61 protein-coding genes and 1 other annotated feature (1 of these 62 running past the window's edge) are annotated in these 57,671 nt (G+C 37.9%); of the genes, 50 read left to right on the top strand and 11 right to left on the bottom strand.

Going from position 1 to position 57,671, the window contains the following annotated elements:
* The 17 genes from FXW34_RS02490 to FXW34_RS02410 all read left to right on the top strand — a co-directional run.
* Positions 1–10 carry the 3' portion of a PhoH family protein gene (locus FXW34_RS02490; protein ID WP_147532400.1) on the top strand. It extends 962 nt beyond the left edge of the window, so only the last 10 of its 972 coding nucleotides appear in the window; the start codon falls outside the window, past its left edge; it ends in the stop codon at positions 8–10.
* 132 nt (positions 11–142) lie between these two features.
* On the top strand, positions 143–2,299 hold the full coding sequence (locus FXW34_RS02485) for an HD family phosphohydrolase (RefSeq protein ID WP_147532399.1): 2,157 nt from the start codon (positions 143–145) through the stop codon (positions 2,297–2,299).
* Entirely contained in the window at positions 2,296–2,766 is a 471-nt protein-coding gene (gene ybeY / locus FXW34_RS02480) for an rRNA maturation RNase YbeY (RefSeq protein ID WP_147532398.1), read from the top strand. Before FXW34_RS02485 ends, ybeY begins: the two co-directional genes overlap by 4 nt.
* Positions 2,744–3,127, top strand: coding sequence for a diacylglycerol kinase family protein (locus FXW34_RS02475; protein WP_147532397.1), 384 nt, complete (start codon positions 2,744–2,746; stop codon positions 3,125–3,127). Before ybeY ends, FXW34_RS02475 begins: the two co-directional genes overlap by 23 nt.
* Positions 3,128–3,354: 227 nt before the next feature.
* Positions 3,355–3,759 carry a cytidine deaminase gene (gene cdd / locus FXW34_RS02470; protein WP_342780669.1) on the top strand — a complete coding sequence of 135 codons (405 nt, stop codon included), beginning with the start codon at positions 3,355–3,357 and terminating at the stop codon, positions 3,757–3,759.
* Complete coding sequence (gene era, locus FXW34_RS02465; protein WP_147532395.1) at positions 3,752–4,672, top strand: GTPase Era; 921 nt, start codon at positions 3,752–3,754, stop codon at positions 4,670–4,672. Before cdd ends, era begins: the two co-directional genes overlap by 8 nt.
* Positions 4,673–4,867: 195 nt before the next feature.
* Entirely contained in the window at positions 4,868–5,011 is a 144-nt protein-coding gene (locus tag FXW34_RS02460) for a YqzL family protein (protein WP_147532394.1), read from the top strand.
* A gap of 32 nt (positions 5,012–5,043) precedes the next feature.
* The gene (gene recO, locus FXW34_RS02455) at positions 5,044–5,802 is read left to right on the top strand and encodes a DNA repair protein RecO (protein WP_147532393.1); all 759 of its coding nucleotides are present in this window, start codon (positions 5,044–5,046) and stop codon (positions 5,800–5,802) included.
* A gap of 39 nt (positions 5,803–5,841) precedes the next feature.
* Positions 5,842–6,013: a binding site (T-box leader), on the top strand.
* A 248-nt stretch (positions 6,014–6,261) separates the two neighbouring features.
* The gene (locus FXW34_RS02450) at positions 6,262–7,644 is read left to right on the top strand and encodes a glycine--tRNA ligase (RefSeq protein WP_147532392.1); all 1,383 of its coding nucleotides are present in this window, start codon (positions 6,262–6,264) and stop codon (positions 7,642–7,644) included.
* A 192-nt stretch (positions 7,645–7,836) separates the two neighbouring features.
* Complete coding sequence (ccpN, locus tag FXW34_RS02445; RefSeq protein ID WP_187118809.1) at positions 7,837–8,472, top strand: transcriptional regulator CcpN; 636 nt, start codon at positions 7,837–7,839, stop codon at positions 8,470–8,472.
* 29 nt (positions 8,473–8,501) lie between these two features.
* Positions 8,502–9,320 carry a pyruvate, water dikinase regulatory protein gene (locus tag FXW34_RS02440; protein WP_147532390.1) on the top strand — a complete coding sequence of 273 codons (819 nt, stop codon included), beginning with the start codon at positions 8,502–8,504 and terminating at the stop codon, positions 9,318–9,320.
* A 335-nt stretch (positions 9,321–9,655) separates the two neighbouring features.
* Positions 9,656–10,102, top strand: coding sequence for a YaiI/YqxD family protein (locus tag FXW34_RS02435; RefSeq protein WP_147532389.1), 447 nt, complete (start codon positions 9,656–9,658; stop codon positions 10,100–10,102).
* A 39-nt stretch (positions 10,103–10,141) separates the two neighbouring features.
* Entirely contained in the window at positions 10,142–11,947 is a 1,806-nt protein-coding gene (gene dnaG, locus FXW34_RS02430; protein ID WP_147532388.1) for a DNA primase, read from the top strand.
* Between the two features lie 38 nt (positions 11,948–11,985).
* On the top strand, positions 11,986–13,113 hold the full coding sequence (gene rpoD / locus FXW34_RS02425) for an RNA polymerase sigma factor RpoD (RefSeq protein WP_147532387.1): 1,128 nt from the start codon (positions 11,986–11,988) through the stop codon (positions 13,111–13,113).
* A 366-nt stretch (positions 13,114–13,479) separates the two neighbouring features.
* The gene (cccA, locus tag FXW34_RS02420) at positions 13,480–13,842 is read left to right on the top strand and encodes a cytochrome c550 (protein ID WP_147532386.1); all 363 of its coding nucleotides are present in this window, start codon (positions 13,480–13,482) and stop codon (positions 13,840–13,842) included.
* Between the two features lie 103 nt (positions 13,843–13,945).
* Positions 13,946–14,668, top strand: a complete 723-nt coding sequence (locus tag FXW34_RS02415) for a tRNA (adenine(22)-N(1))-methyltransferase (RefSeq protein ID WP_147532385.1) — start codon at positions 13,946–13,948, stop codon at positions 14,666–14,668.
* The gene (locus FXW34_RS02410; protein WP_147532384.1) at positions 14,655–15,770 is read left to right on the top strand and encodes a Nif3-like dinuclear metal center hexameric protein; all 1,116 of its coding nucleotides are present in this window, start codon (positions 14,655–14,657) and stop codon (positions 15,768–15,770) included. The genes FXW34_RS02415 and FXW34_RS02410 overlap by 14 nt, the downstream gene beginning before the upstream one ends.
* A gap of 735 nt (positions 15,771–16,505) precedes the next feature.
* Here the strand turns inward: FXW34_RS02410 and FXW34_RS02405 are convergent.
* A complete protein-coding gene (locus FXW34_RS02405; protein WP_147532383.1) occupies positions 16,506–17,444 on the bottom strand; it encodes a 4-hydroxy-3-methylbut-2-enyl diphosphate reductase in 939 nt (312 codons plus the stop codon).
* Positions 17,445–17,640: 196 nt separating this feature from the next.
* Positions 17,641–18,444, bottom strand: coding sequence for a VrrA/YqfQ family protein (vrrA, locus tag FXW34_RS02400; protein ID WP_147532382.1), 804 nt, complete (start codon positions 18,442–18,444; stop codon positions 17,641–17,643).
* Positions 18,445–18,640: 196 nt separating this feature from the next.
* Here vrrA and FXW34_RS02395 point away from each other — a divergent pair, with 196 nt between their 5' ends.
* Both FXW34_RS02395 and FXW34_RS02390 read left to right on the top strand, forming a co-directional pair.
* Complete coding sequence (locus FXW34_RS02395) at positions 18,641–19,957, top strand: DEAD/DEAH box helicase (RefSeq protein ID WP_147532381.1); 1,317 nt, start codon at positions 18,641–18,643, stop codon at positions 19,955–19,957.
* 29 nt (positions 19,958–19,986) lie between these two features.
* The gene (locus FXW34_RS02390) at positions 19,987–20,880 is read left to right on the top strand and encodes a deoxyribonuclease IV (protein ID WP_147532380.1); all 894 of its coding nucleotides are present in this window, start codon (positions 19,987–19,989) and stop codon (positions 20,878–20,880) included.
* Positions 20,881–20,927: 47 nt separating this feature from the next.
* On the opposite strand, the gene FXW34_RS02385 is transcribed toward FXW34_RS02390, so the two are convergent.
* Positions 20,928–21,188 carry a DUF2624 domain-containing protein gene (locus FXW34_RS02385; RefSeq protein ID WP_147532379.1) on the bottom strand — a complete coding sequence of 87 codons (261 nt, stop codon included), beginning with the start codon at positions 21,186–21,188 and terminating at the stop codon, positions 20,928–20,930.
* Positions 21,189–21,356: 168 nt separating this feature from the next.
* On the opposite strand from FXW34_RS02385, the gene FXW34_RS02380 reads away from it, so the two are divergent.
* Genes FXW34_RS02380 through FXW34_RS02370 form a run of 3 tightly spaced genes read left to right on the top strand, consistent with a single transcriptional unit; the run spans position 21,357 to position 23,408 of the window.
* Positions 21,357–22,142 carry a metal ABC transporter ATP-binding protein gene (locus FXW34_RS02380; RefSeq protein WP_147532378.1) on the top strand — a complete coding sequence of 262 codons (786 nt, stop codon included), beginning with the start codon at positions 21,357–21,359 and terminating at the stop codon, positions 22,140–22,142.
* Positions 22,139–22,981: a metal ABC transporter permease gene (locus FXW34_RS02375; protein ID WP_147532377.1), complete on the top strand. Its 843-nt coding sequence runs from the start codon at positions 22,139–22,141 to the stop codon at positions 22,979–22,981. The genes FXW34_RS02380 and FXW34_RS02375 overlap by 4 nt, the downstream gene beginning before the upstream one ends.
* A gap of 16 nt (positions 22,982–22,997) precedes the next feature.
* Positions 22,998–23,408 carry a Fur family transcriptional regulator gene (locus tag FXW34_RS02370; protein WP_147532376.1) on the top strand — a complete coding sequence of 137 codons (411 nt, stop codon included), beginning with the start codon at positions 22,998–23,000 and terminating at the stop codon, positions 23,406–23,408.
* A 483-nt stretch (positions 23,409–23,891) separates the two neighbouring features.
* Here the strand turns inward: FXW34_RS02370 and FXW34_RS02365 are convergent, their stop codons facing one another.
* Positions 23,892–24,464: a hypothetical protein gene (locus tag FXW34_RS02365; RefSeq protein ID WP_147532722.1), complete on the bottom strand. Its 573-nt coding sequence runs from the start codon at positions 24,462–24,464 to the stop codon at positions 23,892–23,894.
* Between the two features lie 176 nt (positions 24,465–24,640).
* Between FXW34_RS02365 and FXW34_RS02360 the strand changes: the two genes are divergently transcribed.
* Positions 24,641–25,024 carry a hypothetical protein gene (locus tag FXW34_RS02360; RefSeq protein WP_246140829.1) on the top strand — a complete coding sequence of 128 codons (384 nt, stop codon included), beginning with the start codon at positions 24,641–24,643 and terminating at the stop codon, positions 25,022–25,024.
* Between the two features lie 61 nt (positions 25,025–25,085).
* Here the strand turns inward: FXW34_RS02360 and ispG are convergent, their stop codons facing one another.
* The 3 genes from ispG to FXW34_RS02345 form a co-directional block, all read right to left on the bottom strand.
* Complete coding sequence (ispG, locus tag FXW34_RS02355; RefSeq protein WP_187118808.1) at positions 25,086–26,249, bottom strand: flavodoxin-dependent (E)-4-hydroxy-3-methylbut-2-enyl-diphosphate synthase; 1,164 nt, start codon at positions 26,247–26,249, stop codon at positions 25,086–25,088.
* Between the two features lie 69 nt (positions 26,250–26,318).
* Complete coding sequence (locus tag FXW34_RS02350; RefSeq protein WP_147532374.1) at positions 26,319–26,654, bottom strand: LysM peptidoglycan-binding domain-containing protein; 336 nt, start codon at positions 26,652–26,654, stop codon at positions 26,319–26,321.
* An 88-nt stretch (positions 26,655–26,742) separates the two neighbouring features.
* Positions 26,743–27,516 (bottom strand): DUF1189 domain-containing protein, encoded by a 774-nt coding sequence (locus FXW34_RS02345; RefSeq protein WP_147532373.1) that lies wholly within the window; start codon positions 27,514–27,516, stop codon positions 26,743–26,745.
* A gap of 174 nt (positions 27,517–27,690) precedes the next feature.
* On the opposite strand from FXW34_RS02345, the gene FXW34_RS02340 reads away from it, so the two are divergent.
* Positions 27,691–28,173: a DUF456 domain-containing protein gene (locus FXW34_RS02340; protein ID WP_147532372.1), complete on the top strand. Its 483-nt coding sequence runs from the start codon at positions 27,691–27,693 to the stop codon at positions 28,171–28,173.
* A 51-nt stretch (positions 28,174–28,224) separates the two neighbouring features.
* On the opposite strand, the gene FXW34_RS02335 is transcribed toward FXW34_RS02340, so the two are convergent.
* A complete protein-coding gene (locus FXW34_RS02335; RefSeq protein WP_147532371.1) occupies positions 28,225–28,920 on the bottom strand; it encodes a Crp/Fnr family transcriptional regulator in 696 nt (231 codons plus the stop codon).
* Between the two features lie 345 nt (positions 28,921–29,265).
* Between FXW34_RS02335 and FXW34_RS02330 the strand changes: the two genes are divergently transcribed.
* From FXW34_RS02330 to FXW34_RS02220, 23 genes are all read left to right on the top strand, one after another.
* The gene (locus FXW34_RS02330; protein ID WP_147532370.1) at positions 29,266–29,874 is read left to right on the top strand and encodes a superoxide dismutase; all 609 of its coding nucleotides are present in this window, start codon (positions 29,266–29,268) and stop codon (positions 29,872–29,874) included.
* 114 nt (positions 29,875–29,988) lie between these two features.
* The gene (locus FXW34_RS02325; protein WP_147532369.1) at positions 29,989–31,215 is read left to right on the top strand and encodes an MFS transporter; all 1,227 of its coding nucleotides are present in this window, start codon (positions 29,989–29,991) and stop codon (positions 31,213–31,215) included.
* Positions 31,216–31,382: 167 nt separating this feature from the next.
* Entirely contained in the window at positions 31,383–33,533 is a 2,151-nt protein-coding gene (locus tag FXW34_RS02320; protein WP_147532368.1) for a peptidoglycan D,D-transpeptidase FtsI family protein, read from the top strand.
* Positions 33,534–33,728: 195 nt separating this feature from the next.
* Positions 33,729–34,676 carry a PstS family phosphate ABC transporter substrate-binding protein gene (locus FXW34_RS02315; protein WP_147532367.1) on the top strand — a complete coding sequence of 316 codons (948 nt, stop codon included), beginning with the start codon at positions 33,729–33,731 and terminating at the stop codon, positions 34,674–34,676.
* Positions 34,677–34,715: 39 nt separating this feature from the next.
* Positions 34,716–35,672, top strand: coding sequence for a phosphate ABC transporter permease subunit PstC (pstC, locus tag FXW34_RS02310; protein WP_147532366.1), 957 nt, complete (start codon positions 34,716–34,718; stop codon positions 35,670–35,672).
* 2 nt (positions 35,673–35,674) lie between these two features.
* Positions 35,675–36,559, top strand: a complete 885-nt coding sequence (gene pstA / locus FXW34_RS02305) for a phosphate ABC transporter permease PstA (RefSeq protein ID WP_147532365.1) — start codon at positions 35,675–35,677, stop codon at positions 36,557–36,559.
* 28 nt (positions 36,560–36,587) lie between these two features.
* On the top strand, positions 36,588–37,394 hold the full coding sequence (pstB, locus tag FXW34_RS02300) for a phosphate ABC transporter ATP-binding protein PstB (RefSeq protein ID WP_246140845.1): 807 nt from the start codon (positions 36,588–36,590) through the stop codon (positions 37,392–37,394).
* 45 nt (positions 37,395–37,439) lie between these two features.
* The gene (gene phoU / locus FXW34_RS02295) at positions 37,440–38,099 is read left to right on the top strand and encodes a phosphate signaling complex protein PhoU (protein ID WP_147532363.1); all 660 of its coding nucleotides are present in this window, start codon (positions 37,440–37,442) and stop codon (positions 38,097–38,099) included.
* A 486-nt stretch (positions 38,100–38,585) separates the two neighbouring features.
* Positions 38,586–39,062: a DUF4912 domain-containing protein gene (locus tag FXW34_RS02290; protein WP_147532362.1), complete on the top strand. Its 477-nt coding sequence runs from the start codon at positions 38,586–38,588 to the stop codon at positions 39,060–39,062.
* A complete protein-coding gene (locus tag FXW34_RS02285) occupies positions 39,059–40,330 on the top strand; it encodes a glycosyltransferase family 4 protein (RefSeq protein WP_147532361.1) in 1,272 nt (423 codons plus the stop codon). The genes FXW34_RS02290 and FXW34_RS02285 overlap by 4 nt, the downstream gene beginning before the upstream one ends.
* A gap of 27 nt (positions 40,331–40,357) precedes the next feature.
* A complete protein-coding gene (locus FXW34_RS02280; protein WP_147532360.1) occupies positions 40,358–40,999 on the top strand; it encodes a hypothetical protein in 642 nt (213 codons plus the stop codon).
* A 61-nt stretch (positions 41,000–41,060) separates the two neighbouring features.
* Positions 41,061–41,210, top strand: coding sequence for a 50S ribosomal protein L33 (rpmG, locus tag FXW34_RS02275; RefSeq protein WP_015594975.1), 150 nt, complete (start codon positions 41,061–41,063; stop codon positions 41,208–41,210).
* Positions 41,211–41,316: 106 nt separating this feature from the next.
* Entirely contained in the window at positions 41,317–41,883 is a 567-nt protein-coding gene (locus tag FXW34_RS02270; RefSeq protein WP_147532359.1) for a 5-formyltetrahydrofolate cyclo-ligase, read from the top strand.
* The gene (locus tag FXW34_RS02265; protein WP_147532358.1) at positions 41,876–42,661 is read left to right on the top strand and encodes a DUF92 domain-containing protein; all 786 of its coding nucleotides are present in this window, start codon (positions 41,876–41,878) and stop codon (positions 42,659–42,661) included. Before FXW34_RS02270 ends, FXW34_RS02265 begins: the two co-directional genes overlap by 8 nt.
* Before the next feature lie 70 nt (positions 42,662–42,731).
* On the top strand, positions 42,732–43,688 hold the full coding sequence (locus FXW34_RS02260) for an L-lactate dehydrogenase (protein WP_147532357.1): 957 nt from the start codon (positions 42,732–42,734) through the stop codon (positions 43,686–43,688).
* Positions 43,689–43,786: 98 nt separating this feature from the next.
* Entirely contained in the window at positions 43,787–43,978 is a 192-nt protein-coding gene (locus FXW34_RS02255) for a hypothetical protein (RefSeq protein WP_147532356.1), read from the top strand.
* Between the two features lie 155 nt (positions 43,979–44,133).
* Complete coding sequence (locus tag FXW34_RS02250; protein ID WP_147532355.1) at positions 44,134–45,678, top strand: rhomboid family protein; 1,545 nt, start codon at positions 44,134–44,136, stop codon at positions 45,676–45,678.
* A 186-nt stretch (positions 45,679–45,864) separates the two neighbouring features.
* Positions 45,865–47,328, top strand: a complete 1,464-nt coding sequence (locus FXW34_RS02245; RefSeq protein ID WP_147532354.1) for a spore germination protein — start codon at positions 45,865–45,867, stop codon at positions 47,326–47,328.
* Positions 47,329–47,453: 125 nt separating this feature from the next.
* Complete coding sequence (locus tag FXW34_RS02240) at positions 47,454–47,666, top strand: YqgQ family protein (RefSeq protein WP_147532353.1); 213 nt, start codon at positions 47,454–47,456, stop codon at positions 47,664–47,666.
* Positions 47,667–47,673: 7 nt separating this feature from the next.
* Positions 47,674–48,654, top strand: a complete 981-nt coding sequence (locus FXW34_RS02235) for an ROK family glucokinase (RefSeq protein ID WP_147532352.1) — start codon at positions 47,674–47,676, stop codon at positions 48,652–48,654.
* A gap of 158 nt (positions 48,655–48,812) precedes the next feature.
* Positions 48,813–50,666 (top strand): LTA synthase family protein, encoded by a 1,854-nt coding sequence (locus tag FXW34_RS02230; RefSeq protein ID WP_246140827.1) that lies wholly within the window; start codon positions 48,813–48,815, stop codon positions 50,664–50,666.
* A gap of 66 nt (positions 50,667–50,732) precedes the next feature.
* The gene (locus FXW34_RS02225) at positions 50,733–51,797 is read left to right on the top strand and encodes a M14 family metallopeptidase (RefSeq protein ID WP_147532351.1); all 1,065 of its coding nucleotides are present in this window, start codon (positions 50,733–50,735) and stop codon (positions 51,795–51,797) included.
* A 185-nt stretch (positions 51,798–51,982) separates the two neighbouring features.
* Positions 51,983–53,122, top strand: a complete 1,140-nt coding sequence (locus FXW34_RS02220) for a YqgU-like beta propeller domain-containing protein (RefSeq protein ID WP_147532350.1) — start codon at positions 51,983–51,985, stop codon at positions 53,120–53,122.
* Between the two features lie 86 nt (positions 53,123–53,208).
* Here the strand turns inward: FXW34_RS02220 and FXW34_RS02215 are convergent, their stop codons facing one another.
* Positions 53,209–53,382: a DUF2759 domain-containing protein gene (locus tag FXW34_RS02215; protein ID WP_147532349.1), complete on the bottom strand. Its 174-nt coding sequence runs from the start codon at positions 53,380–53,382 to the stop codon at positions 53,209–53,211.
* A gap of 256 nt (positions 53,383–53,638) precedes the next feature.
* Here FXW34_RS02215 and FXW34_RS02210 point away from each other — a divergent pair, with 256 nt between their 5' ends.
* Together FXW34_RS02210 and FXW34_RS02205 are read left to right on the top strand one after the other, a co-directional pair.
* Positions 53,639–54,271, top strand: a complete 633-nt coding sequence (locus FXW34_RS02210; RefSeq protein ID WP_147532348.1) for an MBL fold metallo-hydrolase — start codon at positions 53,639–53,641, stop codon at positions 54,269–54,271.
* A 153-nt stretch (positions 54,272–54,424) separates the two neighbouring features.
* On the top strand, positions 54,425–55,519 hold the full coding sequence (locus FXW34_RS02205; protein ID WP_187118807.1) for a class I SAM-dependent methyltransferase: 1,095 nt from the start codon (positions 54,425–54,427) through the stop codon (positions 55,517–55,519).
* A 43-nt stretch (positions 55,520–55,562) separates the two neighbouring features.
* On the opposite strand, the gene FXW34_RS02200 is transcribed toward FXW34_RS02205, so the two are convergent.
* On the bottom strand, positions 55,563–55,805 hold the full coding sequence (locus tag FXW34_RS02200) for a DUF2626 domain-containing protein (protein WP_147532347.1): 243 nt from the start codon (positions 55,803–55,805) through the stop codon (positions 55,563–55,565).
* A gap of 154 nt (positions 55,806–55,959) precedes the next feature.
* Positions 55,960–56,661, bottom strand: a complete 702-nt coding sequence (locus tag FXW34_RS02195; RefSeq protein WP_147532346.1) for a helix-turn-helix transcriptional regulator — start codon at positions 56,659–56,661, stop codon at positions 55,960–55,962.
* A 448-nt stretch (positions 56,662–57,109) separates the two neighbouring features.
* On the opposite strand from FXW34_RS02195, the gene FXW34_RS02190 reads away from it, so the two are divergent.
* Positions 57,110–57,562, top strand: a complete 453-nt coding sequence (locus tag FXW34_RS02190; RefSeq protein WP_147532345.1) for an ATPase, T2SS/T4P/T4SS family — start codon at positions 57,110–57,112, stop codon at positions 57,560–57,562.
* Positions 57,563–57,671: the final 109 nt, after the last annotated feature.

Genomic DNA, 57,671 nt, shown 5'->3' with positions numbered 1-57,671 from the left:
AGAAAGCTGACCCATAAGGCGTCGGCTTTTTGCGTACATCCGCAAGATTCCTAAATAAGGATGAAACTTTCTTTGAAAACTGATATTATTTTACATAACAAAAGTTTGGGTCTGGCATAGCCATAATTAAGAGGTGTTAACATTGGGAAAAATCCAGCTTCAAATTGCTAAAATTAAAAATTTTCTCGGTGAAACCTTATTTCGAATTTTATTATTTTTGATTTTAGGTTTAATTCTCTTTGTTGCAATGTACAGTAATGTCAAACCAGAAAAGCTTGACCTTACGTTATTTTCTGTCGCTGATCAAACGATTCGATCTCCGATAACAGTAGAGGACAAAGAGAGTACCGAGCGTAAGCGCAAGGATGCACTAAACAATGTTCAGGATGTGTATACTCTCAAAAAAGAGTACACTCAAAATCGCGTCGATTTAATTACTTCCATTTTTGATTCTGTATTGGAAGTAAAAGAAGAAATCGCCGAAGAAATGGCCAAGGAAGAGAATAGTGATAAGGCTGAACCATCTATCTCAGAGCAATTAGCAAGGTTAAAGCAAAAATTAACAGAAAACGAAACGAAGGAGTTATCCGACTCTGTTTTTATTGCGCTTTTACAGGCGTCAAAAGATGAGCTTTCTATTGCTAGAGATTTAACGGTTACAGCAATTAATTATGTCATGAGTTCCCGCATTCCGCAGGATGATGTTGAAAATGCAAAAAAACGACTGGAAGAAGAGTTAAAATATACAAGTTTAAATAATAATTTAAAAAATGCTGCGATTGAATTAGGTCGATATGCGGTCATTCAAAACGAATTTTATGACCCGAATGCCACTGAGGAAATGCGACAACAGGCGAGGGAAAGTGTCGAGCCGGTTCTGATACTTGAAGGGCAAATTCTTGTTGAAGAGGGTCAGCTTATTAGCCGAGACATTTATCGTCAGTTAAAATTAGTGGGAGTGCTAGATAATGAGAACTCCTTAAAGCCCTTTATTGGACTTTCATCCCTTATTTTAATATTGCTTGGTGGATTGTATTTCTATTTTCATTATTTAGGTGTATCACAGGAAATGAAGCATAAATTCGTTTTGATTTTTTCTATCATTCTTGTTATGTCGATAGCAATCATGAAGACCTTGAGCTTGTTTCTTCAATTAAATTACTCGGAAATTGCCTATATTTTTCCAGCGGCCATGGGGGCAATGTTGATTAAACTATTGACTCACGAACGATTGGCAGTGGCATTTACATTAATTTTAGCAATAAGTGGTGGAATCATTTTTAATGAAGGAGTAACAGCAACTGTTCAAGTTACTGTTGTCATTTATATTTTGATTAGCGGAATAGCTAGTATATTATTTTTAAGTAATCATAGTAACCGTTCGAAAATTCTTCAAGCAGGGCTTTTGGTTGCTGCTGTTAATATGGTGGTCATTTTTTCGCTATTGTTTTTACGAAACGGGCAATTTACAGGCATGGAATATGGGTTTTATTTTATCGGGGCATTGTTGTCGGGGATTAGCTCGGCTGTTTTGACAATAGGCTTGATGCCGTATTTTGAGGCAGGTTTTGGGATGCTTTCGACGTTAAAATTAATCGAATTATCGAATCCTAATCATCCGTTACTGAAGAAAATCTTAACTGAAGCACCAGGAACGTATCATCATAGTGTTATGGTTGCTAATTTAGCTGAAACAGCTTGTGAGGCAATTGGTGCGAATGGTTTATTAGCAAGGGTCGGCTGCTATTACCATGATATCGGCAAAACGAAACGGCCACAATTTTTTATCGAAAATCAAATGAATATCCCAAATCCTCATGACCGCATTCCGCCACAAACGAGCAAAAACATCATTATTGCACATGCGATTGATGGCGCTGAATTGTTAAGAAAACATAAGATGCCAAAGGAAATTATTGATATTGCTGAGCAACACCACGGAACAACTTTACTGCAATATTTTTACCATAAGGCTAAAAAAGATGGAGCTGAGGTTAAGGAGGTTGATTATCGTTATCCGGGACCTAAAGCTCAAACGAAAGAGGCAGCCATTGTTGGGATTGCCGATAGCGTGGAAGCAGCAGTACGTTCGATGGGACATCCTACTCATGAGCAAATTGAACAGGTTGTTCGAAAAATTATTGCGGACCGTATGAACGACAATCAATTTAACGATTGTGATTTAACGTTGAAGGAGCTTGAAACAGTTTCAATAACGTTACTTGAAACTTTAAAAGGAATTTTTCATTCACGGATTGAATATCCAGAAACCATTAAGCAGAAGGTGAGCCAAGTATGAGTTTACTAATCGATTATATCGATGAGACCGAAAAATTAAGCGAACAAGATATTACGACAGTAATGGAATTATTAAATTTAGCAGCAAAGCACGAAGAAGTGGAAGACGATAGTGAGGTGTCCGTCACCTTTGTGACGAATGAAAAAATTCAAGAAATCAATCGGGAATATCGCGAAAAGGATCAACCAACAGATGTGATTTCATTTGCAATGGAGGAACTTGGTGAAGGTGAAATCGAGCTTTCAGGACTTGATATGCCTAGAGTATTGGGGGATATCATCATATCTGTACAGCGGGCGGAGGAACAGGCAAGCGAATACGGCCATTCCTTTCACCGCGAGCTTGGATTTTTAGCTGTACACGGCTTTTTACATTTGTTGGGCTATGATCATATGACTGAAGCGGACGAAAAAATCATGTTCACCAAACAAAAGGACATTCTAGATGAATACGGATTGGAGCGTTGAAATCCAAAAGGTGTTTAAATCATTTTCATATGCGATTACTGGCCTAGCTCATGCAACGAAAAGAGAGCGGAACCTTCGCATTCATTTAACGATTACTGTGTTGGTGTGCATACTTGGGTTTTATTTTTCCATTTCCGTTACAAAATGGTTAATCATCCTGTTGGCGATTGGCGGAGTGATTTCACTTGAGTTAGTCAACACCGCGCTTGAACGGGTTGTAGATTTGGTGACATCGGACTACCAGCCGCTAGCAAAGCAAGCCAAGGATGTTGCAGCAGGAGCTGTTCTTGTATACGCGATTATTGCCGTAATCATCGGCATTTTGATTTTTCTACCTGAAATTATCCAAAGACTTACCTAAAAGGGACTAAAGGATTTAGTCTCTTTTTAGTTTTAGGAGAGATTTAGTGTGGATTTGAAAACCTAGTTGAAGTTAGATAAAATAACAGAACAAAGCAATACAAAAAGTAGTACAAATAAATTGTTAGAAAATTCAAAATTTTTTAAGGTTTATTTTGCAACAAACGATGAAAAGATTTATAAAATACGCTAAAATAAAAAGACAGCATTCCTCTTTACGAAAGGAAAATGGTTGTGAATCAAAAACAAATAATTGAAGAAGCAAAAGTAGCAAGAGAGAAAGCGTATGTTCCATACTCTAAATTTAAAGTGGGTGCAGCACTTGTCACAGCTGATGGTAAAATTTATCACGGCTGTAATATTGAAAACGCTGCCTACAGTGTCACAATATGCGCTGAGCGTACTGCGTTGTTTAAGGCACTCTCAGAAGGTGATAACAAGTTTGAAAAACTCGTTGTTATTGCTGATACTGAGAGACCTGTATCTCCATGTGGAGCTTGCCGACAAGTTATTTCGGAGCTATGTCCAAAGGACATGACCGTCGTATTGACCAATTTAAAGGGAGACGTCCAAGAAATAACTGTAGAAGACTTGCTACCGGGAGCTTTTTCGTCGGAGGATTTAAATGATTAATGAAGGTAAAAGTAATAAGTTCAAATCTGGCTTTGTTTCCATCATTGGCAGGCCAAATGTAGGTAAATCAACCTTTTTAAACCGAGTAATTGGGCAAAAAATTGCTATCATGAGCGATAAACCGCAAACGACCAGGAATAAGGTTCAAGGTGTTTTGACAACCGATGATGCACAGTTGATTTTTATTGATACGCCTGGTATTCATAAGCCTAAGCACAAGCTTGGTGATTTTATGATGAAGGTGGCCATCAATACTTTAAGAGAAGTCGATTTAGTACTATTCATGGTTAATGCTGAGGAAGGTTTTGGGCGTGGCGAGGAATTTATTCTTGAAAAGTTTGAAGGTGTAAATACACCAATTTTTCTTGTCATTAATAAAATAGATCTCGTCCATCCTGATAAGCTCTTGGAGATTATTCAATCGTATAGTGAAAAATATAATTTTACTGAAATCGTGCCGATTTCAGCATTACAGGGGAATAATATAGAACGTATTCTCGAGCAAATTAAGAAGTACTTGCCTGAAGGTCCTCAATACTACCCGGCAGACCAAGTTACGGACCATCCGGAACGCTTTATCATCACAGAGTTAATTAGAGAGAAGGCACTACATCTAACACATGAAGAGGTTCCGCATTCCTTAGCTGTTGTAATGGAAAAATTGGACCGTTCTGACGATAAGAATGTGATTCATGTAATGGCGACAATCATAGTAGAACGTGATTCGCAAAAGGGTATTATCATTGGTAAACAAGGTAAAATGTTAAAGGAAATTGGGAAACGTGCCCGAGTCGACATTGAAAATTTACTTGGCTCTAAAGTTTATCTTGAGCTTTGGGTGAAGGTTCAAAAAGATTGGCGCAATAAAATGGGTCAGCTGAGAGATTTTGGGTTTAGAGAAGACGAATATTAAAAACAGTTAACGAATATCAGCAATTTGCATTAAGATAACAACAATATTTACATTATTAGCAACGAACGATATTTATGCATCGAGCCGGTTTACAATTTTTTCGTCTCATGTTTTTGGAATGAAAGGCTATGATAATTGTAAAGGATTTGGGATTGAAGACAGTGCTAGTTGACAATTTGAAAGGTGGGGTTTTCGATGTTGGAATTTACCTGGAAGGTATTCTCAAATACAGGTAACATTGACACGTATCTTCTTTTCAAGGAACTTGAAAAAGAAAATCATGAAATACCCGGTGAACAGGATGACGAGCTAGCAGAATTTGATTTTCCCATCTCATAGGTTTGTTTCGTTGCAATGGATGGTGACTGTACATGTTTCAAAAATGTGAAGGCATCGTCATTAGAACAACGGATTATGGTGAGACCAATAAAGTTGTCACTTTATATACACGTGAATGGGGGAAAGTTGGTGTGATGGCACGAGGTGCAAAAAAGCCCAATAGTAGGCTTTCGGCTATCACCCAGCTTTTTACATATGGTTACTTCTTAATACAAAAAAGCAAGGGGCTAGGAAGTCTACAACAGGGAGAAATGATTTCTTCGTTGCGCTCGATTCGCGAAGATATCTTTTTAACTGCCTATGCGAGTTATATTGTTGATTTAACAGATAAAGCAACAGTCGATGAAAAAAAGCCTAATCCTTTTCTATTTGAACTGCTATACCAGACATTAACCTTAATGAATGAAGGTTATGATTTAGATATTTTGACAAATATTTATGAAATGAAGCTGCTAGACATGTTTGGTCTCCATCCATGTCTTGACCACTGTGCTGTTTGTGGTACTACGAATGGACAATTTTCGTTTTCAGTTAGGGAAGGTGGGTTTATCTGTCATCTTTGTGTAGAGAGTGATCCTTACGCGATAGCCATATCACCAGCAACGGTAAAGCTATTGCGGATTTTCTATTATTTTGATTTATCACGGCTTGGAAACATTGATGTTAAAATGGAGACAAAGCTTCAATTAAAAAAGGTCATTACAGCCTATTATGATGAATACTCTGGGCTCCACTTAAAAACGAAGAAATTTCTTAATCAAATTGATAAAATGCGCGATATGCTAACTTGACAACCTGTTCACTATCGATTAACATCTAAATTAAATTTAATAGTTGCACTGAAGGAAAGGAGTACTTAACTTTCTTTATTGAAGCGAGTCTAGGGTGGTGTGAGCTAGATATAAAGCGTTAAGGAAAGGCATTCTGGAGCAACGTTAATTCCAAGAGGCTGCAAATTAGCAGCAAATAGGGTGGAACCGCGGGTTAACTCTCGTCCCTATGCTTACAAGCATAGGGTCGGGAGTTTTTTATTTGAAGGCTGTGTTAATGCACAGTGTTGATTTTTTTCCAGGTTGATCTTCGCTGCAGGCACGTAGACTCCTATGGGAGTAGCTGGCATGGGAGACCCCACAGGCGCAAAGCGCCGAGGAGGCTCCCAGTTAGCCCCATGAACCGCACGTGCCTGAAGCGGAAATCAACATCCAAATTTTCACAGCTAATTTAAAAAAATAAGTAAAGGAGTACATAACATGAGCGTTACTATGGAACAAATCGTTTCACATGCGAAACACAGAGGTTTTATTTTTCCAGGTTCTGAAATTTATGGAGGTTTAGCAAATACTTGGGATTACGGTCCGCTTGGCGTTGAGCTAAAAAATAACATTAAGCAAGCATGGTGGAAAAAATTCATTCATCAATCTCCATACAATGTAGGTTTGGATTCTGCAATTTTAATGAACCCAAGAACATGGGAGGCATCTGGTCATATTGGAAACTTTAATGATCCGATGATCGATTGTAAAAAATGTAAGGCAAGACATCGTGCAGATAAATTAATTGAAAATGCGCTTGATGAAAAAGGAATTGAAATGGTAGTAGATGGCCTTCCGTTTGAAAAAATGGAGGAATTAATCGCTGAACACAAAATCGCTTGTCCTGATTGTGGTGCACAGGATTACACTGGAATTCGCCAATTCAATCTTATGTTTAAGACACATCAAGGTGTAACTGAAACAAGTGCTAATGAAATCTTCCTTCGTCCTGAAACAGCACAAGGTATTTTTGTTAACTTCAAAAATGTGCAACGGACAATGCGAAAAAAACTTCCGTTTGGTATTGCACAAATCGGTAAAAGCTTCCGAAATGAAATAACACCGGGTAATTTCACTTTCAGAACGAGAGAATTCGAACAAATGGAGCTTGAATTCTTCTGTAAGCCAGGTGAAGAATTAAAATGGTTTGATTATTGGAAGCAATTTGCTGAGCAATGGCTATTATCATTGGGAATGAAGCAAGAAAATCTAAGACTTCGTGATCATAACGAAGATGAATTATCTCATTACAGTAATGCAACAACTGATTTTGAATATAAATTCCCATTTGGTTGGGGCGAGCTTTGGGGAGTTGCTTCACGTACCGATTATGATTTAAAGCAACATATGGAGTTTTCAGGTGAAGATTTCCACTATTTAGATCAAGAAACAAATGAGAAATATGTTCCATATTGTATCGAGCCTTCACTTGGTGCGGACCGCGTTACTTTGGCCTATTTAATCGATGCTTATGATGAGGAGCAATTAGAGGATGGTACAGCTAGAACGGTTATGCATTTACATCCTGCGCTTGCACCGTTTAAAGCAGCAATTTTACCGCTTTCAAAAAAACTGTCGGAAGATGCAAGAGAAGTATACGATATGCTTGCTGAGCAATTCCTAGTTGATTATGATGAATCTGGTTCAATTGGTAAAAGATACCGTCGCCATGATGAAATCGGTACTCCATTCTGCATTACCTTTGATTTTGATTCTAAGGAAGACAAAATGGTTACCGTTCGTGACCGCGATACAATGGAACAATCAAGAATTCCAATCGCTGAACTAGTGCAATTTATTCAAAATAAAATATCTTTTTAATTGTATGACATTTATTTACTACCTTGTTTAACGTGAAAAAGTGCGGTTCTCCGCACTTTTTCAATAATATTTGAGCTAAACCCTTGTTTCTTAACTTTTCTTGCCCGATAATTAGTATATAATAATTTTAAATAGTATAACCTCAATGTGTTTTGGATATTTAAAATATTTAAATGGTTTTTAAACAGGGTGGTGAGGACAATCGAACTGAATAGTCGTCAAGAACAAATACTTCAGATTGTAAAAGAAAATGGGCCAATAACTGGTGAAAATATTGCTGACCGGTTAAATTTAACTAGAGCAACACTAAGACCTGATTTAGCCATTTTAACAATGGCGGGATATTTAGATGCCAGACCAAGGGTAGGTTATTTTTACACAGGAAAGTCTGGTGTACAATTACTTACTGAGAATTTAAAGAATATATATGTTAAGGATTATCAATCCATTCCAGTCGTAATCAATGAGAGTGTTTCAGTTTATGATGCGATTGTTACGATGTTTTTAGAAGATGTTGGGACATTATTTGTAGTCGATCAAAATTCTATTTTGGTCGGTGTATTGTCAAGAAAGGACTTACTTCGAGCTAGTCTTGGTAAACAGGAATTAGCTGCCTTGCCAGTTAATATCATTATGACCAGAATGCCTAACATTACCGTATGCCAAAAAGAAGATTTATTAATTGATATTGCGGTCAAACTAATTGAAAAACAAATTGATGCCCTACCTATAGTTAAGGAAACAGAAAAAGGCTATGAAGTGATTGGCCGCGTGACAAAAACAAATATTACAAAGGCCTTTGTTGCTCTTGCATCTGGTGATGAATAAGGTCTGCCCGTAGGAGTTGGTTTAGAGGAATGAGTAGGTTACCGATAATATATGTCGTATCCGATTCGGTCGGGGAAACGGCCGAGCTTGTTACAAAAGCGGCGATCAGTCAATTTAATGGAACTAGTGTGGCGCTAAAACGATTCCCCTATGTTGAGGACTTGGCACATATAGATGAAGTAATTTCATTAGTGAAGCTTGATCGAGGCATGATTGCTTACACTTTAGTAAAGCCCGATATGAGAAACTATATGAAAGAGGTTTCCAAAAAAGAAGGAATACCGGCTTGTGATTTAATCGGACCATTAATGGATCAAATCGAGGTTTTTAGTGGGAAAACACCACTTCATGAACCTGGGCTTGTTCGAAAATTGGATGAAGATTATTTTAAAAAGGTTGAAGCAATTGAGTTTGCAGTGAAATACGATGATGGACGTGACCCACGTGGAATTATTAAAGCCGATATCGTATTATTAGGTGTTTCAAGGACTTCCAAAACGCCGTTATCTCAATACTTAGCACATAAACGCTTAAAAGTAGCAAATGTACCGATAGTGCCGGAAGTGGACCCGCCTGAGGAGATTTTCCATTCGGCACCGCATAAATGCTTTGCTTTAAAAATTAGTCCTGATAAATTAAACCAAATACGGCGAGAACGTTTAATATCTCTCGGATTAAATGATCAAGCAAGCTATGCAAATATAGAACGCATTAAGGAAGAATTAGAGTTTTTTGAAACGGTCATCGAGAAAATCGGCTGTCCTGTTATTGATGTTACGAACAAAGCTGTTGAAGAAACAGCAAATGTAATCTTGAATCTGTATCAAAAGAAGGTACAAGGCCAGTAAATGTAGAATATAGTAAAGGGCTGACCCAAAGATGGTGTCAGTCCTTTACATTTTGTCATGAATACGAATTCGTGATTATGTCGATAATCAAAATACTTATACCAAATATAAATTATTTTCAAGAAAATCAATGGAAATAATTGCACTAATGTACTATAATAAAAAATTGTGATAAAAAGTCTCAGAAATAGGTTTAGAGTTGATTGTGAACGAATAAACTATTTATTGTGAGATGTCAAGGGAACCACTCTGAAAAAAATCGACATGTTTCTCTGTTTAAAAGTTATCAATAAAAGAAGGAATATGTGGAGTGATGTAGAATAATTAGTAATAAAATTAACAAACGTACTATTTTTGTCGACGCAGATTCTTGTCCAGTAAAACAAGAACTTCTATATATTGCTAATCAATTTGAGATTCCGGTTGTGTTTGTTGCATCCTATGCACATATGTCCATTCATCCTCCCGAGGAACGCTGGATTTATGTTGATAATGAAAAGGAGGCAGCTGATTTATATATCCAAAATCATATTAGCAAATGGGATATCGTTGTTACGCAGGATATTGGGTTGGCGTCAACACTTTTGCTGAAGGAGGTTTCAGTTCTCTCCCCAAAAGGGATGGTGTATAAAGAGGAAGATATGGAGACTGCCTTACAAATGCGATTTCTTTCCGCAAAAGCACGCCGCAGGGGACAATATGGGAAGGGACCAAAACCTTTTTCAAAGGACGATCGGCAGAGATTTATTCACCAATTGACAGAGCTTTTAAGTGATGAATAGGCAAAGTCAATAATTCCTGTAAAGGTATGGAGTTGTAGTATGGCAGAAATGATTGCCGAAGAAAAAATTAACCAAATCCGCCAAACGATTGATATTGTTGATGTAATTAGCGAATATATTCAATTGAAGAAGCAAGGGCGAAATTATTTTGGCTTATGTCCATTTCATGGTGAAAATAGCCCATCCTTCTCAGTATCACCCGATAAGCAAATATTCCATTGCTTTGGCTGTGGTGCAGGAGGTAATGTTTTTACCTTTTTAATGGAAAAGGATGGTTTAACCTTTATTGAAGCTGCAGTTAAACTTGCCGCAAGAGCAAAGATTGATTTGGAGATTGAAACAAATCCACAGGTAAAATCTATACCTAAGGATTTACAATCAATGCTCGATGCTCATGACCTTTTACGTAAATTTTACCACCATTTGCTGGTAAATACAAAGGAAGGTCAAGATGCTCTTGAATATTTATTAGCGAGAGGCTTTACAAAGGAATCAATTGATAAATTTCAAATCGGTTATGCTCTTCCGTCCTGGGATTATACGGTAAAATTGCTATCTAGTAAGGGCTATTCAATTGAATTGTTAGAAAAAGCCGGATTGATTGCAAGACGTGAACGTGATGGAACAGCGCTTGATCGCTTTCGTAATCGCGTTATGTTTCCGATTTTTGATCGTAATGGAAATACGATTGCTTTTTCAGGGAGATCTCTAGGGGGCGATGACCCCAAATACTTAAATAGTCCCGAAACAGCGATCTTTAATAAAAGTAAAATATTATACAATTATCATTTAGCAAGACCAGCGATGCGAAAACTGCAGCATGCAGTCCTTTTTGAAGGATTCGCAGACGTTATCGCAGCCGATCGTTCCGGGGTAGTTAACGGCGTTGCCACAATGGGTACATCTTTGACAGATGATCATGTTGACATGTTGCGACGTAATTGTCATACGATTACTGTGTGCTATGACTCAGATCATGCTGGAATAGAAGCTGCATATCGGGCAGGAACGATGCTCTCAAGCGTAGGATTGAATGTTTTAGTGGCAATGATGCCTGATGGATTAGACCCTGATGACTACATCAAAAAATATGGTGGTGAAAAATTTTCCAATGATGTAATAGGGGCAAGCGTTACGTTCATGTCCTTCAAAATACGTTATTTCCGCCGCGGAAAAAATCTACAACATGAAGGAGAACGACTCCTTTACATCGAAGAAGTATTAAGGGAAATAAGCAAGCTAGAAAAAGCTGTTGAAAGAGATATTTATTTAAGACAAATTGCCGACGAGTTTTCATTGTCCCTTGATGCACTGATTCAGCAATTGGAATCATACCGGGGAAAAACTATAGAAAATAAAGGTAATAAAACAAATGTCCCAAAGCAACAGCAGCTTGTCGTAAAAAAGCCAACACAACAATTGAAGCCTGCTTTCCATAATGCTGAAAGGCATTTACTTGCTCACATGTTAAAGGACAGTGAGCTTGCCTTTAAGGTACAAACACTTCTAGCAGGAAATACCTTTAACATTGATGAACATCAAGCAATTTTTACTTACTTATTAGGTTATTACGAGGAAGGAAATCCGCCTGATTCCAGCTTGTTTTTAAATTTTATTGGGGATGAGCGCTTACGGAGAATCGTAACTGATATTGAAATGATGTTGATTAATGAGGAATTATCCGAAAAGGAATTATCTGATTATATTAAACAGGTGTTGAATTATCAAAAAATGTTAAAGATAAAAGAAAAAGAGGCAGAAAGAACGGAAGCAGAGCGTCAAAACGATATTCATAAAGCAGCACGCTTAGCAATGGAAATCATCCAACTGCGAAAGTCGCTATAGATTGTTTGATTTTTTGATTTTTGGAAGGAGGGGGACATATGGCTGAAAAACCAGCCCGTTCAAAAGAGGTCGATACTGAATTGACTCTAGAACAGATCAAGGACCAGTTAACAGAAACTGGTAAGAAAATTGGTGTCCTTAATTATGACGATATAGCTGAAAAATTAGCTCAGTTTGAATTAGATTCTCATCAAATGGATGAGTTTTATGAATTTTTAGGGGACCAAGGTGTGGAATTAGTTGGTGATGGTGATGATGAGGATCCGAGTCTTCCTGAACTTTCAAAGGGAGATGAGGAAGAATTTGATTTAAACGATCTCAGTGTCCCTCCGGGTGTGAAAATTAATGACCCTGTCCGTATGTACTTAAAAGAAATTGGTCGGGTAGATCTTCTCTCCGCTGAAGAAGAAATTAATTTAGCTACACGTATTGAAGAGGGAGACGAAGAAGCAAAAAGACGTCTTGCTGAAGCGAACCTACGTCTTGTCGTTAGTATAGCTAAACGTTATGTTGGTCGCGGCATGCTTTTCCTTGACTTAATTCAAGAAGGAAACATGGGTCTCATTAAAGCAGTTGAGAAGTTTGACTACCGTAAAGGCTTTAAATTCAGTACGTATGCCACTTGGTGGATTCGTCAAGCCATTACTCGTGCAATTGCTGACCAAGCACGTACTATCCGGATTCCAGTTCATATGGTTGAAACCATTAACAAGTTAATTCGTGTTCAAAGACAATTACTTCAGGATCTTGGTCGCGAACCGACACCGGAAGAAATTGCTGAAGACATGGATTTAACTCCTGATAAGGTTCGTGAGATATTGAAAATTGCTCAAGAACCAGTTTCGCTTGAAACGCCAATTGGGGAAGAAGATGATTCCCATCTTGGAGATTTCATCGAGGATCAGGATGCAACTTCTCCATCCGAGCATGCAGCATACGAATTATTAAAAGAACAACTTGAAGATGTTCTTGATACTTTGACAGATCGTGAAGAAAACGTGCTACGTTTACGATTTGGTTTAGACGATGGTCGTACACGGACGCTTGAAGAAGTAGGTAAAGTCTTCGGTGTAACCCGTGAGCGTATCCGACAAATCGAAGCAAAAGCACTTCGTAAGCTTAGACACCCTAGTCGTAGCAAGCGTTTAAAAGACTTTTTAGAATAGATGGATAAAATAGTTTACTTCTTAATGAAGTAAGCTATTTTTTTAATTGTTAACTTTTAAATAGATATTTCTCTATTGACATAATTTTACTGAACTATTCTTTTATTTGCAAATGAGTTTTCAAATTATTTCCAATAAATATTAAAGTTTTTTGAATATTTAAATAATATCCTACATCCATTATAAACCCTAATGTAAGCGTATTCAACATCGAAGATTGCTGAATTTTTCAGATAAATAACACATTATTTGTCATTTCCTGTGATAAAGTTAACTTTAGGGCTTTTCCTATTTTGAATTTTCAAGTAAAATAGTAGTTGTTTGTAATATTTATTTCTTTATTGTCATTACATAGGAGGGAATAAGATGAATCGTAATCCGATCATCCCGTTTGTGGTCATCATGGTTTTTGGGATTGGCCTCATGTTTTTACTTTCATTCAAAGGGCTAGGGGACGCAGAAGAATTAGCTAAAGAAGCTGAAGGCGGCGGCGAAAAGACAGAACAAGCTGCAGCAAATCCAGAGGACATCTACAAGCAAAGCTGTGTAGGCTGTCACGGGGCCGATTACAGTGGGGGTGTAGGTCCTAAACTTACAGGTGTTGGCGACAAATTATCTGAAGAAGAGATTGCTGATATCGTTACAAATGGTAAAGGCGGAATGCCTGGCGGTTTAGTACCAGCTGATAAAGCTGCTGATATGGCTAAATGGCTTGCTAAACTTAAATAATTATGGAAAAGTCCTTTGCATAAGCAAAGGACTTTTTCTATACTTAGAGGAGTGTAATATTTAACATATTTGAATTAGCAAGATGAAAGCGTGGGAATGATTGATGAATACAGATACATTATCGTTGCGTCTGCAGACGGTTGTAAAATACATACCTAAAGGCTTTAGAATGGCTGATATTGGTTCAGACCATGCTTACCTCCCCTGTCATGTGGTGAAACGTGGAATTGCTCCATTTGCTATTGCAGGAGAAGTTGTGCAAGGTCCGTTTCAATCTGCCGTTAAGCAAGTGAAAATAGAAGGTCTAGAAACTCAAATTTCAGTGCGTATGGGCGATGGCTTGGAAGTAGTAAATTCTGGCGAGGTTGATTGCATCACGATTTGCGGAATGGGAGGGACGCTTATTTCCACAATTTTAGAAGGTGGAAAGAATAAACTTGATCAAGTTAAGCGTTTAATCCTTCAGCCTAATGTCGGTTCAAGAGCAGTAAGAGTCTGGTTATATGAAAATAATTGGAAGCTATTTGCAGAAGAGATTCTTGAAGAGGATGGAAAGGTATATGAAGTAATTGTAGCTGAACCTGGTGAACCTCGCACAGGGTATTCTGAAAATCTTGAAGCAGGTTTTCTACTAGGCCCTATACTAACGAAAAAGCAAAATGAGCCGTTTCGAATAAAATGGGAAGGTGAGCTTGCAAATTGGCGCCGAATTTTAGCGCAAATGGAACAAGGAAATGAAAGTGCTGAAAACGAACTAAGAAAACAGGATATTCATCAGAAAATGCGTATTGTCGAGGAGGCCCTACATTTAGATGAAAAAAGTTAATGGCTTTGAGCTTATACAGTTGTTTGAACAGTTCTCTCCTAAGGAATATGCAATGGAAGGGGATAAAATTGGTTTGCAAATCGGCTGCCTCAATAAGCCAATCGAAAATGTAATGATTGCCTTAGACGTGTTGGAAAATGTGGTGGACGAAGCGATAGAAAAAAATGTTCAGCTTATCATTGCCCACCATCCTCCAATATTTCGACCGTTACAAAAATTAGTGACAGATACTACTCAGGGACGGATGCTCGAAAAATTAATTAAACATGATATTGCCGTTTATGCGGCCCACACTAATCTGGATGTTGCGCCAGGGGGTGTAAATGACCTGTTAGCACAAGCCTTGGAACTTGAGAATGTTCAGTTACTCTCACCAACTTATGAAACAAAGTTAAAAAAGCTTGTGGTGTTTGTTCCACACACACATAGTACTGCTGTCCGCGAGGCTCTTGGTAATGCAGGTGCAGGAGCAATAGGGAATTATAGTCATTGTACATTTACAAGCGAGGGAACAGGTTCCTTTTTACCGGGAGAGAATACTAATCCGTACATTGGGAAGCAAGGGGAAATTGAATCGGTTTCAGAGGAACGGATTGAGACTATTTTTCCAGCTTCAATTGAAAAGCGTGTCTTGACGGCTATGCTAAAAGCTCATCCGTATGAGGAGGTTGCTTTTGATATTTATCCCCTAGCTAATAAGGGGGAGGAGCTCGGTCTCGGGAGAATCGGGACGATTGAAGAGACAACTTTAAGTGAATTTGCACAGTATGTGAAGCAGGTTTTTGGGTTAAGTGGGGTTCGGGTTGTTGGAGATTTAAATGCAAAAGTTAAAAAGGTCGCTGTTTTGGGTGGAGATGGTGGTAAATATTGGAGTCAGGCGAAATTTAAAGGGGCAGATGTCTATGTAACAGGTGACATGTACTATCACGTTGCTCATGATGCGATGCTGGCTGGATTAAACATCGTCGACCCTGGCCACCATGTTGAGATGGTTATGAAACAAGGTGTAACAAATGTGCTCACAAATATGTGTAATGAAAAGGGCTACGAGGTAAACATATTCCCTTCTGAACTAGTAACCGATCCATTTCAGTTTTTATAAAGACAATCTGTCATAAAAATGAAAAAGGCTGGACAAAAGTATTTCGGCTAAACTAAAATCGAAACAATCATGCAAAATTCTAAATTAGAATTTCACATGATTGTTCGGTTTTTTTTTTTACGAGGTGTGTCTATTCACCCGATTGTTGATTTTCCATAATTGGTCTAATTCGAGATGGATTTTGCCTGGGATTTTGAAATTTTGCTAGGTTTTAGATGAAAAATGCGAGATTTTTTTTGAAAACGTGACTGTTTTGGGTTAAATCTACATCTTTTTTGATAAAAATCATCGTTTTTGGTTAAAAAATAAGTATTTTTCACGATTTCATTTAATTAGTGGGAGATTATTTGCACAATATTTCTGTGATATGAACAGGAAATTGTGGATATGCTTCATTTGAAAAAATATATGATACAACTTTTTGGATATATGCACGACTTTTAAAATATATGCACAACTTTTGATAGGCTCCTAAAAATTATGCACAGGAAAACCAGGATATGCACACAAATATGCATTTATGAACACATTTAGCATGATATGTACAACCCGAAATTTAGGTGCCATTTAGGTGCCTGTCACCGCCCGAATTGTCTTTACCACTATAAATACGAGGCAGAGACAAAACCTAGTTTTGATACAAAAAAGCCTGTGGAATTTTTACAATGAGTAAAATTTCACAGGCTTCGCCTTTTTCATGTATAGAAGCGAGTTTTGTCCCAGCCTCTTTTTAGCTTAACTTTTTATCTTCGGTAAAATTTTATTTAGTGGAACTTTTTTCTCTTTTACCCAGGTAGATTCATCTTTAGGGTCGTATTGCTCTAGGAATGAGATGACTTCCTTTGTAATCGGGGTTGGCGTTGAAGCGCCTGATGTTACGGCAACTGTTTCCGCATCTTTTAGCCAGTCAAGCTCTAATTCCGTTATATCAGCAATTCGATATGACTTTGTAGCAGCAATTTCTTCAGAAACTTGGGCTAGGCGGTTCGAGTTATTGCTTTTTGGATCACCCACTACGATTAACACATCTGCTTCACCAGCTTGCTGTGCAACGGCTTCCTGACGGACTTGTGTTGCCATGCATATTTCATTATGGATTTCGACGTGAGGATATTTTTCTTTCACTTTATCCATGATATGCTTAACGTCCCACTGGCTCATCGTTGTTTGATTCGTGACGATAATTTTATCTGAGTCTAGCGTAAGCGCTTCTACATCTGCAACGGTTTCAACTAAGTGGACAGCATTTGGAGCGACACCGACAGCGCCCTCGGGCTCTGGATGGCCTTTTTTGCCAATATAAATAATTTGGAAGCCTTCTTTTTCTTTCTCTAAAATTAACGTATGAGTTTTGGTAACATCTGGACATGTTGCATCAATCGTTATCAAGCCTTTTTTCTTCGCTAGTTCACGGACCTCCGGAGAGATTCCATGAGCTGTGAAAATCACTGTCCCTGTTTCAACTTTATCAAGGATTTCAAGGCGGTTTTTACCGTCGAGCGTAATGATTCCTTCTTCTGCAAAAGCATCGGTAACATGTTTGTTATGAACAATCATACCGAGTATATATATTGGACGTGGTAAAGATTTATCTAAAGCAGCATTGCGTGCAACGACCATTGCATCGACAACGCCGTAACAATATCCGCGTGGCGAGATTTTGATGACTTTCATGAATTTAGTTCCCCCTATAAACTAGTTCTATTTCTTCGTATATATTATAAAGGACTCTTGCGGAGAATTCAAAAACTCACCAGGTGTCTGAGTGCTGTTTTACATAAATATAAATAAAAATATAAGCTACCAAATTGAGCTTTTTGCTCAAAGCTGGTAGCCATTGGTATCAAGTAGTATAAAAAAATAAATAAGCCTAAATATACATTCTTGGAAAAGACCGTCTTTCTTGCAGTACATCCTTATTTTTTAATCCTTTAGAAACCTCTGCTTCTTCACTCTCATCCCAATTATCATGTTCATCACTGTGTTTTCTTGTACGATGCTTGTGACTATAACTTCTTGTATTTACTTGGTGGGAAGTTGAAATATCATTTGTTGCTCCAGATTCATCATCGGATTCATCATCAGATTCATATTCAATGATTTCCTCAACTTCACTTAAGCTTGCTGATTCTTCAATTTCAATCGTACTTTCTTCATTCTCCTCATCATTTGTGGCAGTTGCATCCTTTAAACCACGGTAAAGCCGCCACATTGCTGGTAAATTTTTCACAATAGGACCATATTGTGAAACTAATGGAGTAATTTGCTGAAAGGCATTTAACACTTGTTGTGTATTATTTAAAAACCCGGAAATCGCTGTGGGATTGGTTAACGTTTGAAGTAATGAACCTCCCGATGCCGCCCCACCAGTTGCTGCCGCCCTAGTTGCGCTAGGGGCCATCCCAAGAAAACCTCCTCCACCCATCTGAGGCATTTGCGGAGTGGTTTTCCCAAAAAGCTTAGCTAAAAGTCCTCCTCCAGCTCGTGAGTTTGTTTGGCCATACGATCCCATTTGTCCTCTTTGTCTTGTAAAACCGCCCCTTCTCATTTGCGTGGAAGGATATGTTGGATACATTTGCATGTTTCTCCTAGGTTGATACATTGGATATGGGTATTGCCCAGCTTGATTGCGAGGCATTCCCCAGTTTTGGGGCATTTGTTGTCTATTTACCATCGGTTTACCTCCTTTCAAACACACCTTTTCTTTACTGTATGCAACGAACCAATTATAGGTTAGGTAGATTTGGAAAAAATAAAAATGATGGTTATCGTAGCTTTTATATAATGATTAGTGATAAAGTGGAGTTTTATTGTAATCTTTATTATAATTACAGGATGAAAGTTTTTAGAGAAGACGAAGGAGCACGAATATGAAAAAAACAAAATTTGAACGATATGAATTTAAGCCGTTCATCATGGATGCTATACACGAACTAGGTTTTCAGGAGCCAACTGAAATTCAGGAGCGAATGATTCCGTTAATGTTAAAAGAAGAAAGTACTATTGGTCAATCACAGACTGGAACAGGTAAGACACATGCTTATATTTTACCAATCCTCCAAAAAATTGATCCAGAAAAGAAGGAAGTACAAGCAGTTATTACCGCACCGACCCGTGAGCTTGCTGACCAGATTTATCGTGAAATACTCAAGGTAACGGCGCATTGTCACCCCGATGAAGAGATTACAGCACGGGTTTACATGGGAGGAACGGACAAGCAGAGAACCATTGACAAGCTAAAGGTTCAGCCACATATTGTGGTTGGTACGCCAGGACGAATTAATGATTTGATTAAAGAACAGGCCCTTGTAGTATTTACTGCTGATATTCTTGTTGTGGATGAAGCGGACTTAGTGTTGGACATGGGGTTCATTGAAGATGTCGATATGATTGCTTCGAGAATGGCAGAAAGGCTTCATATGTTTGTATTTTCTGCAACGATACCAGAAAAATTAAAGCCATTCCTGAAAAAATACATGGAGAATCCGAAGTATATTCATATTGCACCAAAGCATATTGCTGCGGAAAAAATTGAACATTTACTGCTCCCATCACGTCACCGCAATAAAATTGAATTAACTTATACAGCATTAAAGCAGTTAAACCCTTATATGGCCATCGTATTTACTAATACGAAGAAAAATGCCGATGAAGTCGCTGATGCCTTGCTCCAAAAGGGTATGAAGGTTGGACGGATTCATGGTGATTTAACACCACGTGAACGGAAAAAAATGATGAAGCAAGTAAAGGACCTAGAATTTCAATATATCGTGGCGACAGACCTCGCTGCACGGGGAATTGATATTGAAGGTGTAAGTCATGTCATTAATTATGAGCTGCCAGACGATTTAGATTTTTATGTACACCGTGTTGGAAGAACAGCTCGAGCAGGCTTTTCAGGTATTGCTTTAACAATTTATGATTTATCGGATGAGGACGCGTTAAATAAACTTGAAAAAATCGGAATTAAGTTTAAAAACGTCGATCTACAAAAGGGTGAATTTGTCGATATCGGCGAACGCAACAAACGTAAAAATCGTCAAAAACAAAATGATGAAACGAAAGATAAAGCGAAAGCGTTTGTTCGTAAACCAAATAAGGTAAAACCAGGCTACAAAAAGAGAATGCAAGCTGAGGTTGAAAAAATCGAAAAACGCCAAAGACGTCTTAATCGTGGCAATAAATAAAGGAAACCAATAGAGGAGAGACTAGCTACATGTTGAAAATTGGATCACACGTATCGATGAGTGGTAGTAAAATGCTGCTAGCAGCGAGCCAGGAAGCTGTATCATACGGCGCTAACACCTTTATGATTTATACAGGTGCTCCACAAAATACGAGACGGAAAAAAATTGAAGACTTAAATATCGAAGAGGGTCGTCGTCACATGGAGATGAATGGAATCGATGAGATCATCGTTCATGCTCCTTACATTATTAATATTGGAAATACGACTAATCCGTCAACCTTTGAATTGGGTGTAAACTTCCTAAGAACAGAAATCGAACGTACACAGGCAATTGGAGCTAAACAAATTGTACTGCATCCTGGAGCTCATGTAGGTGCGGGAACAGAGTTAGGCATTAAGAAGATTGTTGAGGGGTTAAATGAGGTTCTGACCGGCCAAGAAACACTGCAAATTGCACTTGAAACAATGGCTGGTAAAGGAAGCGAATGTGGGCGGAATTTTGAGGAATTAGCAATGATAATGGATGGCGTCAATTACAGTGATCGCTTATCTGTTTGCTTCGATACATGTCATACACATGATGCCGGTTATAATATTGTTGACGACTTTGATGGTGTGCTAAATCAATTTGATAAAATTATTGGAATTGAGCGCTTAAAGGTGCTTCATATCAATGATAGTAAAAATGAACGTGGCAGCCATAAGGATCGTCACGAAAACATCGGCTTCGGGAAAATTGGCTTTGATGCATTGAACTATATTGTTCATCATCCGCAGCTAACAGACGTTCCAAAGATTCTTGAAACACCGTTTGTTGGTGAGGATAAAAATAATAAAAAAGCCCCATACAAGCAGGAGATTGCGATGCTAAGAAGCAAGCAGTTCAATGAGGACCTACTAGATATCATCATGCAGGGGTAGGGTGAAATATAAAAAAGCTGTGGACATACACAGCTTTTTTATTTTGCTTATTTAGTAAATGTAACAAAAAGCTTATTAATTTCCCTTGCTGTTTCAGGTCCGGCAATTTTGGCGATTTCTTTAATGACTTGTGCACGTTCCGAATCATTGAAAATATTTAAAGTTGTACCTCTTAAATATCGGGCAATTGTTTCAGACTGAGCTTTCGATAGATTGATGTTAAATTGATTAGCGTACTTTAACAACTCATCTCGAGTAATGGTTTTCAATTTATAGTTGATGATATTTTCGAAGATCTTCACCTGCATCACTCCCTCATTATAAGCCTATGAAGGATAATCATGATTTGTGCCTATTAATCCGTGATAAGCTGATTGAATTGTTTGTGAAAGTGAATAATGGTTTACAAGAGCCAGTTTATTATTGTATACTACAACATGTTAAATCGGAATGATTCTGATATACGGGTGGTCTAAATGAGTCAACAACAAACAATTGTAAATATACAGCATGTTTCATATCGTTATGAAAAGGAAAATGTACTCGAGGATATTAATTTATCGATTAATAAAGGAGCATTTTTAGGAATTGTCGGTCCGAATGGATCAGGAAAGTCAACGCTGTTAAAGCTGATTCTCGGATTAATTAAGCCGCAGACAGGAGAAATTCAGCTTTTTGGAGAAGATATTACCCGATTTAGGGAGTGGCAAAAATTGGGTTATGTCTCACAAAAAGCAAATTCCTTTAATACCGGTTTTCCCGCTACGATTTTTGAGGTAGTTGCCAGTGGACTAACAAAGAAAATCGGCATGTTTCGGAGGTTATCAAAAGGTGATCGACAGAAGGTAGTCAATGCCATCAAAATCGTTGGTATGGAGGCATTTCTCCATCAAAATATCGGGGAGCTTTCAGGTGGACAACAGCAACGGGTATTTATTGCTAGAGCACTTGTTAGTGAACCAGAGCTATTAATTTTAGATGAACCAACTGTTGGTGTCGATGCGAAAAATGTTGCTTCTTTTTACGAATTGCTCTATCAATTAAATAAACAACAGGGGATTACCATGTTATTGGTAACACACGATATTGGAGCAATCTCCGATAAGGTGACCCATGTGGCCTGTCTCAATAAGAATCTTCATTTTCATGGAGAAACACTGGAGTTTGAACAGCTTAAATTGGGGGAAATGAACGAATTTTATGGTCATGATATTCATGTTCTGTCCCATGATCATGTGCATACTGGGGGAACAAACCGATGATTTCTGGATTATTGAATTATGAATTTTTACAAAATGCATTTTTTACCGGAATTATCATTGGAGTGATGGCACCATTATTGGGCGTTTTTATTGTTGTTCGGCGTTTGTCTCTGATAGCTGATGCCCTAAGCCATGTCACTTTAGCTGGTATTGCCGCAAGCCTCCTGCTCCAAAAACAATTCGCTAGCTTAGCTACTTTAAACCCACTATATTTAGGGATTGCTTTTTCAGTAACTGGCTCATTGTTTATTGAAAAATTAAGGAGCGTTTATAAGCATTATCAGGAATTAGCCATTCCAATCATTTTATCCGGTGGAATTGGCTTAGGAGTTATTTTTATTTCACTTGCAGACGGTTTCAATACAGATTTGTACAGCTATTTATTTGGAAGTGTCAGTGCTGTGAGCCGTTCTGATTTATGGACAATCCTAATCATTAGTATTTTCGTGATTGCCATTGTTATTCTTTTATACAAAGAATTATTTCTACTATCCTTTGATGAAGAATACGCGAGAGCATCTGGAATTGCCTCCAAAAGTGTCCATTTTATCTTTATTGTTATGGTAGCTTTGGTGATAGCAGCATCAATGAGAATTGTTGGAATCCTGTTGGTTTCCTCGCTCATGACGCTTCCGGTTGCAGCAAGTATGAGGATTGCGAAAGGCTTTAAGCAAACGATACTTTATTCGATTTTGTTTGGAGAAATTTCCGTTTTAGGTGGTTTAGTGAGCTCTTATTATTTAGATTTAGCACCGGGAGGAACGATAGTCGTTATTGCCGTTCTCATTTTAATCATTACTATTTTCATTAAAAAATTAACAAATCTACGTCCTGCTTAATATTGGGGTGATATGAGTGAATGTTACAGACGCAATGAATTTATTAAAAGAACAGGGGTTTAAGCATACGGGTAAAAGGCAGGAAATGCTTCAATTATTCGCTGAGCATAATAAATATTTAACAGCAAAAGATGTATTGGATAGCATGAAAAATCGCTACCCTGGTCTAAGCTTTGATACCATTTATCGCAATTTATCTTTGTTTGTGGACCTTGGTGTTTTTGAGATGACTGAGTTATCTGGGGAAAAGCATTTTCGCTTTGCCTGTTCACATAGTCATCACCATCACCATTTTATTTGCTTGGAATGTGGGAAAACAAAAGATATTGCAGCATGTCCAATGGTCGGTTTAATGGAGGATCTAAAGGGGTATGAAATATCTGATCATAAATTTGAAATTTATGGTCGGTGTCCGGATTGCCATTAATATTAGCGGACACCCAAGCCCTTATTTGTGCTAAATGCAGTTCTTCAGAGTTGGAAGCGGACATAGAATCCCTTATTTGCCAGAAAAACTCTGTAATCTTTAAGATATTAATTAAATAAGGTATCTGATGTCCGCAAACCGCGTAAATGAAGGCAAATTACTATAAATAAGGTACTCAGTGTCCTCTAGAAGTGGAAGGTCAATAATTAGCGGACACCCAGGCCTCTATTTGTGCTAAAAGCAGTAATTCAGTGGTGGAAGCGGACATAGGATCCCTTATTTGCCTGAAATACGGTGTAATCTTCAAGATAATGACTATTTAAGGTCTCTGATGTCCGCAATCCACGTAAATGAAGGCAAATTACTATAAATAAGGTACTCAGTGTCCGTTCGAATCTTTATTTAAAGCGGTATTTTAAAAAAACACGACTACTCTTCTTGATTTGGAAGAGTAGTCGTGTTTTTTTGTTCAAAATATTTGGCTCAGCTGTTATTTTTTAGCCATTTTTCAACCCATTGATATGCCTCGTTCCAATGATTGACTCTGATGACTCCAGAAGGAATAGGGTCCTGATTGTATGGAGTATTAAAAAGAATGACCGGAATTTGACATTCCTCGTGAATCATCACGGCATTATCATGTTTGTCCTCGAAAAATAAATCGACTTCGTATTGCTTTGCGGCTTTGATTTTATCGTGTGAACCAATTAATTCAACATGATCAAATTTTAAGCCGTTTTTCATAAACCATTCCTTCGTAATCTGGAGTAAATGGGTCCGTCTGGCACTTATGAAAAACATTTCGTGCTTTGTTTCCCATTTGTTTAAAACCTCCTTTGCACCTTGCGCTAGCGGTGATTTGGCGTATATTTCCGGCTCAGTTTCTAAAAACCATTGCGCCAGTTCTTCACCTGGTACATTCACAAAAGGGGTAAGATCATATTGAGTGATATCATTTAGGGTAAGTTGTAAATTAAAGGATGAATTAAGAAACGGCAATAATGCTGCCGGACAGGTAACAGTACCATCAATATCTATTCCAAAACGCTTTTTAATGTTGCTCACTCCTATTTCTTTTAATCCTAAGCTTGCTTAGCTAATTTTTTTTCTTCAACTTTTTTAATTTAACATAGAAACATCCTACATTATAGTAAAACATTGTCATAGTGAAACGTAAACAAATGACAAACAATATAACTGCTCCATTAATGAAAGCGAGGGATCAGATCAATATGGCAGATGGAAAAATGTTTGGAACTCAAACACAAGGTAACATTGATGATAACACTGTTGATATCAAGCATCGTCTACCAGCACCTGATTATATTGAAGAAACCTCAGCAGAAATTGCAGCACCTGTTTCATTTGGTAATACGTTCACAGACCGAAGCACGAACGAGCGAGGCGATACACAAACAGCTGGGAAGGGAATTGGGATAGGAGCCTTGGCGCTATCCATAATCTCACTGTTTGTATTACCGGTTCTCTTCGGTGCAGCAGGAATTATCCTTGGGTTTGTTGCGCGTCGTAAGGGAGCAGAGAGCATGGGGAATTGGGCAATCGGCATCGGTACAGTTTCGATTATTGTCGGTATGTTTATACTCCCGTTCTTTTAAAAATTTCGTCATTGTGGAGCAACAAAAAAACGCTTGGCAAAGTGCCAGGCGTTTTTTATATTTATTCCTTCACGGCAGCCTCTGCTTGTGCTTCAGCTGCTTTTTTGGCGAAGTATTCTTTGGCTACTTGATCAATTTCCTTTTTTAGTTCCTCGACCATTACATCTTCAGGAACCTTGCGGACAATTTTCCCTTTTCTAAATAGCAAGCCTTCTCCTCTTGCACCAGCGATGCCTATATCTGCTTCACGCGCTTCTCCTGGTCCGTTAACTGCGCAACCAAGTACTGCAACTTTAATTGGCGCCTTTATTTTTTGAATGTACTCTTCGACTTCATTCGCGATGCTAATTAAATCGATTTCAATCCTACCGCAAGTCGGGCAGGAAATTAATGTAGCGGCATTAGAAGAAAGTCCAAATACCTTCAAGAGCTCCCTAGCTACCTTAACTTCCTCGACTGGGTCGGCGCTTAAAGAAATTCTAAGCGTATTTCCGATCCCTTTGCTTAAAATCGCACCTAACCCGGCAGCACTTTTAACCGTTCCTGCAAATAAAGTACCAGACTCAGTAATTCCTAAGTGTAGTGGGTAATCAAATGCCTTGGCCGCTTTTTCGTATGCTTCAATAGCAAGTGGTACATCTGAGGCCTTCATCGAAACGATAATATTATGAAAATCTAGATCCTCCAGTATTTTTATATGATGGAGGGCGCTTTCGACCATCCCATCCGCTGTAGGATATCCGTACTTATCTAAAATTCTTTTCTCCAATGAACCTGCATTAACTCCGATTCGAATCGGGATTCCCCGCTCTTTAGCAGCCTTAACAACTGCTTCTACCTTCTCACGTTTTCCGATGTTTCCTGGGTTGATGCGTATTTTGTCTGCGCCGCCTTCAATCGCTTTTAACGCTAATTTATAATCGAAATGAATATCAACGACCAATGGGATGTTAATGCGCTTTTTTATTTCACTAATCGCGTTAGCCGCGCGTTCATCAGGACAGGCAACGCGGACAATCTGACAGCCGGCTTCCTCAAGTCGTTTAATTTCTGCAACTGTTGCTTCGACATCATGTGTTTTCGTCGTTGTCATACTTTGAATCACAAGCTCGTTATTCCCACCGATTGTTAAATTACCAACTCGAATTGGTCGTGTTTTTGTACGATGTATTATTTCACTCAATTGTGGTCGCTCCTTTAAATAATGGAATGTTGTCAGGAACATTCAAGTAAGTTCACTTAATTATTGTATCAATGATTGCCTATCATTGACAACAATGATGGTATACGGCATTTAATCTGCTTTTTTGTATTTAGGGAATTTATAGGCCTTTCCAATTTGGATTTCTTCTGGCTTCACACCCTCATTAAGCTTTTGAAAATCGGAAATGACCTTTGAGATAGAAACAGGAAGTGGACCGCTCGAATTTTTCTCGACGATGGATAGCACAGTATCGCCAGGTTTAACGGTTTTTTCTTTAAAGGGAATATTTACATTTGGTGAGGTAGAAGCTGGGACGGCTGGCTCCTCTGTCGTTTTTTCGGGCAAAGAAACCGACCCTTCTGTTAAATCGTGATAGATTGCGTACAGGACTAGAACGGCGATGAGTATTGTGAATAATCGTCTCAATTAGGACACCTCTCCAAAATGGAAGTTTGTCCAAATGTATGCTTTTATGTTTTATTTTAGAACAAAAAAAGCGCCAAATCTGGCGCTATTATGCATTTTTAGATTGTGGAATTTCTTTTACGGCTAAAAATAATACCATATAGGCTACAACCCAGTTAAGTAAAAACCCGCCAGGTACTACTGTTTGTAAGGCATTCATAATCGTAAAGAAAAGAGTAGGTAGCGTAACACTATAAGCCGACATCCGCCAAAGCTGACCGTAATTCAATCTTCTTTTTGTTAAATTTTTTATCATTAGACCTAGAACTGCCAAGATTGAAATTTCGATAAATTTTACACCTGATGCAAAAATATAATTCATGAGTACCATCAAGGGGAGGATGATAAATAGTGAAGAATCGATCGTATCAATAAGGTCAATGATTTCCCCTTTATTTAAGTTTGAAAGGTTCTCCAACATCGAATAAGGGTACGCTTGGGTACTTTCACCTTGTACAAGGACAAATTCATCCTTCAGCATGCCAATTCCTAGGTTAATGTTTTTTAAATCGGATGAATCGGCCTCACCAGTTGAGTCAAAAACAAAAACAAATTCTTCCTTTGTAATCGTAATAGGTTTGTCTGAATCTGACTGAAGTTTCCCGTTTTCAATCGTGAATTCAGGTAATTCATTTTGGATCGTATCCTTGGCTGTACTCACAGCACTAGTCATTGCTGTGCTTAAATAATAAACAGAAGGAATGATGGAGACCAAAGTAAGTAGGAAAACAAATAATATTGTTTTGCCGATTCCTTGAAAACGGGTAATCGCTATATCCTTTGGGGAATAGCAGCTTTTTACTAATTGCATAAAAACGTTCATATGTATCCACCTCTTTAATATTCAAACTCTATTTTAGCCTCCAGAGTAATGATTGTACAAGAAAACTGCAATCAAGTGTAAAATTTATTAATATTGGCAATGCTTATCATTCTATCATTTCAAATAGTCAAGTGGTAAAATAAGAAAAAGTTAATTATGTTACTGGAGGTTGCGATGTCGATATTCATATGGTCGGTGATTATTGCTTTGTTTGTCATTGCCTTTGTCGGGCTAATCTATCCAGTCATTCCAAGTGTCCTGTTTATTCTAGTTGGATTTATCATCTATGGCTTTTCATTCTCATTTGAACCGTTTACCTGGTTCTTTTGGCTTGTTCAAGTGTTATTTGTTGTTCTTCTTTTCGGTGCAGATTATCTCTCCAATTTAATTGGTGTAAAGAAATTTGGCGGTAGCAAAGCAGGTGTTTGGGGAAGTACGATTGGTTTGTTAGTTGGACCGTTTGTAATACCAGCAGTTGGGATTATCATAGGTCCATTCATAGGTGCTGTCATTGCGGAATTATTAGTTCATAAAAAGGGGGTTTCTGAGGCAATTAAAATCGGCTTCGGGTCCGTTGTTGGATTTGTCAGCAGTGTAATTACAAAGGGGATTATTCAGGCCGTAATGATTGCCTATTTTCTGTTGCTCGTGTTATAAAAAGATTGTGCCTAAAAATTAGGCACAATCTTTTTACATCAATAGGATTTTTTAGTTAACTCCACAAATTTCATATGGACAATTTTGACAATCGACATGGTTTTTTAGGTAGGCTAAGTCTTTAACGGTGAATTTTTGCTGACGATAGACTAGTACGTCTTTTTCTCGTAGCTCTTTCAATAATCGCTGAATGACTTCGCGGGTACCGTAGGTTAAGTTTGCTAACTCTTGATGTGTTAGAGGAAGGTCGATTAATATGCCTTCGTCTGTCATCACCCCGTACGAATTACATAATCGGATTAAAATTGAGTATAATCCCCCTTTTTTACCATGCATAATAAGGTCCTGACACTTCATTTGAGCTTTTAAATATCTTGTGCTCATCCAATGGCTAAATGTTTGGAGGGCCACAACATCCTTTTCAATCATTTCTTCAAATTGATCACGCTTTATCATTAGCATTTCACAATCTGTAATGGTCTTTGCATAGAAGTGGTAGCGTGGAGACGGATTGAAGATTTGATATTCGATTAATAAATCTTCTCCGCTGAGTATTTTTAAAATGAATTCTTTCCCTTTTAAATGTACTCTTCCAACGGCGATTGTACCTTTTAACATAATATATACATGCTGGACAGGGTCCTTTTCTTGAAACAACATAGTGCCGGCTTTCACTTTTTGGACAGTTTCTTTGTTGCTAAAATTTCTAATCATGACTTGATAAAGACTATTACTTGTTTTTATCATTATCCTCACCTCTAAGAATGCCTTCTCCTTGATTTAAAAAGAAAGTAAGCAACATGTCAATAATGTGTAACCATGTATAGCAAGCAGAAAAGTTCAAAAGCGACAAAAATCATAGGTAAATCAAGGTCTCAGCTATTCGTGACAAATTTCCGAATCATTGCATAAAGCATGCATAAAAGGAGGAGTTTCGGAAAATATAGTTAAGGTTGCAGTGCTTATTATTTGCTTGGAGTTTCCAACTTTGGTAAATTGTTAATGTAATGCTTTATAAATATTCTTATTTTAGAATTCAATGAGAATATGGATAAAGTAATTTATTTGTTACATATAAGGAGGATAAATTAAATGGCTTTTGAATTACCGCAATTACCGTATGCATACGATGCATTAGAACCACACATTGACAAAGAAACTATGAACATTCATCACACAAAACATCACAACACATACGTGACTAATCTAAATAACGCTTTAGCTGGAAATGACGAGCTTCTTAGCAAAACAGTTGAAGAAGTAATTTCTAATCTTGATGCTGTTCCAGAAGCAGTCCGCACTGCGGTACGTAACAATGGTGGTGGACATGCTAACCATTCATTATTCTGGCAACTTCTATCTCCAAACGGTGGTGGTGCACCAGCAGGCGAGTTAGCTGATGCAATCAACGCTAAATTTGGTAGCTTTGAAAGCTTTAAAGAAGAATTCACAAAAGCAGCTACAACTCGTTTCGGTTCTGGTTGGGCTTGGCTATCTGTGAACAACGGAGAGTTAGAAGTGTCTAGCACAGCAAACCAAGATTCTCCATTAATGGAGGGGAAAACTCCAATCCTAGGTCTTGATGTTTGGGAGCATGCATACTACTTACACTACCAAAACCGTCGTCCTGACTACATCGGTGCATTCTGGAATGTAGTAAACTGGGATGAAGTATCAAAACGCTACACTGCAGCAAAATAATTTTAGTTACTAGGCGGTACTCCACGATGTGGGGTACTGTTTTTGTTTAATAAATCTCGTATATCTCTATTGATTTAGTAAAAACTACCCTTTAGATAAAAGGGGAGTTTTTTTATGAGTAAATTTAAACGATTTTTCGGAGATCTTGAACTGACAAGGGATTTTAAGTTTTTATTAATCATTGGTGGCTTGTATGCAATCAGTACTTCACTTTCAAACACATTTGTAAATATTTATTTATGGAAGCAGTCAGGGAAACTTTCAGATATTGGTTTATACAATTTGGCAGTAGTCGTCCTTCAGCCAATTACCTTCATTTTGGCAGGCAGATGGGCTAAGAAAATTGACAGGGTTATAGTGCTAAGAATTGGGGTTTCCTTTTTGGCGATATTTTACTTAACCGTTTTATTTTCAGGTAAAAACGCTTCTGAACTATTACTGATATTAGGGAGTCTGTTAGGTATAGGCTATGGATTTTATTGGCTGGCATATAATGTTTTAACCTTTGAAATTACCGAACCAGAGACAAGAGATTTTTTTAATGGGTTTTTAGGTGTGTTAACCTCAATTGGTGGAATGATTGGGCCGATTGCCGCAGGATTTATTATTTCCCGACTTAAAAGTACAACCGGTTATTCGATTGTATTTGGTCTGTCTTTAGCCTTGTTTTCATTAGCTGTGTTTTTAAGTTTTTTCTTAAAACGGAGGCCGTCACAAGGAAAGTATTGGTATCAAAGAATCTTGGCTGAAAGAAAGAATAATTATAACTGGCGGATGATAACGAATGCCCATTTCTTTCAGGGATTTCGTGAAGGAACCTTTGTGTTTATCATTTCAGTTTTTGTGTTTGTTTCAACCGGGAGTGAGTTAGCGTTAGGAACATTTGGGCTGCTTAATTCAGGTGTATCTTTTCTAGCGTATTTTTTTGTATCCCGCTTAATCAAGCAACAACACCGGAAGAAATCCATTCTTATTGGCGGCATTATTCTTTACGCCTCAATCTTTCTCATTGTCTTTGAAATAACTTATCCTAAGTTATTATTTTATGCGGCAACAATTGCCATCGCTTATCCCTTATTATTAGTCCCATATATGTCGATGACCTATGATGTTATCGGGCGTGGTTGGAATGCAGCTGAAATGAGAATTGAATACATAGTTGTAAGAGAAATTTTCTTGAATCTTGGAAGATTCGTTTCCATTGCATTGTTTCTGGTGGCAGTAGTGTTCTTTAATGAAGAGAAAAGCATTCCGATACTTTTGTTAATTATTGGAGCGGGACATAGCTGTATTTACTTTTTTATCCGAAAAATTAACCTTGAGCCATTACCAAAATCATGAAAAACGGACGATTAACTTCGCCCGTTTTTCTTATTGGTGAATTGGAAGAGAAAAATTGTTGGTATTCTTGCTATTTACATAGAAAAAAACAAGTTTTTCTTTTACAATGGTAAGAGACTTATTATGACTAAAAAAGCAATGGTTGAATATAAAAGGAAGTGCTTGATTTGAATAAAAAGAAAAAGAAAAAAACACATGTGCCGTTTCGTTTGAATGTGGTGTTTTTTATTGTTTTTGTACTGTTTTCTTTATTAATTTTAAGGTTGGGCGTTGTTCAAATTGTTTATGGGGACGACTTTAAGCGGGAAATAGAACGGACAGAGGATGTCACAATCAACAACCCGGTACCGCGGGGGAAAATGTTTGATACTAGCGGTAAAATTATTGTTGATAATATTCCATTGAACGCGATTACGTACACGAAATATCAGGGAACCGATCAAGAGGAAATGCTTGAGGTAGCTGAGAAATTAGCAAAATTAATTCATAAAGATACAAACAAGGTCCAAGAGCGCGATAAAAAAGATTTTTGGATTATGAAGCATCCGAATCTGGCCAAAAAGAAGATTACCAAAAAAGAATGGGATAAGTTTGAAGCGAAAGAGTTAACTGATAAGGAAATATATAAATTGCAGCTAGCAAGAATTACTGAAAAAGAAATCAATAGCTTTACTGAAGAGGAACTAGAGGTATTGGCGATTTTCCGTGAGTTTAATAGCGGCTATGCGCTTACCCCGCAAATTGTTAAAAATGAAAACGTGACAGCTGAGGAATTTGCAGCAGTCAGTGAAAATTTAGAATCATTGCCTGGCGTTGATACAACAACGGATTGGAAGCGGACATACGCCTTTGAAAATACATTAATATCAGTGCTCGGTAAGGTGACAACTTCTGATGAAGGTCTTCCATCTGAGCAACTTGATTATTATTTATCGCGGGATTATAACCGTAATGATCGGGTCGGCAAGAGCTATATTGAAATGCAGTATGAGGATGTACTTACCGGACAAAAAGCTAAAGTTCGTAATAAAACTGACAAAGCAGGGAATGTGTTAAGCACAGAAGTGGTTTCTGAAGGTAAAAGAGGGAAAGATCTCGTTTTATCGATTGATATGGAGCTGCAACGCACGGTAGAACAAATTATTGAAGATAACCTTAGAAAAACTAAAGGAATGGCTGGAACTGGGTTTCTTGATAGAGCCTATGTTGTATTAATGGACCCAAATACTGGGGAAATCTTAACGATGGCAGGAAAGCGAATTGTCAAAGATCCGGAAACTGGAAAAACAGATATGCAGGATGATGCCCTTGGAACCTTTACAACATCCTACAACGTAGGGTCAGCAGTCAAAGGTGCGACCGTATTAACGGGTTATCAAACGGGTGCGATATCACCAGGAACATCATTGTATGATGGTCCGTTACAAATTAAAGGGACTCCAGTAAAAAAATCTTGGACAAACATGGGATCTGTTAGTGATTTGAAAGCACTAGAGCGTTCTTCTAACGTTTATATGTTTAGAACAGCGATTGCGATTGGTAAAGGAAAGTATGTTCAAAATGGTCCCCTATCGTTAGATCCTAATGCTTTCAATACTATTCGTGATTCGTTCAGTCAGTTTGGACTTGGGGTAAGAACAGGAATTGATTTACCAAATGAAACAGCTGGTTTTAAAGGTCAAGATAAACGTCCAGGTTTCTTACTCGACTTATCGATTGGGCAATATGATACGTATTCAGCGATGCAGTTGGCACAATATGTGTCAACGATTGCCAATAATGGCTATCGTGTCCAGCCGCATATCGTTAAGGAAATTCGTGAACCAGTTTTAGATCAAAAGGAAATTGGACCTATTTCTAAGGCAATCACACCAACAATCTTAAACCGCGTTGATATGAAAGAAGAATGGATTAAACGTGTTCAAAATGGCTTTCATTTAGTCATGCACGGCTCTCAAGGTACAGCGAGAGGCTTCTTTGCAGGAAAACCATATGATCCGGCGGGTAAAACAGGTACAGCCCAAGCCTTCTATGATGGACCGGATCGTAAAAATTATGGTAAAGAACCACCAGAAGTGATGAATTTAAGTTTAGTTGGATATGCACCGTTTAACAGTCCTGAAGTAGCGATGTCTGTGCTTGTTCCATGGGCTTATACACCAAGCGCAAATGATACAAGAACGAATTTAGACATTGGTCAACAGGTGATGGATGCTTATTTTAACTTAAAAGCAGCACGACAAGCTGCGGCACAACAAAATCTAGATGCGAGCCAAAATACAACTCAAGAAAACCAAAATACTGAACAACCACAATAATCCTAAAGAAACTGTCTCGAAAAAGGCAGTTTCTTTTTTTTTTGGGGATAATACAAGGAAGCAATAACTGACAAATTTTCGCAAAACTCGCGTGAATTTACAAAAGCTTTACACTTGGTTAAAACCAGATTAACAGTGAAACAGTATATTTACACTTGAGAGCAAAATAAGTACATACGTAGGGGGAATTCAGTAATGAAGGGCATGAAACATGCAAGCTTAATTATCATGCTACTTGCCACACTTATCATCGCAACTGCCTGTGGCAACTCAGATAAAAATGACAACTATGGACTTTCTGGTAGTGTAATCATAGATGGATCTGGAACTGTATACCCTTTTATGGCTAGAATGGCAGAAAATTACATGGTTAATAAAGAAAAGGATGTCTCTGTTGAGGTAAGTCGTGCAGGAACATCAGCTGGTTTCATGAAGTTTTTGCAAAAAAATGGAACAGATTACAATAATGCTTCCCGCCACATCAAAGATGAAGAGATTGAAAAGGCTGAAAAACTAGGAATAGATGTCCAGGAGTTAAAGATTGCCTTAGACGGCATTACCATTGTTGTTAATAAGGAAAATGATTGGGCAACGGAGTTAACTCATAAAGAAGTTATCGATATTTTCTTGAAACAATCAGGAATTAAAAAATGGTCTGATGTACGTCCTGAATTTCCTAATGACACAATAAAAACCTATGGGCCAAACGAAAATCACGGCACTTACGAATTCATGTTTGAAACGATTCTCGGCGAACAGGATTTAGTAAAAGGGATTAATTTGCAACAAGATTATTCTACGCTCGTTGACCTAGTATCAAAGGATAAAAACGCAATAGGCTTCTTTGGTTACGGGTATTATGCAAATAATCAAGATAAATTAACAGGGGTAGAGATTGATTTCGGTAACGGGCCAGTTAAGCCGACACTTGAAACAATTGCCGAGGATGGTCCATATGCACCGTTTACACGTGCTATCTATACGTACTTAAATATGAATCATGCAAAGAAGAAGCCACAGGTATTGGATTATGCCCTTTATACTATGGAGCACGCTCAAGAGATTGCAAAGGAAACTGGTTTTGCTCCAATATCGGATCAGGACGTCCAAGATACGATTGATATCATAAAACAACATCAATAATAATTTGGTTTTAGGTAGGGAAGAAGGGGGATTTTCACATTGTCAAAAGCAATAGTGTCTGACAAATTCAAAAAGCTAAATATTCAAGAGCTCATTGAGCAAAAGAAAAAAACAGCAAATTTCAATAGTGTTATTGAGAAACTTATACCTAAAATTTTATTTGGTATTGCCACAATATCCGTTTTAACAACGATTGGGATTTTATTAACTCTATTAATTGAAACCATTGAATTTTTTAAAGAGGTACCTTTTTTAGACTTTTTTACAGGAACAGAGCTTAAGCCTTTAGGGGATAATGCAGTATTTGGGATTCTTCCACTACTGACTGGTACTCTCCTTTCAACTGTGATAGCAATGATTGTTGCGATTCCGATAGGCTTGATGACTGCTATCTTTTTGAGTGAGTATGCGTCTGATAAGCTAAGGAGGTCATTAAAGCCACTGTTGGAAATCCTTGCTGGTATTCCTACGATTGTCTATGGTTTCTTCGCTTTCACCTTTGTTACACCATTGTTAAGGTCAATTATTCCTGGCTTGGAGCCAACCAATATTTTAAGTCCGGGGATTGTAATGGGAATCATGATTATTCCGCTCGTTGCCTCTTTGTCAGAGGACGCAATGAGTTCAGTTCCAAATTCAATGAGAGAGGGAGCGATGGCCCTCGGAGCAACAAAGCTAGAGGTTACATGGAAGGTCGTTGTACCTGCTGCCATGTCTGGAATTATTGCATCTTTTGTACTTGGAATATCACGGGCAATTGGCGAAACGATGATTGTGGCGATTGCAAGTGGAAGCTCAAAAAACTTTACCTTTGATATTACGCAATCGATGCAAACGATGACCGCTTATATTGTTGAAGTCACGGGGGGAGAGGCTCCAGCTGGTTCCACTTTGTACTACAGTCTTTATGCGGTAGCGATGACACTATTTGTTTTCACATTAATAATGAATTTAGTAGCCCAGTATATATCCCGCAAGTTTAGGGAGGAGTATTAACCATGAAATACATGAACATGAACGCAGTTCAACAAAGAATGGGCACGAGGTTATTCACTAATAACATAGCGAAATCGTTATTTTTATTAGCCACCTTGTTTGGTCTTGTTGTATTAGTTGTACTTATTTACAGAGTAATTGCTGATAGTATCGGATGGATAGATATTGATTTTATTACTAATCGTTTATCAACCATTCCTGAAAATGCTGGCATTATGGGGGCAATCCTAGGAACATTATGGTTAATGCTGGTCGTTGCTCCGGTTACGATGGTATTAGGTGTCGGTACTGCAATCTATTTAGAAGAGTATGCAAAAAAGGGGAAAATTCAATCGATGATTCAAACGAATATCTCAAATCTGGCAGGTGTTCCTTCGGTTGTATTTGGTATTCTTGGTCTTACCGTATTTTCTCGTGGGCTAGGTTTAGGTTCAGTTGTTTTGGCCGGTGGATTAACAATGGCACTACTGGTGCTTCCGGTAGTGGTAGTAGCTAGTCAGGAAGCGATACGTGCAGTTCCGCAATTCTTGCGTGAGGCCTCCTATGGAATGGGAGCGACCAAGTGGCAAACAATTAAAAATGTGGTATTACCCGCGTCTATACCTGGGATATCAACAGGAGTTATTCTTGCATTGTCTAGGGCAATTGGTGAAACCGCTCCGCTGGTTGTTATCGGTATACCTGCCTTACTCATTCATTCTCCGGAAGGAATTTTTGATCGGTTTACGATTCTACCAGTCCAAATATATTATTGGACGGTTGACTCAGCGTTATTTGCAGAATATGCAAATCTGGCTGCTGCAGCGATTGTCATTTTACTACTTGTTTTGTTTGCGATGAATTCTGTCGCGATTATTATTCGTAACAAATTTCAAAAAAGGTATTAAATCGAGGGGGATATTAACCATGACGGTTATGTTAGACGCTAAAAATAATATTAAGAATTTTGCAGAAAAGGAATCAAATAAAGGGGTAGTTTATAATACAAAGGATCTTAATCTTTGGTATGGAGAAGGTCATGCGTTAAAAAATATCAACCTCCCGATATATGAAAATGAAGTAACCGCAATCATAGGGCCATCTGGCTGTGGTAAATCCACCTATATTAAAACTTTGAATCGAATGGTCGAGTTAGTTCCAGGTGTTCGTATCTCAGGACAAATATTATATAGAGAACGGAATATATTTGACAAGGATTATAAAGTGGAGGATTTAAGAACCCGCGTTGGCATGGTTTTTCAAAAACCAAATCCGTTTCCAAAATCTATTTATGAAAATATTGCCTATGGACCAAAAATCCACGGAATTAAAAATAAAAAAATCTTAGATGAGATTGTGGAGCAAAGTCTTAGAGGAGCAGCGATATGGGATGAAGTAAAGGATCGCCTCCATCAAAATGCCTATGGATTGTCCGGTGGACAGCAGCAAAGAATTTGTATGGCCCGTTGTTTAGCGATTGAGCCTGATGTCATCCTTATGGATGAACCGACAAGTGCGCTTGATCCGATTTCAACATTAAAGGTTGAAGAGCTCGTTCAAGAATTGAAAAAGAATTATAGTATTATTATCGTTACTCATAATATGCAGCAGGCAGCGCGTATTTCTGATAAAACGGCTTTCTTCTTAAGCGGGGAGGTAATTGAATACGCGGATACGGACAAAATCTTCTCAACCCCTTCTGACAAACGAACAGAAGACTACATCACGGGACGATTTGGATAATGAACTTCACATTGTGATATACGAGCAGAATAAGGGGGACTTTATATGGTGGTTCGGGAAAGATTTAATGAGGATTTAAAGGAATTGCAAAATAAATTGCTTGTAATTGGAAAATTCTCAATTGATGCCCTTGGAAAGTCGTTAGAGGCATTAGAAACAGCAAACGTAGAACTAGCGTTGAAAATTATGGAGGATGATACGGATGCTGACTTAATGGAGGAGGATATTAACGATTTTGCGATTCTCCTCATTGCTAAGCAGCAGCCAGTCGCTATTGATTTGAGGCGGATTATCGTGGCTATTAAAATTGCTAATGATATTGAAAGGATAGCTGATTTTGCGACCAATATTGCTAAATCTGCGATTCGTATTGGCAATGAGCCGCTCATCAAGCCGATTGAGCACATTAAGCAAATGCATGAAATTACTGCAAACATGTTGATGCTAGCACTTGAGGCATTTAATGAGGAAGATATTAATAAAGCAAAGCAGGTTGCTGAAATGGATGACGAGGTAGACGAATTATACGGGCAAGCAATCCGTGATTTATTGGAAATTAATCAAAAGCACCCTGAGCATATGTCTCAGGTGAACAATCTGTCGTTTGTTTGCCGTTTTCTAGAACGTGCTGCAGATCATGTGACTAATATCGGTGAGCATGTCTTTTACCTCGTAAAAGGCAGACGATACGATTTAAATAAATAAACAACAAGGCCGACTTTGTGAAGTTGGTCTTTTTTGTCGTTTAAGAAATTATAAATTTTAACGCTGTGGATAAGTTTCACAACGTTATACACGTCTAGCGCAAGCGGCCTAGGGGCTCGGGGTCACAAGCTTGTCTAGTGAAAGTGGCTAGGAGCTGAGTACATAAGCCAAATCCCTCCAGAGATTATCATCTCTTGCGTGATTCGTCTTATGTCCATCGCTCCTGAACGAGCCACTTTCACTTTTCTAACAATCCCTTCCGGAAATCAGGATTTCCTGCAGGGCGGACCTTGCCTGTCGCCCCTGATCAAGGCGCTTACGCTTTTTTTGTTTGAAAACATCATATTTGGAATAAAAAATTCACAATCCGACAAAAAGCGTTTATTGAGAAGGTTTAGCAACAATGTTAACATTAAAACATGATAAATTATTAATAATTCAGAAATCTTATTCATATGATTTTAGTTTAGGAAAAGAGGAACTTTAATGCGTGAGGATGTACTGAAGTTAAATATTCTTTCAAAAGATAAAATTGCAGCATCTTGGACGCTTTCAAATCAACGTTTAGACTTTGTAGTTAATTATTTTGGCAAGCCCTTTACAAGCTTTCGGACTGCACTTCGAATATATGATATTACTGATCTTAATTTTAATGGAAATAATGCTCATCATTTTCATGGGTTTATGATGAAACAAGGACAAAATGCTTGGGACATTAAAGGCTTAAATCCTAACCGTCATTACTGTCTTGAACTAGGAATTCATTTATCTGAAACAGAATTTTTCCCATTGCTTCGTTCAATATCCTTTAATACAAGAAATGAGAATGTTAGCAAAGCAATAGACAAAAAAACAAAAATAGACTCGAGACAATCTGATAATCAATCTCTCCCTAAGTGGTCTGATCATGTTAGTACTTATAGCTATTATGAAACAGCAGTGCCTAAGGGGGATGGAAAATGACTGACAAAGAACGAGTGAAGCCGCTTGAAGTTTTTAAGAATGTGCACTCAACTACCAGTGAAATTGTTCATCCTGATAATCAAAAAAGACAAACCATTTTAATATTAACATGGGAATTTCCACCAAACATTATTGGCGGTCTTGCTCGACATTGCTATGGACTTGCTAAAAGTCTTGTTAAGGAAAATTATGAGGTGCATGTGGTAACCAGTAAGCTTCCTACAACGCCAAGTTTTGAAAACGTTGATGGAATAAAGGTATTCCGTGTAACTCCGCTACATGAGCAGGAGGAGAATTTTCTCACTTGGATAGCTGGCTTAAATCTGGCGATGATTGACAAGGTAAAGGAGTTAGCAGTGAATCATCAGTATTGCTTAATTCATGCGCATGATTGGCTTGTAGGTTCTTCTGGAATTATGTTAAAAAGCGAAATGTGCATTCCATTGGTTGCGACGGTACATTCCTTAGAGCAAGGTCGTAACAATGGCATATATACAGAAACACAAAGGTTTATTGATAAAAAGGAACGTCAATTAATACACGGTGCTGATCAGTTAATTGTTTGTAGTGAATTCATGAAAGATGAGCTCTTACAGCAATTTGCGGCCAAGGAAGAAAAGGTTGTGGTCATCCCTAATGGGATTGAGGCAGAAGTAGCAGAAAATAATGAATCAACAATGCTGAAGACCGAGATCCCGATTGAGCCGAATAAACGGCTGATTTTCTCGATTGGTAGACTTGTAAAAGAAAAGGGCTTTGATGTGATTATTGAAGCAGCACCAGCACTTCTAAAAAAATATCCCGATTTATATTTTATTATTGCTGGAAAAGGTCCAATGGAAAAAGCTTATAAGCAGCTTATTGAAGCTAAAGGATTACAGGAAAAGGTGTTTTTAATAGGATATGTGGATGATGGGACTCGTAATGTTTTGTTTAGGCATTGTGAGTTAGCAATATTCCCAAGTCTATATGAGCCATTTGGAATTGTCACTTTGGAAGCAATGATCCATGGAAAGCCAACCATTGTATCCAATACTGGCGGATTAAAAGGGATTATTGAGCATGGCAAGACGGGGTTATTAATGAATCCTGGAGATATACAAAGTTTAATTGAACAGGTTAATATTCTCCTTGATGATCAAGAAAAATCTAGAAAGTTGGCTGAAAATGGCCAGGTCATTGTTCAGAAGCTTTTTAGCTGGAAACGAATCGCATTGGAGACAAAACGAGTATACGAAGAAACGATCTATAGAAGTAAGTATTTCTAGTCATAAACGAAGAGAGGGTGACAATTCGTGAGACCGAAAATAACAAACAATTTTTCGTTTCGCTTGAAAAGGAAGTCTAATCCATATTCACGGTTCCAATCAGTGTTAATACCAAAAATTGGTTTGTGGATTGATGGAAAAACTTTTTGGATGAAGGGAGGAAATGAGAAGCTTATCCCCGAGAAACAAATATCCATCAAAATCAACGAACGCACGATTCATTCAAAAATTAAGTTATTTGATATTTTTGTCACGAACCATAATGACAAGCTTCGAGAATTAAAAATTATCATCATGCACAGCATTGAACGTTTTTCTCAAGATGATTTGACGTTCTTTTCACCGATTGAAAGGGTGATTTATCATTTGTCTAAGCGGAAAATGCATTTAGTTAACGGCCAAATGAACGGAAAGCAGATTCATGATTATACGGTACAACCTCTTTGGGACGTATATACAGAAAAGTTTTGGAAATGTCCAAATAACGGTACGTTAAATTTTCAACCAATGGCTTATGGACCATCGAATAGTCTGTTTACTTTTAATATGAAAATTAAGGGGAATAATACGAGCTTAGCAAATACATGGACGATTGCTGGTGAGAAGAAAGAAGAGCTGCTTCACCTTAATCAAGCGGTTTTAAAAAATCATACTAGCTTTTCAAATTGAAAAATGATATTATAGAAAAGTCGTATGAACGAACTAGTATTATGGTTTGGAGGGAAATTCTATGCGCGTGAATATTACGTTAGCTTGCACAGAGTGTGGAGATCGTAACTATATTTCAACAAAAAATAAACGTAACAATCCAGATCGTCTTGAGCTTAAAAAATATTGCCCAAGAGAAAAACGTACAACTGCACATCGCGAAACAAAATAAGCAGTGGGGGCTTCCTACTGCTTTTTTTGTTGCCTAAAAATAATGATTGTTTTTTGGAATGAAAATCACCTGAACAGCAATCAAAAAAATGAGACGGGGAGAGAAAATGAATAAAAAACAGCTTCGCCAAGTAATGAAACATAATCTGTCCTTAATAGACAAGCCTCAATATGAACACCTATCATACCAAATTGCTCAAGCCCTTTTTCAGGACCCTGATTGGCAAAACGCAAAGATTGTGGGTGTGACGATCTCAAATCCTCCAGAAGTTGATACATATCAAATCATCAGAAAAGCATGGGAGCATGGAAAAACCGTGGTTGCTCCAAAATGTAATCCACTTACTAAAGAACTTCAGTTCCGAAAGCTTGAGACATTTTCCGAATTAGAATCAGTATTTTACGGGCTTTACGAGCCAAAAGAGGACAGTACGGTGGAAATTCCCGGCGATGAAATTGAACTTTTATTGGTTCCTGGTTTGTCCTTTAATAGGCAGGGATACCGACTTGGCTTCGGTGGGGGGTATTACGACCGATTTTTGCAAAATTATCATGGGGTAACGATTTCATTAGCATTTGCAGTGCAGGTAATTGAAGGCATTCCTGTTGAAACCCACGATTTTCCTGTATCAAAAATTATTACTAATGACGAGGTTATTCGAACCCATGAGTAATGTATTCATTTTCTTATTAATTATTGTCGGTGCCTACAGTGGCTATAAACAAAGACTATTGACGGCTTCAGGGGGAATTGCGGCAGCCTTTGTTGGAAGTGCTGTTGCGCTTGGTTTAGGCTGGCGTGGCTTTATTGTATTAGGAACGTTTTTCTTTACCTCTAGTTTCTGGTCAAAATATAAACGAACGAAGAAAAAGAAGGCAGAGCAAAAGCATGAAAAGGGTTCGCAACGGGATTGGCTGCAGGTTGTTGCGAATGGAGGTATTGCAGCACTGGCAAGTCTCATCTTTTATTTTGAGCAGGACCCGCTATGGTTGTTAGCCTTCGCGGTGGCCATTTCCAGTGCGAATTCTGATACATGGGCCTCAGAAATTGGTACATTAAGCAAACAGCGGCCGTTTTTTTTAAGAACCTTCAAACGTTCTGAAAAGGGTACCTCAGGTGCAGTCAGTTTACTTGGAACAAATGCGAGTCTTGCTGGAGCATTGTTAATCGCAGCAATTGTCTATCTGCTTTTTCCAATTAGCTTTAACCAGTTTCTATTTATTTTCGTCTTCGGCTTTCTCGGGAATGTATTTGACACTCTCCTTGGGGCATATGGACAAGTAGCCTATATCTGCCCGATATGTCAAACGGAAACTGAAAAAAAGGTTCATTGTAGCCATCCTACAGAAAAAATCAGAGGCATCACGATCTTAAATAATGATGCTGTTAATATGCTTTCAGGCTTGCTTGCAGTTATTACTGGACTCATCTTTTATCATTATTATATGTAATGATTTTTACAAATGAATTCTTCCTATGTTGGTTATAATGATAAAGTAATCCTATTAGGGAGGTTCAAAAATGAGACATCATGTAAACCGAGTAGCCTTAATTGGAACTGGTTTTGTCGGTTCAAGCTATGCATTTGCGATGCTAAATCAAGGTGTTACTGAAGAATTTGTCATGATTGACTTGAATAAGGAAAAGTCTGAAGGGGATGCAATGGACTTAAATCATGGCTTGCCCTTTGCTCCTTCAGCAACGAAAATTTGGTTTGGCGATTATTCAGATTGTAAAGATGCCGACTTAGTAGTGATATGTGCAGGTGCAAATCAAAAGCCAGGTGAAACGCGACTAGATCTCGTTCAAAAGAACTCAGCCATTTTTAAAGGAATTGTTGAAGAAGTCATGGCAAGCGGTTTTGATGGCATTTTTCTTGTCGCGACGAATCCGGTCGATATATTAACGTATGCAACTTGGAAGTTTTCCGGTTTACCAAAGGAACGAGTGATCGGATCAGGTACCATTCTTGACACAGCGCGTTTCAGGTACTTACTTGGTGAATACTTCAAGGTGGATCCGCGCAATGTACATGCCTATATCATTGGTGAACATGGAGATACAGAACTTCCAGTATGGAGTCACGCTGATATTGCTGGACGTCCGATCTCAGATTGGGCAAAGAACAAAGCGGATTTTAAGCAAGAGGATCTAGATGAGCTATTTGTGAATGTAAGAGATGCTGCATATCATATTATCCAACGAAAAGGCGCGACCTTTTATGGAATCGCGATGGGGCTTGTTAGGGTTACTAAGGCAATATTAGGAAATGAAAATTCCGTCCTAACTGTTTCGGCTCATTTAGATAATATATACGGACAAGAAGATGTCTTTATCGGTGTGCCTGCAGTGGTAAATCGCAATGGAATTCGTGAAGTTGTTGAAATTGGTCTTGACGCAAATGAACAGGAAAAATTCAACCATTCCGCCAGCGTGCTAAAGAATATTATTTCTTCCATTTCCATTTTACCAAAATAGAAATTTTCGTAATGGACTACCATTCATTTTGGTAGTCTCTTTGTTTTTTCGGATATTTTTTCAAAGTTTAACTCAAAATAGTAAAAGGAGGGATGTTTATGAAAACGATAACGTCTATTTTTATGATTGGATTAGCTGGTTTTTTTGCGATAAAAAATCGCTATCGTCTTCTCAATTTGCTGTTAAGCAGCGGTTTTACTCGCCGACTATTTGTCGGGTCGATCCTTAGTATGCCAGGGGTTCGCGATAAAATGATGCAAACAATGTTTTCCCGCCCTCAAGCAAGATAGAAGACCTGAATCCATCGGGTCTTTTTTTGTGTTTATAGATTGCTGTCTAGCTTCAAATCTTTAGGAATACTAATGAATTTAGTTTATAATATGGTAATGTAATGGATCTTTACAAAACAACTATTTTTTCGTTGTTAGAGAAAGTAGGGGAAACATTGAATTCCAAAGAGGATTTTTTATTTTGGAGCTTGGCTAATTATTTCGTAACACAGCATGATTATCGCTTACTACAAATGAAAGGAAACGACTGGGAGCTGTGGCTCGAAAATACATCCAATAAAGAGGCGAAAATCATCCGCATCCTCCGACAAAACGTAGATTGGAGCAATTGGATGCAAAGAGATATAGAAACAATAGCTAATATCGCTGAAAGGTATAGAAAGCGGTTTATTAGAAGTGAATTACAAATGATTAATCTTTATATAACACCTTATCCACCGGTTGATGATTATCGTTTTCGAATTGAAAAAGCTTACCAAGCACCAGGTAGTAAGAAAACAAATGTTCATACGATGTTAATTCAACCAAGCCAGCTTGAATCATCACTTGAGCAGCTCTCGGAATTACTAAAAAAACCAATAGCCATTACTTTAGAAGAGGATTACGAGACGCAAACAATCCTTGCATTGAAACAAACCACACTAGAGTATTTAGTAAAAAAGGCAAAACAAGAGAAAGCCATTTTCCAAAATGGAAAACCTCGCTTTACATATGTGTTTTTGGTTGTTCAAATTGCCATTCTTTTGCTGATGGAGATCATGGGAGGCAGTACTAATTCTGCGACGCTGATAAAATTCGGTGCAAAATTTAATCCTTTGATTCTTGAGGGTGAATGGTGGCGATTTTTTACGCCTATTTTTTTGCACATTGGTTTTTTGCATTTGTTTATGAATTCATTAGCATTATTTTATTTAGGGCCATTAGTGGAAAGGATTTTTGGTAATGCTCGATTTATTGTAATTTATTTATTTGCAGGTTTTCTAGGGTCACTTGCAAGCTTTGTTACGAGTCCGAATTTGTCTGCGGGAGCCAGTGGTGCGATTTTTGGATGTTTTGGAGCTTTGCTTTATTTCGGTGTCATGAACCCCAAATTATTTTTTCGGACAATGGGGGCCAATATCCTGTTTGTGATTGGTCTTAATCTTGTTTTTGGTTTTACCGTACAAGGAATCGATAATGCCGGTCATATCGGGGGACTTGTTGGTGGGTTCCTAGCTGCTGGGATAACTCATTTTCCAAAATTGAAAAAGCCTTTATTGCAGGTGTTTTTTACTGTTGCTAGTGCAGCAATTGTTTTTTTTGGACTACAATACGGTTATGGAGAAACTACAAAAGTACTCGATTCCCATTCCAGCTTTGTGCTTGCGCAAATGTATGTTGAAAAGGAGGAATATGAACAAGCATATTCCGTTCTAAAGGATGTTCAAGCAAGTGGTGATAAGTCAGCAGATTTGTTATTTTTACTTTCATATGTAGAAATTCAGAAAGGGATGACAAGTCAGGCGGAAGATCATTTAATGAATGTTGTGGAAATCGATCCAAATTTCCATGAGGCATTTTATAATCTCGCATTGCTAAATATCAATAATCAGGAATTAATTAAGGCGAAGGAAAATGCGATGGCAGCCTACAATATTGAACCTGATCGTAAGGAATATAAAGACTTATTAAATGAAATTAACGGCTATTTAACACGATGAAAGCTTATGAAAATATCATTCTATCAATACAAGGATGAAGCAGGTCATTTACCTGCTTCATTTTTTTTATTGTGAATTTGGTTTTCCCTGGAAATAATTTTGGTATGTTTTTCCTTGAACTTGTCGATGATGGATATGTAATAGACAACAAGTACGTATTGATCAAGGCAAGGGGGATTGACAGGAATGTCAAACGAATCTGTGAAAAATCCTGTTAAAAAGAGTTTTGATGAAAATATCGCATATTTGTGTAAAGAGCTTGGAATTGGAAAAAGCTTTGATGTGATACAACTGGATTTAGAATATGCTGAGCGCAGGATGACTTTATTTTTAATAGATGGTCTTGTAAAGGATGATATTCTCCATCTGTTAATGAAGTTTTTAGCAAAAATCGAAAAGGATCAGCTTGAACCAAATACTTTAGAGAAATTGATGAAAACTAATCTTCCTTATGTCGAAATTGATGAAGAGGAGGATTTGGATAAGGTTGTAGATACCGTTTTAGCAGGTCCAACTGCATTGGTCATTGACGGCGTAGATAAAGTGATTATGATTGATGCACGTACATATCCTGTTAGGGGTCCACAAGAGCCAGATATTGAAAGAGTCGTTCGTGGTTCCCGGGACGGCTTTGTCGAAACGATTGTCTTTAATACGGCTCTAACTAGAAGAAGAGTTCGAGATCGAACGCTGCGGATGGAGTATTTGCAAGTGGGCAGACGCTCTAAAACAGATATTGTCATTTGTTACATCGAAGATATTGCTGACCCTGAAATTGTTAAACAGGTAAAGAATTCGATTTCAAAAATCGATACTGATGGCTTGCCTATGGCTGAAAAAACAATCGAAGAATTTATTTCAGGACGACACTTTAACCCTTACCCAGTGGTTCGATACACTGAACGTCCAGATACAGCGGCAACTCATTTGTATGAGGGGCATGTACTTGTGATGGTTGATGGCTCACCAAGTGTAATGATTACACCAACAACGTTCTGGCATCATTTGCAGCATGCAGAGGAGTATCGGAATAAACCTATTATTGGAGCATATTTGCGACTAGTCCGCCATTTTGCTGTATGGGCATCGATATTTTTATTGCCTCTATGGTATTTGTTTGCCATTGACCCTGAATTAGTGCCAAAGGAAATGGCCTTTATTGGTCCAAATGAACCGGGGAAAGTACCATTGTTGCTACAATTCCTATTAGCGGAAATTGGGATGGATATTCTGAGGATGGCAGCAATCCATACGCCATCATCTTTGGCTACTGCACTCGGTCTAGTCGCAGCATTGATGATTGGGCAGGTGGCTGTCGAGGTTGGTTTATTTACAAATGAAGTCATTCTTTATTTGGCGATTGCCGGAATTGGTACGTTTGCTACTCCGAGCTATGAAATGTCGTTGGCAAACCGAGTGGTACGGATTGGTTTGTTAATTTTAACGGGATTGTTTCATGCCTATGGATTTATGATTGGGATCGTCTTATTCATTATTATGCTAGCTAGAATGAATTCATTTGGCGTTCCGTACTTATGGCCGTTTATTCCGTTTAATCATCGGGCTTTCCGTGATGTATTATTGCGCTCGCCAATACCTTTGAAAAACAGACGTCCGCGTTTCTTACACCCGAAGGACCCAGACCGCTAAGTGAAATCATGTTATCCTCAAGCACTAGAACTTTAAGCCCGATGTCTTGGGTTCATGGTTAAAGCTTGAGCCACTTTACGCTTTCATTTATAATTTGAAATGAAATAGGAATGTGGGGTAGAGCTATGAAGTCAATTTATGATATCCAACAATTTTTAAAACGATATGGAACGGTTATTTATGTGGGTGATCGTTTAGCTACACTGGAATTAATGGAGGAAGAAATTAAAGAGCTTTATTTTTCAAAATTAATTGATAAAAATGAACTCCAAGTCGCACTCCAAGTTTTAAGACATGAGATACAGCTAGAAAGAGAAAAAGCAGAAAGAAACAGGTGAGGGACTTTTGACAGATAAATGGATTTTTGGCGTGGACCTCGGTGGTACCACAACAAAGTTGGCATTTGTAACACAAGATGGGGAAATCGTTGAAAAGTGGGAAATACCTACAGATGTCAAAAATGAAGGTAGTAACATTACTAAGAATATTGCACGGTCGCTTGAGCTAAAGCTACACGAACTGAATAAAACAAAAGCCCAATTGCATGGAATCGGCATGGGAGCACCTGGTCCGGTTGATCTAGAAGCTGGTATTGTTTTTGAAGCGGTTAACCTCGGTTGGAATAATTCCTATCCGTTGCGTGAAATCTTGGAAAAGGATACGATGCTACAGGCGCTTATTGATAATGATGCAAACTGCGCTGCATTAGGTGAGATGTGGAAAGGTGCTGGTAATGGTGCCAAAGATGTAGTTTGTGTCACACTTGGAACCGGTGTTGGAGGTGGTGTCATTGCCAACGGTGATATTGTTCAAGGTATTCACGGTGCAGCGGGGGAGATTGGTCACATTACGGTAGTCACTGAGGATGGATCACCATGTAATTGCGGAAAAACGGGCTGTCTTGAAACGGTTGCTTCAGCAACCGGCATTGTAAGGATTGCTAAACAATTCTTAACTCAGCAAGATGTTAAGGAAGAAGAACTGTTAAAGCTTTATAAGAAAACAGGAATGGTAACGGCAAAGGACGTTTTTGATGCAGCGAAAAATGGAGATTCAACCGCGGTTAAAGTGGTCGATGAGGTTGCAAAGTATTTAGGTTTATCATTAGCGAATGTTGCCAATACGCTGAATCCTGAAAAAATCGTCCTTGGCGGTGGGGTTTCTAAAGCAGGGGATATTCTGTTAAATCCAGTGCAGGAATATTTTCAAAACTATGCCTTTCCAAGAGTAGCAAAATCAACAAAAATCGTATTAGCAACGCTCGGAAATGATGCTGGAGTCATTGGGGCTGCTTGGCTTGTATTAAATAAAAAACATAAAAACTAACTCGTCTAACAAAGGGCGAGTTTTTTTGTTGTTTTTCACTTGCTTAAATCAAAAAATTGAAACTTTTTCCGCTGTTTTTTCGTCTTTTTATATAGGGAAACGTATATGATAGAGATAGTCAATCTTTGTACAAGCTTATCGATAGAGGAGGTGCAACTATGCGTAACATAATGCAATCTAAGCGGGCAATCATTTTCATTGCTGTAGTATTGCTGTGGATAAAAACTTACATAGTCTATAAAACTAGCTTTGATATAAAAATAGATAACCTGATCCAGGAAATTATTTTGTTTATCAACCCACTTAGTTTTTTGTTGTTCATTTTTGGTATCAGTCTGTTTCTAAAGGAAACAAAACGGGTACGCTTTATTCTTGCAACTAGTTTTTTCTTATCAGCTCTACTATTGGCAAATGTGCTTTTTTATCGGTTTTTTAATGATTTTCTAACTATTCCGGTTTTGTTTCAAACGAGCAATTTAACCGATCTTGGCAGCAGTGTCGATGAGCTTCTAAAAATAAGTGATTTATTTTTCTTTACGGACTTTTTTATATTATTTGCGCTTGTAAAGCTTAAGCCAATAGTTTTTCGGACCATCCTTATTTCGAAGCAGGAACGACAGATTTATTTTTTTCTTGCGCTTGCAATCGGATTCTTTCATCTGGGACTAGCCGAAATCCAACGGCCGCAATTGTTAACAAGAACGTTCGACCGGGAAATGCTCGTGAAAAATATTGGCGCATACAACTATCAGCTTTATGATGTGTTTCTACAATCGAAATCCTCAGCACAACGGACGATGGCTGATGGTAGCGAATTGGTGGAAATTCAAAACTATATTAATGCTCATTATCAAGGAATCAACAGCGAGTTATTTGGCGTTGCTAAAGGTAAGAATGTGATTATGATTTCGATGGAGTCACTGCAAAATTTTGTTATTAATAAAACTGTTGGGGGCCAGGAAATCACGCCATTTCTTAACCAATTGATTAAGGATAGCTTTTATTTTGACCATTTTTACCATCAAACTGGGCAAGGAAAAACATCTGATTCTGAATTCATTGTTGAAAATTCACTTTATCCACTTAGCCGAGGGGCGGTCTTTTTCACTCATGCAGCCAATGAATACAATGCTACACCCGAAATATTAAAAGAAACAGGATATTTTACGGCCGCTTTACATGCGAACAATAAAACATTTTGGAATCGTGATATTATGTATCAATCCTTGGGGTATGATCGGTTTTACGCGATGGAGGATTATGAAATTAATGAAGCGAATTCTGTGGGCTGGGGTTTGAAGGACCGCGAGTTTTTTGAACAATCAATTCGTCATTTACAGGAGATGCCAAAGCCTTTTTATGCGAAATTTATTACATTAACGAATCATTTTCCTTTCGAGACAGCTGTTGAAGACCGTTATATTGAGCCGTATACTTCAGATGATGAAACGGTCAATAACTATTTTGTTACTGTACGATACACAGATGAAGCGTTAAAGAATTTTTTTAATCGGTTAAAGGATGAGGGTTTGTACGAGAACAGCATCATTGTTCTCTATGGAGATCATTACGGCATTTCTGAAAATCATCATAAAGCAATGAGTGAATTTCTTGGAAAAGAAGTTACGCCTTTTGAAAGTACACAGCTTCAAAGAGTGCCGTTAATCATCCATATTCCAGGTCAAACAGGCGAAACGTTATCAGTCGTTTCTGGGCAAATAGATATTAAACCAACCTTGCTTCATTTGTTGGGTGTATCAACAAAAGGAAGCATTCTTTTTGGTGATGACTTGTTCGTGAAAAATCGCGAAGGTTATACAGTCTTAAGGGATGGTAGTTTTATTACAAGTGATTACGTATATACAAAGGATACTTGCTACGAAGGGGAAACAGGGGAAGTTGGAGAAAAGTCCAACTGTGAACCGTTAATGGAGAAAGCGAAAACGGAGCTTAATTTTTCGGATAAAATCATCAATGGCGATTTGCTCCGATTTACTCAAAGTAAACAGTAGGTGTTGTCTCGGTATTTTTCGTTTTCCTTTTCATAAAGTGATAATGTGAAGGAAAGGAGGAATATCTTGAAAGTAAAACTCAAGCCTGGAGATACTTTGTTATATTACAGTCGCTTGTTCATGGTGCCACTGGATCTAATTATTGATTCAAATCCTGGAATAGACCCCAAAAATCCTCCTGTAGGAAAGGAAGTTAAAATCCCTGGGGTATCCATGCAAAGCTATCCAAATCGGGTAACTAATGCTGTTGTGAATCATATGGAAAAGTATGACTCGTCCATTTTGCATCGTGATCTCGCTAATCTAGAGGAGCTTTATCCATTCATCAAAGTGAAATCAATCGGTAAATCTGTATTAGGAAATCCAATTCCTGAAATCAAAATAGGTAGTGGTCGAACAAAAAAAATTAATATAAATGCTTCCTTTCATGCTAACGAATGGATTACTACATCTGTATTAATGAGGTTTGTTAATGATTATCTGTTGGCGTTAACAAACTGTCATTCTCTCAATGGGCTATTTATGCTGCCTTATTACCAAAGTGTTGAGTTGTCGATTGTACCGATGGTAAATCCAGATGGGGTCAATCTCGTCCTAAATGGCCCTCCAAAAGCATTGCGTGAGGAGCTAGTTAACATGAACAAAGGCCGCCATGAATTTACCGCTTGGAAGGCGAATATTCGTGGTGTTGACTTAAATAATCAGTTTCCGGCTAAATGGGAAATCGAAAAGGGACGAAAAGAGCCAAAAGAGCCTGCTTCACGAGACTATCCTGGCGATACACCGCTATCTGAGCCTGAGGCAGTGGCTATGGCAGAGCTCGTTCAGCTTGAACAATTCGATCGCTTGATTGCCCTTCATACTCAAGGTAGTGAATTTTATTGGGGCTATGAGGGCTTAGAGGCTCCGGAATCTACCATCATTGCCAAGGAGTTTGAAAGAGTAAGTGGATATAAAGCGGTACAATATGTAGATTCACATGCGGGTTTTAAGGATTGGTTCATCCAAGAATTCCGCAAGCCAGGTTTTACGATTGAACTTGGAAAAGGAATCAATCCGCTACCTTTATCCCAGTTTCAGCAGATTTATGAAAAGGTACTTCCAATCATGTTAGCTGCACTATACACTTAAAAAAAATAGAATTTTTTGAAAAGGACTTGTATTCTTCCTATGCATTCCTTAATATTAAAATCACTGTGAATAACTTTAAAATGATAAAAAGCCGAAAATTTTCGGCTTTTTATCTAGTCTCTTTTTGAAACTTTTTAAAGGTTCTAACGTACAAATATATGTAAACAAAAAAGGCGGGTGTGGAAATGAAGGGCAGAAATAAAAAAAATTCAATAAGCATATTCGGATTGTTTATGCTGCTTATTTCCATTTCGCTTTTTTCTGGATGTACCGGTGAAAAATCTTCAGGAGGGGAAGCAGCAAAGAAGGAGGCCAGACGTGAGCAGGCCTTTTCAAGTGATAATATTCAGTCCCCACTCCCTAAGGTGGAAGGTGAATTCGGTAAAATTATTGGATGGTTAAGTGATGAAACAATCGTTTATATCACCCACATAAATCAAGGTTCTACTGTACATACATATCATTTATTTTCAGGAAAGCAGCAGCAAATATACGAAAGCAAACGACCCATAATATCAGCCAGTATAAGTCCTTCTCGAGATAAAATTTTGCTCCATACTTCTTCTGGTAATTCGCAAGGAACAATCATAATTATTGGTCAGAATGGGAAAAGTCTAGTTGAAAAAAAGATTGATTCAGCCGAGTTATCTTTTGTTTGGAATTCGTATGATGAAAATTTAGTGCTTGTCACCGCATTTAATGACCAATGGGAATTTACCGTTTCTATCTTAAATATCGATTCCAATAAGCTCGAAGAAAGTAAGCTAACTCAACAACCATTTATGCATTGGGTCGGCATGGATGAAGTCATTTATCTTGATTGGGATGTTAATGAGCCAAGCTTTTTTGCATCGCCAGTTAAACAAAAAATAACAGAAGAAAAAGGGAAAAATATTGATTTAGAGAATGTCTTTCAATTATATGCCTTTGGGGATACGATATTGACCATTTCTACTAAAGATGACAATCCTGAAGAGGCAACTTATTCGTTTTTATCAAAGGATTTAAAGCGGAAGCAGTCTTTTTCAATTCCACATTTAACTAGATTCTCAGATTGGCTAGTGCCTTATCATGATTTTAACAAGGCAAGCAATCAATTTTTCACGCTTCGTCCGATTGGAAGTGGAGCTGCGGATACGTATCAAGAAGGCTTTCAATTAGTGCGTTACAGCCTTAATAATGAGAAGGAAGAGCTAGTATTTGAAGGCTTGGATAATAAGCCAATCAGTATTTCTCCAAACGGTGAGTTCTGTTTATACGGTTATCAATTGGAAAACTTAATTGTATTTGATTCAAACGAAATAGTAGCACTCGTAAAAAGCTAAAAAACGATAAAAACAAAAACGGACTGAAAGAATCAGTCCGTCTTTGTTTGACTTGAAAAAATATTAAAGAGTCCAGACGTTTAAAATTAATGTCCTGCTGGGAATCCAGAGTTTAATACAGTCATAACTGCGAACCAGCCAAACACAACAAATGTTCCAGCTCCGAAAACTAAGCCAAGAATGTTTTTGTTTTTTAGTGCAGTGAATGAGCCATAAGCAGCAAGTAAGCTAACTAAAGCAAAAATAATGACTAATCCCATCACAATATCCCCCTTTATCGTTTGTTAATGAAGAATGCTATTAGCATTCCTCCGATGCCCCTCTTTGTATGTAATATCCTAAATATTCACATTCGTTTCTATTTTATCGGTTTTTTTTCAGTTTGTCGAGGTCAAAAAAATATTCTCGATTATTGTCTATTTGAAATGAATCGTATTTGAGAGAGGGTTTCTTTTACTATAACAAACAAATATTGTAGAATAAATATAATTGCTTGATCAATTGGGAGGTGTTTCGATGGAATGTAAGCAAATTCCACTTGGGCCATTACAAACAAATTGTTATTTATTAATAAAAAATGAAGCATGTCTAGTGATCGATCCTGGTGAAGAAGGCGAAAAATTAATTGGTATCATTGAATCACTTAATGTTACACCGCAAGGGATTTTATTAACTCATGCTCATTTTGATCATATTGGCGCTGTTGATGTGATAAGGGAACACTATCATGTTCCGGTCTATGTTCATGAGAAGGAGGCAAAATGGCTCCTTGATCCGGCTTTAAACGGTTCACAGTTTTTCAGCATAGGTCACTTAATTAGAATAAAGCCCGCGGATGTTTTTCTAACAGTGGAGAAGTTACATACAATTGGAGACTTTAGCTTCCAAGTTTATGAAACGCCAGGTCATTCGCCTGGAAGCATTTCAGCGTATTTTGCCGAGGAAAAAATGGTGTTTTCTGGGGATGCGTTATTTAATGGAAGCATTGGCCGTACGGATCTTCCGGGGGGAGACTATCAGGAGCTCATCAATAGTATACATGCTAAATTGTTGATACTACCGGAGGATACATTAGTATTTTCAGGACATGGACCGACTACGTCGATAGGAAAGGAAATGAATAGCAACCCGTTTCTAAATGGGTTCTAGAAAAAAGTAAAAAACCCTTCTCGGTGAGAAGGGTTTTTCTGGGGGATGTTCTATTAATATGGGAGGGGATAAAGTTAAGCTACTTCAACGATAATATAAAGTTAACACTATGTCAATGGTGTAAAATAGACAAATTTCGAGAGAAGTGATAGTTTGGAAGATTTTATTAAACAAATAATACTGGCATCACCGGAAAGAATGATTTCATATGCTGATTTTATCCAATTAGCACTCTATCATCCGGAGAATGGGTACTATATGAGAGAGGGTCAAAAAATTGGCCGAGAAGGGGATTTTTACACCACTAGCAATATTTCCGACCTTTATGGAAGTATGGTGGCAAAGTGGTTTGGAGAAGTAGTGGTACAGCATGGTTTATCACCTGAGGTTTGTGAAATAGGTGCAGGAACTGGTAGATTTGCACAAAGCTTTATCAATGAATGGAACAAAAATATGTCAGTTCCACTAAAGTATACGATGGTGGAAGCAAGTCCATACCATCGCAAGCTCCAACAGGAAAGGGTTCAACTTAATGAGTTTACAAAACAAGTAAGCAGTCTCGAGGAACTCGAGCCATTTGATGGGCTCCTATTTTCGAATGAATTAGTAGATGCTCTGCCAGTTCATGTTGTCGAGAGAGGTGCTGATGGACTATTTGAAGTCATGGTGTCAGTAATTGAAGATCAGCTTGTTGAGGTAAAGATACCGCTAACGAATGAGCAAATCATTGCTTTTTTATCTCAGCAACAATTCGAGCTGTCCCAAGATCAGCGAATAGAGATTCCTGTAGCCATGATGGACCTAATTTTAGCACTTTCCAGAGTTTTGCTTAAAGGTATTGTTCTAACTGTTGATTATGGCTATACAAATGAAGAATGGGCAGAACCATCTCGGAGAAATGGAAGCTTACGAGGGTATTATCAGCATAAAATGATTGGTGATGTCTTGCAGCATCCAGGTCATATGGATATTACGAGTCATGTGCATTTTGATGCATTTGTAAACTATGGAGAAAAAGCAGGATTATCATTTGTTGATAAATTGCGCCAAGATGAATACTTCCTAGCAATTGGGATATTAAAGGAGCTTCAGGACCACTTTGATCCTAACCCATTTTCTGAACAGAGCAAGCGTAATCGAGCCATTCGTAGCCTGATAATGCCATCAGGGCTTAGTCCGTCATTTCGAGTCATTCTGCAGCAAAAAGGGTTGCCACAATTTGCTTCAGCATGGTTAGCTTCAAAATAACAATAAAAAAAGCGATGGAAGCCCATCGCTTTTTTTATTGTTATTAATGAGTTGCGCCTGGTACCATCATAAAGCTTGACCAGTATGTAAAGCCTACAAAGAAAATCGTTAAATACGCACCGAAGATGTAAATGTACATACGTTCGGACAATTTTAAGTAACTTAACAAAATAAAAAATCCAGTCTGACCGAAGAAAATTAAGGACGTTGTAAACATATCACCTAAATAAAACATAACTGCAAAAATACCAGTCCAAAAACCTAATACTCTATACATGCGATCCATCGGTATCCCCCCTTTTACCCCTATTGTCCATCATTACATTATTATAAATCATATGTCGAAAAAATCAAATAAAATTTAGATTTTTAGCGAAAGAGACCTCATCTTTACTGCGAATCGCGAAAGATGAGGTCTCTAGTAGAATGATGAAGTTTTTTTATAGCTTTACTAGCGCTTGGTAGCTACAGGATTGGCAACCAGTTACTAAGTTTTCTTTTTCAATCAATTCAATTGAAGTAAAGAGTGATTCAAACATACCCTTTAAGAATTGGAAATGCATGTTGCAAACAGCTTCTTTATGGTCCATTGCAACTTCTTTGAATGGGCAGTTATAGATTTCAAAGTAGATTTTCGTATGGTCTTCATTTGCTTCAAAATCAGGATAGAATCCAGCCATCGTTGCTGCACTTTTAATGATGTTAAGCTTCTGGTCAAAGTTCAGTTCTTCACTTATTTGATGCTGCGCAGCTATTTCTTGTTCAATTAATTCTGCGCCAAATCGCTTACCAGTAAGATAAAGTGCTTCTTTGCCTGCTTCGCCAAGAGACATCATCGTTTGCATCGCGATATTTGCTAATAGCTGGTAGTCGCGGTATGGAAAGTTAAGCTGAATGACATCATCGCTTAAGCGATAAAGTCTGCTTGGACGTCCACCTTTACCCGTTTTCTTCGTTTCAGATACAAGCATATTTACATCTTCAAGTTTTGATAAATGAAGTCTAGCTACGTTTGGATGAATATTAAAACTATCCGCGATTTCTTGAACAGTCACTTCTTGATGACGTTTTGTAATGTATTGATAGATATAATAGCGTGTTGGATCTGATAAAACATTAGTAATTTTTAATGTTTGCTCCATCAATGTTCACCTCAGAACTACATAAGTTTCTTTTATTATAATACAGCAACTGGAAGTTGGGAATGAGGTTTCCAAGGTAAACACTATATGTTTATAAAAAGTTCACAATAAAATGTCGAATCGTTGAACAGAACAGTGCTGTTATATAAAAGTAATTTGTTGATATTAAAGGATTTTATCGTATTATTTGTAAAACTGTTATAATGTATTCATCAATAAAAAAATTGTTGAAAATTGACAAAAATGGAAAAGTGGGTGCTGTTATCTTGTGTTTTTATGACAAATCGGTATTTCGCGAAATCCTTTTATCACAAGGGTTTACGAAAAATAAAAAGGGGTGTTAACAAAATGTTCAATTTTTATCCGTAATTATATGTAAAATCACAAAGGAATTCGTCGGTTTATAGCGAATTTTACTGTCATCAAGAAAAAAGGTGGTGATATATTCTTGAACTCGATCGAGCAATTAGCCGAAAGAGTTATTTTAGACGCGGTTCGTAACAATGCCACTGATATCCACTTCCTCCCTCGCAAACACGATACACTTATCCAACTCAGAATCGGAAATAAATTGATCCCAAAATTTACCCTTCCACGTCAAGAATGTGATCGACTCATTTCTCATTTTAAATTTACTGCATCCATGGATATCGGGGAGCGAAGACGGCCTCAAAGCGGAGCTTTTACCTATGAGGTTAATCAGCAAACCATTGGACTAAGATTGTCAACATTACCTGCTTGTAACAGCGAAAGTCTTGTCATCCGTCTATTACCGCAACAGCAGCAAGTTCCCTTACATCAACTATCATTATTTCCGTCTATGACAAAAAAATTAATTGAACTTCTCAAGCTATCAAATGGTCTCATTATTTTTACTGGACCGACTGGTAACGGCACATAAAAACTAATAGAATTCGACATCAGTAATCACGACTAACCCTTTACCTTTCTTATTTCTATAATTTTTTGGCTTAGTTGGAGTGACTACAAAATGAATACGTCGGATAAAT

This window comes from Bacillus marasmi (genome assembly GCF_902168435.1).
Taxonomy (GTDB): domain Bacteria; phylum Bacillota; class Bacilli; order Bacillales; family Cytobacillaceae; genus Bacillus_BU; species Bacillus_BU marasmi.
Note: the sequence above shows the minus strand (reverse complement) of the source record. Positions and strands in the feature narration are given on the sequence as shown.

Coding starts and splice junctions, on each gene's coding strand:
- FXW34_RS02265 (WP_147532358.1), top strand. CDS start 41,876: ATGAGTAATGTATTCATTTTCTTATTAATTATTGTCGGTGCCTACAGT.
- FXW34_RS02220 (WP_147532350.1), top strand. CDS start 51,983: ATGAAGGGCAGAAATAAAAAAAATTCAATAAGCATATTCGGATTGTTT.
- phoU (WP_147532363.1), top strand. CDS start 37,440: ATGGTGGTTCGGGAAAGATTTAATGAGGATTTAAAGGAATTGCAAAAT.
- FXW34_RS02415 (WP_147532385.1), top strand. CDS start 13,946: ATGAATACAGATACATTATCGTTGCGTCTGCAGACGGTTGTAAAATAC.
- FXW34_RS02375 (WP_147532377.1), top strand. CDS start 22,139: ATGATTTCTGGATTATTGAATTATGAATTTTTACAAAATGCATTTTTT.
- FXW34_RS02360 (WP_246140829.1), top strand. CDS start 24,641: ATGGCAGATGGAAAAATGTTTGGAACTCAAACACAAGGTAACATTGAT.
- dnaG (WP_147532388.1), top strand. CDS start 10,142: ATGGCAGAAATGATTGCCGAAGAAAAAATTAACCAAATCCGCCAAACG.
- FXW34_RS02255 (WP_147532356.1), top strand. CDS start 43,787: ATGAAAACGATAACGTCTATTTTTATGATTGGATTAGCTGGTTTTTTT.
- cdd (WP_342780669.1), top strand. CDS start 3,355: ATGGTTGTGAATCAAAAACAAATAATTGAAGAAGCAAAAGTAGCAAGA.
- FXW34_RS02475 (WP_147532397.1), top strand. CDS start 2,744: ATGAATACGGATTGGAGCGTTGAAATCCAAAAGGTGTTTAAATCATTT.
- era (WP_147532395.1), top strand. CDS start 3,752: ATGATTAATGAAGGTAAAAGTAATAAGTTCAAATCTGGCTTTGTTTCC.
- FXW34_RS02345 (WP_147532373.1), bottom strand. CDS start 27,516: ATGAACGTTTTTATGCAATTAGTAAAAAGCTGCTATTCCCCAAAGGAT.
- recO (WP_147532393.1), top strand. CDS start 5,044: ATGTTTCAAAAATGTGAAGGCATCGTCATTAGAACAACGGATTATGGT.
- ispG (WP_187118808.1), bottom strand. CDS start 26,249: ATGTTCCTGACAACATTCCATTATTTAAAGGAGCGACCACAATTGAGT.
- FXW34_RS02410 (WP_147532384.1), top strand. CDS start 14,655: ATGAAAAAAGTTAATGGCTTTGAGCTTATACAGTTGTTTGAACAGTTC.
- rpmG (WP_015594975.1), top strand. CDS start 41,061: ATGCGCGTGAATATTACGTTAGCTTGCACAGAGTGTGGAGATCGTAAC.
- FXW34_RS02460 (WP_147532394.1), top strand. CDS start 4,868: ATGTTGGAATTTACCTGGAAGGTATTCTCAAATACAGGTAACATTGAC.
- FXW34_RS02285 (WP_147532361.1), top strand. CDS start 39,059: ATGACTGACAAAGAACGAGTGAAGCCGCTTGAAGTTTTTAAGAATGTG.
- FXW34_RS02405 (WP_147532383.1), bottom strand. CDS start 17,444: ATGAAAGTCATCAAAATCTCGCCACGCGGATATTGTTACGGCGTTGTC.
- FXW34_RS02390 (WP_147532380.1), top strand. CDS start 19,987: ATGTTGAAAATTGGATCACACGTATCGATGAGTGGTAGTAAAATGCTG.
- rpoD (WP_147532387.1), top strand. CDS start 11,986: ATGGCTGAAAAACCAGCCCGTTCAAAAGAGGTCGATACTGAATTGACT.
- FXW34_RS02260 (WP_147532357.1), top strand. CDS start 42,732: ATGAGACATCATGTAAACCGAGTAGCCTTAATTGGAACTGGTTTTGTC.
- FXW34_RS02385 (WP_147532379.1), bottom strand. CDS start 21,188: ATGCAGGTGAAGATCTTCGAAAATATCATCAACTATAAATTGAAAACC.
- FXW34_RS02240 (WP_147532353.1), top strand. CDS start 47,454: ATGAAGTCAATTTATGATATCCAACAATTTTTAAAACGATATGGAACG.
- FXW34_RS02315 (WP_147532367.1), top strand. CDS start 33,729: ATGAAGGGCATGAAACATGCAAGCTTAATTATCATGCTACTTGCCACA.
- FXW34_RS02200 (WP_147532347.1), bottom strand. CDS start 55,805: ATGGATCGCATGTATAGAGTATTAGGTTTTTGGACTGGTATTTTTGCA.
- FXW34_RS02245 (WP_147532354.1), top strand. CDS start 45,865: ATGTCAAACGAATCTGTGAAAAATCCTGTTAAAAAGAGTTTTGATGAA.
- FXW34_RS02440 (WP_147532390.1), top strand. CDS start 8,502: ATGAGTAGGTTACCGATAATATATGTCGTATCCGATTCGGTCGGGGAA.
- FXW34_RS02210 (WP_147532348.1), top strand. CDS start 53,639: ATGGAATGTAAGCAAATTCCACTTGGGCCATTACAAACAAATTGTTAT.
- FXW34_RS02340 (WP_147532372.1), top strand. CDS start 27,691: ATGTCGATATTCATATGGTCGGTGATTATTGCTTTGTTTGTCATTGCC.
- FXW34_RS02335 (WP_147532371.1), bottom strand. CDS start 28,920: ATGATAAAAACAAGTAATAGTCTTTATCAAGTCATGATTAGAAATTTT.
- FXW34_RS02290 (WP_147532362.1), top strand. CDS start 38,586: ATGCGTGAGGATGTACTGAAGTTAAATATTCTTTCAAAAGATAAAATT.
- FXW34_RS02395 (WP_147532381.1), top strand. CDS start 18,641: ATGAAAAAAACAAAATTTGAACGATATGAATTTAAGCCGTTCATCATG.
- FXW34_RS02330 (WP_147532370.1), top strand. CDS start 29,266: ATGGCTTTTGAATTACCGCAATTACCGTATGCATACGATGCATTAGAA.
- FXW34_RS02195 (WP_147532346.1), bottom strand. CDS start 56,661: ATGGAGCAAACATTAAAAATTACTAATGTTTTATCAGATCCAACACGC.
- FXW34_RS02230 (WP_246140827.1), top strand. CDS start 48,813: ATGCGTAACATAATGCAATCTAAGCGGGCAATCATTTTCATTGCTGTA.
- pstB (WP_246140845.1), top strand. CDS start 36,588: ATGTTAGACGCTAAAAATAATATTAAGAATTTTGCAGAAAAGGAATCA.
- FXW34_RS02270 (WP_147532359.1), top strand. CDS start 41,317: ATGAATAAAAAACAGCTTCGCCAAGTAATGAAACATAATCTGTCCTTA.
- cccA (WP_147532386.1), top strand. CDS start 13,480: ATGAATCGTAATCCGATCATCCCGTTTGTGGTCATCATGGTTTTTGGG.
- FXW34_RS02380 (WP_147532378.1), top strand. CDS start 21,357: ATGAGTCAACAACAAACAATTGTAAATATACAGCATGTTTCATATCGT.
- FXW34_RS02215 (WP_147532349.1), bottom strand. CDS start 53,382: ATGGGATTAGTCATTATTTTTGCTTTAGTTAGCTTACTTGCTGCTTAT.
- pstA (WP_147532365.1), top strand. CDS start 35,675: ATGAAATACATGAACATGAACGCAGTTCAACAAAGAATGGGCACGAGG.
- vrrA (WP_147532382.1), bottom strand. CDS start 18,444: ATGGTAAATAGACAACAAATGCCCCAAAACTGGGGAATGCCTCGCAAT.
- FXW34_RS02325 (WP_147532369.1), top strand. CDS start 29,989: ATGAGTAAATTTAAACGATTTTTCGGAGATCTTGAACTGACAAGGGAT.
- ybeY (WP_147532398.1), top strand. CDS start 2,296: ATGAGTTTACTAATCGATTATATCGATGAGACCGAAAAATTAAGCGAA.
- FXW34_RS02450 (WP_147532392.1), top strand. CDS start 6,262: ATGAGCGTTACTATGGAACAAATCGTTTCACATGCGAAACACAGAGGT.